Origin of the sequence: Acetobacter nitrogenifigens DSM 23921 = NBRC 105050 (assembly GCF_000429165.1) — a bacterium.
Taxonomy (GTDB): Bacteria; Pseudomonadota; Alphaproteobacteria; order Acetobacterales; family Acetobacteraceae; genus Acetobacter; species Acetobacter nitrogenifigens.
The window spans coordinates 230350-275560 of sequence record NZ_AUBI01000006.1; the positions used below are offsets into that span (position 1 = coordinate 230350).

Genomic DNA, 45211 nt, shown 5'->3' on the forward strand with positions numbered 1-45211 from the left:
CCAAAATGGCAAGATCGCTGCACGCTACGACTTCAGTCGTCGTGCCGCCATCCGGGCGTCGATCAGCAGCGGCTTCCGGGCGCCGACGCTCGCCGAAGAGTATTTCAGCAATATCATCACGTCTCCCACGGGCGCCAGCGGATTGCTGGCTGTCAATTCGGCAGGCGCGCGTTCGATAGGCGCGGCGGCGCTGAAACCGGAGCGTTCAACAAACGCCAGCGGCGGCATCGTGTTGGAGCCTGTCGATAACTGGCATGTTGGCGTTGATGTTTACCAGATCAACATCCGTGATCGGATTGTCGGCGGCGGCGCGGTGAATGGAGCGTCGGCCGTCGAGGCTATCGAGGCTAACGGCATCACCTTACCGTCCACCGCGTCGACGTCGGCCGTCTCGGCCACGTATCTGACCAATGGCGCAAGTACACGGACCCAGGGGCTGGACATCACGTCAGATTATACGATTCCTTACAAACGTTACGGAACGTTCCGTCTGAACCTTGCGATTAACCTGAACCGGACGACCATTCACCACATGGCGCTGAATGCGTCCGGCAAACCGCAGTTGAACGCCCAGCTTGCGACTTACCTTCGCTACGCCACGCCGCGCAGCAAGATCATTCTCGGCGTGAACTGGAAGAAGGGACGTTTCGATGCGATGGTGCGTGAGACGCGCTTCGGTTCGGTCGCTGAAAACCTGACCTATTACACAGGCTCTAATGCGTATTCGACCAGCGTCTTCGCGCCGTTTGTGGACGAGCCGCGTTGGAACACGGATATCGAATTGGGATATCAGGTGCTCGATCGTCTGCACTTGGCCGTCGGCGCGCTCAACGTCACGAACATCAAACCGCGCAAACTTCCTGCGGAAAACGCCTACCTTGGGTCTTACTGGTATTCAACACGCAGCGGTCAGATGGGTTTCAACGGCGGTTATTACTATGCCCGTGCGAATTATACCTTTTGAGCTGGTGCTTAGGAAGTGGGTGCGACGGGCGTGCTTTTCGTCGCCCGCCGTTCGCCGGGACGTTGAGCCGGTGGCGGCAGATCAATCTTTTATGAAAACGGCCATGCAGAATGCTGGCCGTTTCTCTGTTTTTATGAGGGTCGTCGCGTGAGCGCAGCGAAACTTCCTGCCGCAAGGCGAATCGTACGATTCTATACTGCCTTGAGTGGAAAGGATCTTCCGGAGACGACACGCCACGCAGTCCGTCGTCATATGCTCGATACGCTGGGCGTCGGGATCGCCGGGGCGGCGCAGCCCGAGCCTGAGGCGGTCGCCGCCGCATGCCGTCGTCTGTGCGGCGGCGGCGGCGGCGCGCCCTTGTGGGGCGCCCGGCAAAACGTTCCGTCTTTTTCCGCTGCGCTGATCAATGGCGCGGCGTCACATGCCCTGGAGCTCGATGACGCCAGCGGGTGCGATCACTCTGGCGCGGTGATGACGCCGGCTTTGATGGCGGCGCTGCCGCTGGCGCCGCACGCGACGGACGACGACTTGATCGCCGCGTTCTGCGCGGGATACGATCTCGGTCGTCGCGTGATGGAAGCCGCTGGCGGGTACGACGCTCATAATAATGCCGGATGGCATTCTACTGGCACCTGCGGGGTGTTCGGCGCCAGCATCGCGGTGTCGCGTCTGTTGGGTGTTGGGGAGGACGTCGCCACCAACGCTTTGGGGATCGCGGGCTCTTTCTCGTCCGGAAACTGGTCGTTCATGGCGGATGGCGCGATGACGAAGCGGCTTCATGCGGGTCATGCGGCGGCGGGCGGTCTGATGTCTGTCGAGCTGGCGCGTGGCGGGTTGATTGGTCCAGAGCATGTTTTTGACACTGACTGGGGCGGGTTTTTCAGCACTTACTGTGCAAAGGGAGACGCGAATCCAGAGCTGTTGACGGCGGATTTCGGCAACCTGTGGCGGATTCATCGCTCGTCGATCAAGCCGTATGCGTCTTGCCGCGGCACACATGCTGCGGTCGAGATCGCGCGGCGTCTTGAGCCTTCGCTGCCGGTGACGGAGGTGGAGCGGATCAGCATCCATGTGACGGCGACGATCCATCGCATGTGCGGCGGATACGATATTCGCTCGCTGGTCGACGCGCAGATGAGCCTGCCTTATGCCGTCGCGGTCGCCTGGCTGACTGGCGAAGCCGACCTGTCGCGTTTCCTGCCGCCCATTCGGGGGAGCGAAGCGGTCGCGGAGGTTATGCGGCGTATTGAAATCGTCGCTGATCCGTCGATCGACAACAACCTCGCCGCGCGCGTTCTGGCGACCAGGCGCGATGGTGTGGTGGTCGAGGACCGGGTCGATGTTCCTGAAGGGTCGTGGAACAATCCCCTGCCGGATACAGCGCTGATAGCGAAATACCATTCTCTGGCGACACCGGTGATCGGACGGAAGGGGGCGGAGGCTTTACACCAACGCATCTTCGCACTCGGCGGCGGCGGGTTGGCCGCAGACATTTCGCCGCTTCTCACAGCTATTAACGTGAAAGAATGACCAGCATGCAAAGCGATCAGGCCTATCAGGGGTTTCGCGCATCCGGCGGACGTCTAACCGAAGAGCCGCTGAAGCATATCGATTTTCACCGCTCCAACCTGTTGGGCGAGTCGATTCACGGCATTCACGCCTTCGACAAGGCGCATGTGGTCATGATGACGGAAACCGGCGTCATTACGGCCGCGACTGGCAAGATGCTGCTGGAAGGTCTGCGTCAGATGGAAGAGGACGGGATGGAGGAAGCCCGCGCCCGCGCCGATGGCGGCATGCATTCCGGCGAGCATTACCTCATCAACCTGTATGGCGAGGACATTGGCGGCCGTATTCATCTGGGGCGCAGCTCCGGCGATTTGATCGAGGTGGCCCGACGGATCACTTTCAAGCGGCATGTGCAGGCGCTGGCGCGGAGCCTGATCGCCCTGCGCGGCGCCCTGCTGGACCGGGCGGCTGGTGCGGTGGACGTGGTCATGCCGGGCTACACCCATGGGCAGCATGCGCAGCCGACGACTTTCGCTCACTGGGCGACTATGTTCGAAATCTGCTTCGCACGCGACATGGATCGTCTGGCGTCGTTTTACGAACGTGTGGATCGGTCGCCAGCCGGGGCTGCCATTCTTACGGGAAGCGATTTCCCGTTCGATCGCCAGCGCACGTCGGATCTGCTGGGCTTCGCGGCGCCGCTGGACCATACGATGGACGCAATCCTGAGCCATGATCTGGAAATGGAATACGCCTGCACCCTGTCGGTCGCGGCGCAGACGCTGGGTCGGATAGCGGACGACCTGTTCCTGTGGTCGACGGCCGAGTTTCGGATGGTTGAGTTGCCGGATCGCTATTGCGGCACTAGCAGCATCATGCCGCAAAAGAAGAACCCGGACGCGCTTGAAGACATGAAAGGGCTCGCTGCACAGTCCTTGGGTTTTCTGGTCACGGTTTTCAGCGCCGAAAAGGGGCCAACCGGCTTTCCGATCATGGAGCGGCGTAATACCCAGGCCATTCTGTGGGAGTGTGGACGCGGACTGGCCCTGCGTCTGGGGGCGGCGTCCGGCCTGATCGAGGACGTGACGTTGCATACCGAACGGATGGCGGCGCTGGCCGGCGCGAACTGGGCGCAGGTGACGGATCTGTCGTCCGCGCTTGTGCGGTATAGCGGTCGGGACTGGCGTTCGGCGCATCATCTCGTTGCGTGCTTCGTTCGTGACTGCATAGACGGTGGTCTGACTCCGGCGACCTGCACGACTGAGGATCTTGATCGTTCGGCGAAGGCGCTGGGAGCGCCGCCGCCAGGCCTGTCAAAAGATATTTTCGCGAAAGCGATGGATCCCCTCCACTTTGTGGAGCAACGAACGTTGCTGGGGGGGCCTGCTTCCGTCAGCATGGAGCAACGCGTTCTGGCGGCGCGGGCGGGACTGCGGAAAGACAAGGATCGGCTTGCCGGGTGGGAGGCTCAGGATCGTCAGGCCGCGAAACTTCTGGAGGACGCGATAGACAGGATTGTCACGGCGGAGGGGTGACGTTGGAACTCGGTCAGCCACGGGCCGTTCGGCGGTTCGCGCCTTTGCTAGCCGCCGGATTTGTCGCGGCTTATCTCGACCGGGTGAACATCAGCTTCGCGAAGGACGCGCTGGCGGGAGCCGCAGGGTTAACGACCGGGGCGTTCGGGTTCGGCGCGGGGTTGTTCTTCGCAGGCTACGTCGCGGCGGAAGTTCCGGCCAACATGGCGATGGTTCGCGTCGGCGGGCGGGTATGGCTGTCCTCGCTGCTCATCCTGTGGGGCTTTTTGTCCGCGTTAACGGCGGCGGTGTCTTCGCCGCTCCAGTTCTACGCATTGCGTGTGCTGCTGGGGGTGGTGGAGGCCGGGTTCTTTCCCGGCGCGGTCGCCTATCTCGGGCGCTGGACGTCGGTTTCCGGGCGGGGATGGACTACGGCGATCCTGCTGCTTGCCATTCCGCTTTCCGGCGTGTTGGGCGGCGTGGCGTCAGGTGGGATCGTGGCCGGGCTGGACGGTCGTCTGGGACTTGAGGGTTGGCGCTGGCTGTTTTTGATCGAAGGTGCATTGCCGGTTGCGCTCGGACTGACGTGTTTCCGGCTGCTTGTCGATGATTCAGGTGTGCCGAGAGCCCCCGGGCCGGGGGGCGTCGCGGATGTCGTCTCGGCGTTGTTGGATCGCGCCGTCTGGCGCATCGCGTTGTTGGATGGCGCGAATCTTCTTAGCTTGTATCTTGTGACGTTCTGGTTGCCGTATTCGATCGGGCAGCGCGGCGTGACGTCGGCGTTTGATAACGGCCTGTTGTCAGTCTGTCCTTCTCTGTTAGCGATCCCCTGCATGCTGGTGAATGGGTGGCATTCGGACCTAACGCGGGAAAGGCGAGCCCATATCGCTGGCCCGATGGTTCTTGGCGCGACGGCGTTGATGCTGTCCGGTTTTGCACCGTCTTTCTGGGCGTTCATGGTGCTGGTTTCGGTTGGCGAGGCCGGTTTGCTGGCGGCGATTCCAGCTTATTGGTCCATTCCGGGAAGCCTTGGGGCGGGACGTGACAGCGCCATCACGATTGCAGTCGCCAGCGCGATCGCCAATCTCGCGGGCATGGGATCGACTATGCTGGCCGGGTATATAATTAGTCAGCCGGGCGGAATCAGGATGGCCTTCGTCGTTCTACCGTTGACGACAGCGGTGGCGTCCCTGAGCGTCTGTCGGATACCGCGTTGGATTGCTGTTTAGCGCTCCGCGTCGGGCCGACGCCAGATAAGTGGAAATGGGGGAAGGTTTGAAAAAAAATACGAGTGAACAAAAAAATATTCCATTTCCGGTAAGAGACGATCCCGTAGTCCTTGGCGGCAAGCTGCGGGCGCTGCGGCAGTCAAAGGGTCTGTCGATCGATCAGGTGGCCAAGGCAATCGGCGTCAACAAATCCTTCATAAGCAAGCTAGAGCATGACGCAGTTGCGCCGTCGATTGCGACGTTGGTCCGGTATTGCGACGCTGTAGGAGCGGCGGTGGGAGATCTGTTCGCGCGGCCGGCGGCGAATATCATCCGCAAGGCGGACCGCAAGCCGATCAATTTTGGTGGAGAGAATCTCTCGGAATTTATTATTTCTGGAGATGGACAAGATCAGGTGATGGTTCTGATTTCGGAAATTGAACCCGGCGGAGGATCGGGCGCCGAGCAGTATACGCTCCGTTCTGCCGTCGATCTGATCCATGTCGTATCGGGAAGACTAAATCTGACCCTCGATGATGTGACTTACACTCTCGACGAAGGTGATACGATTACGTTTCCGCCAACGATTCCACATAGCTGGGTTAATCCCTCCGCCACCGAACCTGCGAAAGCCTTCTGGGTTATTTCGCCGCCGCCGTAAGTGATAAAAAACAGGTATATTTATAAACATAAGTTGACATATAGGCAACGCAGAGTGATGGTCACTGCGGATGTCGCACGGGCGGCGAGAGACGCGTCGCGCGCCGCCCGATCAGCCGCCTGTTCACTTTCATCCGGAGCATATCGTTGCCTGATCTCAATCTTCTTCCTCCTGGTCTTGTCGTGAACACGATGAAGGGCGACGTCGCTGAACATCGTGCCGGGGCATGGTTGACTTGGGACGGGACCCTGGATCTGGATTGCGCGATTTTAGGCGTTCCTTTCGATGGCGCATCGGTGGTTCGCTCGGGGTCGCGTCATGGTCCCGATGCTGTGCGTCAGGGATTGATGTATTTCACGACCTATTCCAGCCGTGATCGCCGGGGGATGACGGGTTTGCGCGCCGCCGACATCGGCGATATTCCGGTCGTGCTGACGGATATGCCGGAGACGTTTCGACGATTGAGCGAAACCGTTCGCATCCTGTCGGAAAACGCGATCATTCCGATTATGATTGGTGGCGATCATTCAATCGCTTTTCCAGATATGTGTGGAATCATGGACGCTATGGCGCCGGGAAGCAGGCTGGGCGTTATTCATTTCGACGCGCATCATGATCTGCGCGAGGCGCATTTGGGAGCGGAGTCTAGCGGTGTTCCGTTTCGCAAGGCTCTGGAGCGGTTCGCGACATCCGTTCATGGCGAAAACATGGTGCAGATCGGAATGGCGGAGTTCACAAACTCTCCGCAACTGGATGATTACGCCAAGGAAAAGGGTATCACCGTCATTTCCGCGATGGAGGTGCAGGATCGTGGCATCGACGCCGTCGTCGAGCAGGCGCTGAAGATCGCTGGTAGGGACACGGATGGCGTCTTTCTGTCGGTCGATATCGATGTTCTGAATCTGGCCTACGCGCCGGGGACGGCTGCTCCCAATCCCTTTGGTCTTTCGGCGCCTGAAATGCAAAAGGCGTTGCGTATGATCGGCGCGAGCGGGAAATTGAAGGGTGCGGACATTGTTGAAATTGCCCCGCCTTATGATTCGCAAAACCTTACAGGGTCTGTCGGCGCGTCGCTGATCTTAAGTTTATTATACGGAATTTCTTCTTGTCGTGTTACGTAAGACAAGTTGAATAACTATAGATTAAATAGTCTCTTATCATGTTTGATATGCGGCCGTTGTTGGTAAATGGGTTTTACACGATGACTTTTGCTGTGCGGCACGAGGAGCGTGAGGATGTCGCACCCAATGTCGCTGTGTAGCAACGTGATTCTGCAAAAAGAACAAAGAGAGAGGTCTTGAGAGTTCGAAAAGCCTCTTGGTTGTGATTCCATTTTTTATATGAAGATTGGAAGCGGTAATGTCACATTAACAGCACTGGTTTGACAGACTTCTGCAGGAAGGGCTTTCAGGCCGGGAGCACGGTTGCGGCGTTCCGCTGGGCGAAAGCCCGGAGATGGTGATGCCACGTTAACTTTGAGCCTGCTAAACTGATATGATGAGCAAGACGTCAGTGAGTTACAAATGACATCATTTTCCGCGCGAGGTGATCGCGCATGCGGTGTAGCTGTATTTCCGCTCTCCGCTGAACTTTCAACTGATCGAGGAGATGCTGCTGGAGCGCGGGATCATTGTCCCTTATGAGACGATCCGCCGCTGGAGCCTGAAATTCGGCTCCGCATTCGCCCGTCTTCTGCGGCGCAAGGCAGCCAAACCGGTGATATCTGGCATCTTGATGAAGTCCGGATCGTGATCCAGGGCCAGTCGCACTGGCTGTGGCGGGCGGTCGACCAGGATGGCTACGTTCTCGACGAAATCCTGCAGACCCGCCAGACGTAAGATCAGCCTGTCGGTTCGGCATCTGTCTCATAAGGGACTGAGCAATCGTGGCGATGACACACTAACGCCAGAACCGGCAGGGCGGACATTTCTGTTCGGCCAAAAGCGGACATTGTAATCTGGCTCTCACACCCATTGTTGCAACAGCGGGAAAATGTCCGGGTGTTTCGTAAAGCAGGAATGTCCGCATGAGCCGGTCCCGCCCGATAGAAACGCCCGTGTTGTGAGCCCTGCGAAGCCGTAGGCGAAGCATGGCTCACAACACGGGATCACCAGCTATTTAGCCGGGGCACGCGAAAAAGAGACGAGCGGCAGTGGTTTCTCGTCCGACCCCTACGAGTTGTTTTTTGGGTTAACACAAAGGCACATCAATTGCGACGACGGGGCGATCTATTGCGTAACCGCTTGTCCATTGGCATTGGCAAGTGCGATAGCCGCGATCTGCGCGAGCGTCATTGTCGTATATTTCGTCATCAGTTCGAGTTCCGCTGCGGCATAAGCTTCCTCGAGCACGGAGTTGGCGGCGCATTCCACCGGGCAGGTTGGATGATCACGTGAGATAGGGGCGACGAGGATGGCGCCCTCGTTCAGAGCACGCTGGACGTCCAGCACGGTAATCTCATCGAGCGACCGCGCGAGCTTCCAGCCCCCGCCGCGCCCTCCTTCAGACTCAACGATTCCACGGTCGCGCAATGCGCCCAGCGAGCGGCGCACGACGACCGGATTTGTGTTGAGCATCAGTGCAATCCGCTCTGACGTTTTCCTGCCTCCTAGCAGTTCCATGTGCACCAACACGTGCAGCATTCGAGCGAGCCGCCCATCGGTTCTCATTGCGCAATTTTCCGAAACAACAAATGTTACGATATCTTGACTTCTGATTTTTCCGTAACATGAATGGTTGCGAAATAAAAGGAGCGTTCATGCGAGGTCGACAGCTCGTAGTCGGGCCCGCAACCCTGATCGTCTCCACGTTAAATCCATCGGCAGTCACTCGGCAGGCCCCATGAACGAGACCATTCTTCAGACACGTTCTCTCTGAATGAGCATCCTTGATGCCGGAAAATGCCCACTCGTCTTGCTCTGCCACGGCTTTCCTGCAACCAAGCGCGTGTGGAGGCGCCAGATTGAAGCTTTGGCGCAGGCAGGCTATCGCGCCGTCGCACCTGACATGCGGGGTTACGGCGAGACGGAAGCGCCGCCGCGTCCGGACCAATACACAGTCCTGCATGCCGTCGGCGATCTGATCGCACTACTCGACGCTCTCGGCGAGCGGCAGGCTGTTCTGGTTGGTCACGACTGGGGAGCGACCATTGCTTGGCAAGCCGCGTTGACGCGCCCTGACCGGTTCCGCCCCGTCGTGGCCTTGACCGTGCCCATGATGGGGCTACCGCCAGCGCCCCTTCGAAGATATTCCCCCAGAACGACGAAGCCTTGTTCTACACCCTATATTTTCAGCAGCCGGGCGGCGCCGAAGTCGAGTTCAGTCGGGATGTCCGGCTGACCCTTCGCAAGCTCATCTTCGCTGGGAGTGGCGACGCAGGTCCGCGCAAGCCGGACGACGGCACGCCCAACCCCTTCGGCATGGTTGTGAGGACTACAGGCTTGCTGCCGAGCCTGCCGAACGTAACCAAGCTGCCAGAATGGATGTCCTCGCAGGAATTTGAGCACATAGTCACTGCGTTCAAGGCGTCCGGCTTTACCGGCGGATTGAACTACTATCGCAATCTCGATCGAAATTGGGAGCTACAACAGGCGAACGCAGGTCAGTTAGTGACTGTTCCGGCGCTATTCATGATCGGAGAGCGTGATCCCGGGCTGGACATTCCTAGCATGAATCAAATTATCGCCAGCATGCCGAGCCTCGTTCCTAACCTGCAAGGGGCTCATGTTCTTTCTGGTGCGGGTCACTGGCTTCAGCAGGGGCGGTCTGATGAAGTAACGAAACTCATCTTCGATTTTATGGCGCAGCTTTGCGAATAGAAGCTCAATCTCCAGCACGTCGAGATCATACCGGATCATTGGGCGAAACCATACAGACCGCACTACTTTAGGTAACGTCCGAGGAATCGTGCTTCCGATCTGTGGTAGGGGCGCCCGGCTATCTCTTCGCGCGACCAAAGGCCGACCATCGGTTCATCCACCAAAGCGGTCATACGCGCGAACGGCATAATTAGCCTACTTCAACAAGGTAGAACCATACTGGTCGCCTCATTCAGGCTCACGCCTTGGCGCCGCCCCTTTGTAATCGCTCCAGCAACTCCCGCCCGGTCCGCGTAAATACCTCCGCCGAATAGCGAGACAGGACCACTCCGCGCGCCCTCTCGCCCATCGCTGACAGCTCTTGCGGCGCGCCTAACGCCCGGCGCAGGACCGTCGCGAGTGCGTCGGGGGATTCCGGCGGTGTGTGCCAGCCGCTGACGCCGTCCTGAATCGAATACGTCATTTCCCCGACCTTCGACCCGATGACAGGAAGCGCCGCCTGCATGGCTTCATGCGCGCCAATGCAAAACCCCTCCCATCGTGACGGTTGGAGATAAAGGTGCAGTCCACTCAGGAACGCCCCTGTGTCCGCAGTGAAGCCGGGCAGCCGCACGCGTTCTCCCAGCCCATGCTGCGCGATCAGGCCTTCCAGTTCGACGCGCTGGGGGCCTTCTCCGGCGATGGTCAGATCAAAGGGAGGCAAGGCCTCCAGAGGCAGTCTCGCGATGGCGGCGATCAACTCGGCGTAACCTTTTACGGGGTGTAATCGGCCCAAAGATCCCAGCTTCACTGGCTCGCCGGGCCTCCACGGCGTGGCGCGCGGCGCATTCGGATCCGAGCGAAAGATCGGCCAGCAGGCGAGGCGCTCCGGTGGAATGCGCAGGCTGGCGCGGGTGGCTTCAGTCACGAATTGCGAATCTCCCACCCAAAGGCAGGACAGCGATCGTGTGGCGCGTAGCAAGGCGCGGTTAGCTGGTTTCAGGCGCGCGGAATGCTGCCAGCTTGCGACGGGCAGCCCCATGCGCCGCCCGACCAGCTGCCCCAGTAGGGTCGCGCGGGTCAAGGAGGTCCATAGATGGGTCGGCCGCCACGCCTGCAATTCGCCCTCAAGCCAGCGATAGGCGCCGAGGTGATCGCGCAAACCGATGCCGCAGGCCCGGACGTCGAGGCCCGCAGCTCGCATAGGCGGTTCGCCCAGACCGTCTTTCCGCGCCAGAGCAAGGACCGCGACCTCGTGTCCGGCGTCCCTGAATACGTCGGTGACAGCAGGGACAGGGAAGGCGGCGCCACCGCCTTCGAGAGAATTGATCACGTAGGCGATGCGCAAGCAGCGTTCTCCCAACCGAAAGGTTGCGCCGCCTTCCTGCCTCGTTCCTGCGAGAAGTCAAGGTTACACCGGACGCTTAGCGTGCGGTGTAACCGCCGTCGATCATCTGGTTTGCGCCGGTGATCTGCGCGGCTTCGTCCCTGCAAAGGAACGTTGCCATCGCTGCAACCTGCTCGGCCGTGACGAACTGCCCCGTCGGTTGGGCCGCCAGAAGTACGTCCCTGATCACCTGTTCGCGCGTCATGTTGCGCGCCTTCATCGTGTCGGGAATCTGGTTTTCGACCAGCGGCGTCCAGACATAGCCGGGCGAAATCGCGTTGACGGTGATTCCCGTCCCGGCCGTCTCCAACGCCGCTGTTTTCACCAGGCCGAGCAGTCCATGCTTCGCTGCGACGTAAGCGGACTTAAAAGGGGACGCGACCTGCGAGTGTATCGACGCTGTGACGATGATCCGGCCCCAGCCGGAACCGCGCATCAGGGGGATCGCCGCCCGCATCAGATGAAAGGGCGAACTGAGATTGAGCGCGATGATCTGCTCCCATTTTTCAGCGGGAAACGAGTCGATCGCCTCGACATGCTGTACGCCCGCATTGGCGATCAGGATATCGAGACCGCCCGCCTGCTCACATGCTGCGTGAACCAGCGCCCTGTTGGATTCCATTAGGCTCAGGTCCGCGGGAATAAAAAATGCTTCCCGGCTGGACGCGTCCGAAAGGGCGCGCCTCTGTTTCTCGATGTCCTCCGGGTCGCCGAAGCCGGTCATCACAAGGACGGCGCCTTCTGCTGCCAGAGCGCGAGCGTAAGCCAGACCTATTCCTGACGTCGATCCGGTAACGAGAGCCACGCGGTTTTTGAGAAACATCGCGCGCTCCTTCAGCCTAAAGCCAAAACGGCAATACAGCAGATAACAAGGGAGATCACGAACGTCACGGCGGTAAACGCCATTACACGCTGTATCCCGATGCCCGCGATGGCCACGATCGGGACCGCCCAGAATGGTTGAAGCATGTTGGCCACGTTTTCGGCGATGGCGACGGCCATAATCACATGTGGCGTCGAGGCGTGCAGACTCATCGCGGCAGGCACGACGAAAGGCCCCTGCACTGCCCAGTGGCCGCCCGCGCTGGGGACGAGGAACGTGATGATCAACGAACTTATGAAGCTCCAGAATGGCAATGTTTGAGCCGACGCGATGTGTACGAAGAAATCAGAGATAACGCCCGCAAGCCCCGTCGCCGTCATGATTCCCATGATTCCGCCGTAGAACGGAAATTGCAGCAAGATCGGTCCAGTCTGCGAAATCGCCTCCCGCACGGCGCCGACATAGGCGATCGGCGTTTTCTGCAAAGCGAGTCCCGCTATCAGAAAGCTGAGGATCAGACTTTCGATATCGAAACCGAATCCGTGATCTCGCCATCTCAGGATGAGCGCCGCAAGCGCAAATGCTGCGATCAGAGCGGACAAGACGAATGACCGTTCCACGGCGACGCGCGGCGACCACGCAGTCGGTGCGTCTTGCGAGGTCGCTGGCCGCTCTTCATCGACGTTCAGGAATACCGATTGCTTGGTCGCGGGACGTATGAGGGGAAACGCCAGACCCGACACGATGACCGTCAAAATCGTTGGAACCAGCGTGAACGCTGAAAAGAGGGAGGCGCTGAGCGGCGTAACCTGTCCGGTCAGTTGCTCGACGATGTTCATGGGGTTGCCATGCGTCGCCTGCGACAGGGCGATGGAGCTGGAAAGGCCGCTGTTGCACATCCACCACGCGGAATATCCGCACGCGACAAGCCATCCGTAATCCACCCGCACGCGCCGTCCGATTTCACGAGCCACGAATGCGCCGACGACCAGTCCAAGGCCCCAGTTGAGCCATGTTGCGGGAACAACCAGGGCATACATGGTGAATACCGCCTGTCCCGGCGTGTTGACGCTGGCGACCAGTCGGCGGAGCAATCTCCGGACAGCAGGCGCTGCGGCGACGGCATGCCCCGTGACGAGGATCAGCATCATCTGGAACGCGAAGGCGACGATCTTGAAGGAGCCCCCGTACCACGCGTTCAGAATATCAGCCGGGGTGCGGTGCGGGGCAAGCGCTCCGGCGAGGATCGCTGTCACGAAGGTCAGAAGCAGCGCGATCACGAACGGATCGGGCATAAAGCGTTCGAAGAAGACCACAAAGAAATCGACGAGCGCACCTTGGAGCGAGTTCCGGGTGGCAGTTTTGGTTGAATTTTCGGTCATATGGTATCTCTCAGGCGAAATACGCGGGCGTATCCGAGCATGTCATGTGCATGGTGTTTTGTTATGATGCCATTATTATTTCACCCATTATTTTATGATGACAATAAAAATCAATTCGTTGATCTTGGGGATTGCATATTGGTCAAACTGTTGACATTGGAAATGCAGGCATAGCTGCCATTTGAAACTCATCACCTCTGGGCACGCCCGACAATCCGCTCTTGGGCGAATTCGGTGCGCGTGGAACTATTTCCAGATAAATAAACAATATTGGCGAAGGTTATTGCGAGAGGGAGATGGCGGCTTTTATTATGCTGGCCGAAGCCCGAGTATCTGCCGCGCCTCTGCTGGCGTGGCAGGACGGCGCCCATGTGCGGCGAGCCGTTCGACCGCTATCTGCACGAGTTCAACGTTGCCCTTGGCAAGCCTGTCACGTGTTACGCGAATATTATCTTCCAAACCGGTGCGCACGCCGTCGCCGTCGCGGGCCAGAACCCAATCCATGACCGTTGTTTGGTAACGCCCGATCCCCGCCGCCGTCCATGTTGCCTCAGGGAGAATACGTCTTGTTTCTGCAAGAAGGATGTCGAGCAGATGTTCGTCGGCTGGCATGGCGTTCTTTACGCCAAGCACGAACTGCACATGTGGTTTTGGTCCCATCAACCCGGCGTCCACAAGGCGACGTGCGCCGTGTATGTGAGACAGGTCGAAGATTTCGATCTCCGGGCTGACATGATGATCTTTCATGCTGGCGGCGAGAGTGTCGACGAGGGCGGCGCCGTTCTCGTAAACGATGGTCGGAAAATTTACCGAGCCGGTCGACAGCGAGGCCATATCCGGTCGCAGCGGTAAAGAACTCCCCCGGGCGTCGGCGTCGCGCCCGCGGCCGCCGGTGGAAAACTGGATGATCATGCCGGGGCAATGTCTGGAGACGCCTTCCTGAACAGCCTGAAACAGCGCTGGGTCGGATGACGGGCTTTCATCGGCGTTGCGAACGTGGATGTGCACAAGTGATGCGCCGGCTTCAAAGGCTTCGTGTGTTGATTCTATTTGCTGCGTCGGAGTTACAGGCAGTGTCGGATTATCCGAGGTGCGCGGCACCGAACCGGTGATGGCGACGGCGACAACAGCTGGACGCATAAGACTCACCCTGACTTTTCCGACGCCCCTCTTCGGGGGCTTGAGTGGAGTGTAAGCCACTGGCTTAATTTGGTCTGCACCTACTTTGTGCGATCAGCGCACTTATGGTCGCTGTACGAATACTATCAAACGCCGGTTTTGCCGTGCAGGCAAGTTGCTTTTCCATACTCCCGTGCTTGTGATGGCGCTTTAGGAGCGGTCAATGGCGGCGCTGGATCCGTTGGAGGGAGGGCAGTGAGTGCTATTGAAGTGGTAGTGCTGGGCGGCTGTCTGCAACAGTGGCCGTGCGTTTGTTGATACGTGTATCGACTCTGGCGGGCGCGAGCTCGCGTCCCTTTCCTAAAGAAAAATTCCGATATTTTGGCGAGGCCGTAAACTGAATGCCGGGCGTGAATATCATTTGGAGAATTTTAAAAAATATATTGAAACAATGTATTTTTGTTCAAAAATGAACGACCTACCCTAGCCGTTTTAATCTTGGTTGACGCCAGTTTCGTGCAAAACAGGCGCCAACCGAAAGAGAAAATCTCAGGCGCTGGCGGGCATGGACGTCATGTCGATCACGAAGCGATATTTCACATCCGATTTCAGCATGCGCTCATAAGCCGCCTCGATCTCATCCATACGAATCATCTCGATGTCGGACGTGATTCCATGCTCACCGCAGAAGTCGAGCATTTCCTGTGTCTCCGCGATCCCGCCGATCAGCGATCCGGCGAAGGTGCGGCGCTTCATGATGAGGCTGAATACTGAAACCGGCAGCGGTTCTTCGGGCGCCCCGACCTGAACCAGCACGCCGTCGCGTTTGAGCAGCTCGAGATATTCGTTGATGTCGTGTTTAGCCGAGACTGCGTCAAGTATGAAGTCGAAGCGCCCGCTCTCCTTGGCCATCGCTTCCGGATCTTTCGATAGAACGACCTCATGCGCGCCGAGCCGCAGCCCGTCCTCGACTTTGCTGGCCGATGTGGTGAACAGCACGACTTCCGCTCCCAGCGCACGGGCGAATTTTACGCCCATATGGCCCAGCCCTCCAAGCCCGACGATGCCGACGCGTTGCCCGGGACCAACCTTCCATTTACGCAGGGGCGACCAGGTGGTGATGCCTGCGCAGAGCAACGGCGCCACGGCGGCGGGGTCGAGCGAGTCTGGAGCGCGCAGGACGAAAGCCTGATCAACCACGACGGCGCTGGAATATCCGCCAAAAGTGATCCCGCGCCCCTGCCTGTCCTCGCCGTTATAGGTGCCGACGAAACCGACTTCGCAGTACTGTTCCAGCCCCTCTTTACAGCTTGTGCATTCCCGACATGAGTCGACCATGCAACCGACCCCGACGAAATCACCTTTCTTAAAGCGCGCGACGGAAGATCCAACCTCGGCCACGCGCCCTACGATTTCGTGTCCCGGCACGCATGGGTAGATGGTGTTCTTCCACTCGTTGCGAGCCTGATGGAGATCGGAGTGACAGACGCCGCAATAGGCGATGTCGATGCGGACATCGTCCGGTCCTACGTCCCGCCGTTCAAACGCGATGGGGGCGAGTGGTGCGTTCGCTGCGGTGGCGGCGTATCCGACGCATGAGAGCATGTCTTGTTTCCTTATGGTGCTGTTATGATTTTGTCGAAGAATCGTCTAGGGTCATCCATGGCGCGCGATACGCCGCCTGACGCTCGATCATCCAGCCGGGATATTCCGGGGGCAGCGCGCTGACGGCGTTGAGCGTCTCCAGATTATCGGCGGTCAGGCGCACGTTGGTCGCGAAAATGTTGTCGAGAAGCTGGTCCGGCCTGCGGGCGCCGACGATCACGCTGGTCACGACAGGCTGGTGCAGCAGCCAAGCGATCGCTACCTGAGCCACGCTGCATCCATGCTCCGCGGCTATGGGGCGCATGGCGTTGATCGCGGCGAAGGCGCGATCTCGATCGACCGGCGGGAAATCGAACGTTGCGCGGCGTCCATCGCCAGAAACCGACGTGCCGTCGCGATTATATTTGCCCGAGAGAAGCCCTCCCGCCAGTGGACTCCACACCATCAGTCCGACTTGTTCGGATTGCAGCATGGGGCGTAGCTCCCGCTCCAGATCGCGCCCGGCGATGGTGTAATAAGCTTGCAGGCTATGCAGCGGCGTCAGGTTTTTCCGTTCTGCGATTCCCAATGCCTTGGCGATGCGCCACGCGGGCCAGTTGGAGACGCCGACATAACGGACGTCCCCGCTGCGAACGAGGGTGTCCAGCGCCGCCAGCGTCTCGTCGATCGGCGTGATGGGGTCCACGCCATGAAGCTGGTAGAGATCCACGTGGTCGAGTTGCAGGCGTTTCAGACTCGCTCGCGCCTGCGCCAGAATATGCGCGCGCGAAGCCCCGCGCGCGTTCGGGCCGCTGCCCATAGGCGCCAGCACCTTTGTCGCCACCACGACATCATCGCGCGCCACGCCGAGATTGCGCAACGCCTGTCCGGTGATTTGTTCCGACTGACCTTGTGAATAAACATTGGCCGTATCGATAAAATTGACGCCAGCGTCGAGCGCCACGCGCAACAGCGAGTCAGCCTCCTGCTGTTGCAGATCGCCGATCGGAGCCCAGCGATCTCCGACGCCGCCGAACGTCATCGTGCCGAGGCACAGTTCGGACACCAGCAGGCCCGTGCGGCCCAATGGGTGATATTTCATGTCTCGCTCCTGTCATTCAGGACGTGTAAGGCCCAGACGCCAGCACCTGCATGAAGCTGGAACGGCGGCGTCTCGTCTCCTGTTCGAGAGAATCAATTGTTTAGAGCGCGCGACATAGATCCGGGTTCGACCGAATATAAGTCGAAAACGGTCGCGTTCTGTGGGTTAATGAAAGACGCGGCCGCCTGATCGCTTGGCGCCTGCGTCTGACTATAGCATGGTTCGCCAATGTGAAAAGACCGCTGATTATGAGGTAGGTAGACGCGTTTGGACCACGGGTGAATTGCGGGATGCGATGGCGAATATCGCGAGGATTTTCATTTTATCACCCGCTTTGTCACTGACTTCTTTGAGGTTTGATGATGTGCTGTCTCACACTTTTTTCGGAGGTGATTAGACAGATCATTGTCCGTTCCTTGTGAGTGGCGAAAAGAATCAGGTGAGGCGCGTTTTTACCTTCTTCATAAGTAAATAGAATTGAGTGCGGTAAAAATGATTGATGAGGACGAGCTCTCATCGCATTGAGATGCGAGATGACGCCCGCTTTTAAGGTTTCCATGAACCTACGTGAGGCAGGCGCCGATCAGCCGCATTGGTCTTCACAAAGCTTTGAATAGGCTTTGCAATGACGTTTCACTTCGGGCCCGGCATCCAACGAGCGTCAATGCGTGCTCTCCGCTTGATGCGAGGTGGTCGAGCGCCGCTGGTTCCGTGGGTTACCTTGACAAGCGCCTGCTGCTGAATCCGAGCTGACAGAAAGGGGCGCGCCGACGCTCCATAGCTGTGATGGTGAGCTTGTTGCCGCGAAGGCTGGGCGCTCGGGGCTTATGAACTGGGTCCAGCGGAACGCCGTGTAGCGTCATGAGGCGTCGATGCCTGCTCGCACAGTGTCAGATTGACAAATATCATATAACTATTTGTTTAATTTGTATTTTTATCGGAATGGGTGGTTCTTCCTGCCGACTTGAAATGGGTCAACCGTAATCGTTTGAGCGGATCTTGGCTCAGCGAGAGAGAGGACGCGACGGAACGAGAAGTTTTTTGGTAGGTACCTTGCAATGCAAGGAACATGTGTATATTCAGTATTAACGGCGCGGCGACGCATGCAACGCGGCTCTCGCCGGGCAGGTTTGAAAAATGGAAATCGCGTGGAACCGAATCTCACTCAGTTCAAGAAAGGCGTGCTGGAGTTGTGCGTTCTCGCCGTGCTCGCTCGCGCCGATTCTTATGGCTACGACATCGCCAGCCAACTAGCCGATGCGATCGGCATGGGAGAAGGAACGGTCTATCCCCTGATGCGGCGAATGCAGAAAGAGGCCCTTGTTTCTACGTATTTCGTTGAATCTCCGTCTGGTCCGCCGCGCAAGTATTACGCGTTGACTGATCTGGGGCGACGGAGTCTGGAGGCGCAGCGCGGCGCCTGGGAGAGTTTTTCTTCCGCTGTAACGCGTGTGCTTTCGCCGGAGCGATCCGCGGACACGGCGCGCCCGAATCCGCATGCGTCGGGCGCAAGCGTTCCCACGCATTTGACTGTGCATAAAACGACCGAGAAGCCATGAACATGAACGAAAACAGATTTGTAAGGGAGTCGTTTCTCGGTCGGATGCGGGCGGGCCTGAAAGGCATGCCACGTCCGGTCATTGAGGAAACGATCAATGAATATGCTGCGCATTTCGATGCGGGCGTCGCTAATGGGCGTTCCGAAGAAGACATAGCGCAAGGTCTGGGCGACCCGTCGCGTCTTGCCCGTGAAATCCGGGCCGAGGACGGCGTCCGGCGTTGGAGGGACGAACGCACGTTCTACGCCGCCATGCGCGCTGTGTTCGGCATGATCGGCCTGTTGGCGGTCGATGTCTTCCTTGTTCTGCCCTTGCTGTTCATCGTTGGAATTTTTCTTTTCGTGGTGATCGTCGTCGGCGTGACGTTCAGCATTGTCGGAGCGATCCTGACGCCTTTGGGGCTCATGGGCATCGGCGCATTCATGAACGCCGACTGGCTTCAGGGCGTTTTGATCGGGCTCGGCATGCTTTGCGCCGGCGTCGCTCTGTGCGCGTTCGGGCTTCTTGTTTCGATTGTGGCCATGAATATGCTCGTCAGTTACGGACGCGCGCATTACCGCACAATCGCCGCTCCTTCCGAAATCTGAGATTAAGGGGAACCTCTGTCATGGTTCGAGGTCTGGTCATAGTCATCGCTTCCGCGGCCGCATTGTCGGCGCTGTGTTTCGGCGTTGCTGATTTGCGCGGCCCACTTGAACTCAATTTCGCCGACGCGTCGGGCGACAACGCGCATGGTCCAGTGGAAACAAAGACTTTTCCATGGAAAGGCGGCCCTTTCTTGTCCTTCGATTTTCCTGGCGAGATTATCGTCACGCAAGGAGACACGCCCAGCGTTGTTGCCGCCGGATCAAAAAGTCTGGTCGACAGCCTTTCTATGGATGGAGACATTCTTAAGATGGAAGGGAGAAACATATCCTGGCCGTTCGGGCGCCGTGCGTCTCGCCTGCGTGTAACCGTGACGGCGCCCGCTTTGACCCATGTCGTAATGAACGGTTTTGGTTCCGTGAACTTCCGCGATTATCAGCAAAAAGAACTGGAGGTGGAGATGAATGGCGCGGGAAGTTTGACCGGAACCGGAAAGGTTGCGGACTTAACTCTGAAGTTATCGGGGGCTGGGTCAGCGAAATTTACGCAGATGATCGTCGACAATATGGACGTGTCAGTGAGCGGGGCTGGTTCGGTGAAGGCGGGCCCAACCGGAGTGGTGAACGTTTCTATCAGCGGCGCAGGTTCCGTGAGCCTGACCGCCCAGCCACAGACCCTCAACAAACAAATTAGCGGCGTCGGTTCAGTCAGCGTGATGGGCGGAGCAGCCGCTTCAGGCGATGGCAAGGGCGATGAAGATAAAGTTTCTCTATAAAATTGTTATGAAGACCGCAGCAGGATGCTCGCGACGATGTCATTCCACCGCTCGCGAGGATTTTTCCCGCAGGTAATTTTCGTTGAAACGCGTTCGGTGAGCGTCAGTGGTCGTCAACCCGGATCGGGCCGGCCATTTGTTTCACCTGTTCAGGCGTAGCCTTGTCGCGATATTGATTGCCGAAATTTGTCCGTACGTAATTCACGACGGAGGCTATTTCGCCTGGCGTCAATTGACCGTTGAACCACGGCATGCCGCCGCGCCCATTCAGGACGGTGATGAGGGTCCACGGCAGGCTCGCCAAATGCAGGTTGGCGTAAAGAGCCGGTACGGTCGCAGATCCTGTTCCTCCCTTTCCGTCAGCCATGTGACAGGCTTGGCAAACATGACGGTAAATTTCGGCGCCGGAATGCGCTGGCGGCGCCTGCCCGCCGGCGCCGCCGGGAGAGTCGGCAAAGGCCGTTGTCGTGGCAATTGCGCTCAGGACGACAAGGGACGGAATCCACAAACGCATCTTCAAATCCCCTGTGCGTGCTTGTGAAGTCGCTCAATGGCGTCGAGCGATGACAACAAGGCGCCTTCCTGCCATCCGGCCAGATATGATGCGTGATCGCCTGCCAGAACAATTTTCCCATCCATGGAGACAAGGTTCGCGTAATGCGCAGCCCGGTCTGCTTCACTCCACCGCGCGCGACATCCAATGATCCACGGAACGCGACTCCACGCGACGGAGACGCCGCCGAGAAATTCTTTCCTGTACTGAGGATGAATTTTCTCGCCCTGCGACAGCGCCAGTTCCAGCCTTTGGTCCGGCGTTATGCCTGCGATGTCGTATCCCGCCATGCCCATGGAGAACGCTCCGAGAAGAACGGCAGGCCCGGAAGAAAACATGCGGTCATTCGGATATGAGATCAGGGAAATCTCCTGATCCGTGAAACTGATGCCGCCGTATATATTCTCGTCTTCCTCCCAGAAGCGTCTCTTGAATTCCAGACCGATCTTGCAGTGAGAAGCGTAGGGCACGGCCTGAATGGCTGCTTTCTTCGCGGGAGCCACCTGAATGTCGATTTGCGAGAGGACCGGCAGCGGCAGGGCGCAAACGCACCAGTCCGCCCTCGTCGTTGTTGTCTCCTGCGTGTTCGTATTCACGCTCGTAACGGCGACCCCTGCGTCGCTCTGAGAAATTTGCGTAATTTTTCTATTGAGAACGACCTTGTCGCCGACATGCCTTGCGAATGCGCGGCTGATGGCATCCATCCCGCCGACGGGCTGAAACATGGTCGGCTGCATTTCATACTGTGTGAAAAAGCTCATCGATCGCCAGACAGTGGGATCGAGAACGTCCGTGAACGGCAAAAGATCTGACGGAACAGGCGCGCCGCTGACGCCGCCGCCGGGTGGCCGGTCATAACCGCGATGTGCGGAAGTGTGGACGCTTTTGCGATAAGACAGCGTCTCGTCAAGCACGCCCCATCCCCGCAACGCCTCGATAAGTCTTTCCCGATCCTCGTGCGAAACCTTGTGATCGAGCGCCCCCTCGTTTGTGGCTTTGGCGAGAAGTTCCGAGACATTGCCGATCAGATCGAGCGAGGCGGCTTTGAAGCGTTGCGGCTTGCCGTCAAAGGCGTCGCTGCTATGCAGCCAGGTGTTGGTGTTGAACTGAACAAACGGCTCCAGAGGAACGCCGAATTCTCGGCAATAGTGCAGTAGGGCTCTGTGGTGGTGGGGAATGCGCCACGGTCCGGGGTTGAAGTAATTGTTATTGCTGAAAGACACTTTCTGGGAAGCGCCGCCCAGCTCGGTGTAGGTGTCGCCGTTGCGAAGCGTCCAGTTACGGCCGCCGATGCGGTTTTGATACTCAAGCACGGTGACGTCGTATCCCGCCTTGCCAAGTTCGTATGCCGCGACCAGCCCCGCGAGGCCCGCTCCAAGAACGACGACGCGGCTTCTTTTTTTTGCGGGCGAGAGCGCCAGGGGTTTCTCAAACCGGGATTCTTCGGCGTGCCCGAGAGCGGTCATGGCGTGATAAAGGGCGGCGGCTCCCGCGGTCACGCCGATGGAGGTCAGAATCTGGCGGCGCGTCGGAGCGCGCCGGGAGGGAAAAGACATGGGATGGCCTGCGTCGAATATCTATTTCGAAATCGGAACCAGTTTAATAAATTATCCTGACGATACAATATCTGGCGACGATACATTGTGATCGCTCTTGCCTGACTCGGGCGTCAGGCGTTTGACGTGGGCGCCAGCAAAACGAGCTGCGTCTTTCGCCCCGTTTGGACCAGAACCACCGCATTCTGTCGAAACATTCGCGCGAGCCGCACCCCACGAGCCAGAGGAGAGGCTACAGCGAAGAGCGGCTCAGACCATTCTCCCAGACGGCCTTCGCCTGTTGCTGACGGCGTTCGACGCAGGCGTTCCGCTAACCGCGTCATCATTCGTAGATTCCAGCGATCAGGGCGTCGACGCCCGCCGGGATTGCATGCGCTGAGCAGGATCGCCGCGTTCGTGCCCTCGATCATGCTCCGGCGCGCGATGCGCCCCACCCGGACGCTGACGCCACCTGCCGAATAAACGCTCAGGCGGTAGGAACGCAGGAGTGCGGGGGTAATCGGACGCACGCCAGACATGGCGCGTTTCCTACTCCTGCTCGTCGCGTTCTTCGCCGAAGCGCGAATTACGATGCACCCACACCGACATCAGCAAGCCAAACCCGAGCATGACGTCGAGCATGGCTGAACCGCCGTAGGAGATGAGAGGCAAAGGCACGCCGCCTACCGGGATGGCCCCCATCACCATCGAAAGATTGACGAGGCAGTAGAGGAAGAAATTGACTGAAATTCCCAGCGCCAGAAGGCGTCCGAAGCGGTTCCGGCTGCGGATCGCCATGATCATGCCGCCGAGGATCAGCAGAAGAAGCAGGCCGATCACCGCGATCCCGCCGACGTAGCCCCATTCTTCGGCGATCATCGTGAAGATGAAGTCGGTCTGCTTCTCGGGCAGGAAGTTGAGCTGACCCTGCGTGCCCCGCATGTAGCCCTGTCCCCACATCCCGCCGGAGCCCAGCGCGATCTTGGACTGGATGATGTTGTATCCAGCGCCGAGTGGGTCGCTTTCCGGATGCATGAAGGTGGTGATGCGGGCCTTCTGGTAGTCGTGAAGATGCGCGTACGCGATCTTCAGCAGCACGGGCGTCGGCAGAATGAGCAGCGCGATCTGCCACAACCGCATGCCCGCTGCGAAGAACATGGCGGCACCGACTCCGCCGATGATCACGCCGGTGCCGAGATTCGGCTCCTTCAGAACCAGCCCGACAGGCAACAGCACCATGAAGGCCGGCGGGATCAGCCAGAGCGGGTTGCCCATTCGGGCGTAGGAAATCCGGTGAAACCACGTCGCCAACATCAGAACGAGCGCCACCTTCGCATATTCCGAAGGCTGGACCTGCATTCCGCCCAGCATGATCCAGCGTTCGGCACCCTTGCCGACATGCCCCATCCGCAAAACCGCCACCAGCAGCCCGATGGCGACGATGTAAAGCGGCACGGCTATCCGCACCAGAAACCGGGGCGGCATCATGGCGACCGTGATCATCAACACCAGCCCGAAGCCGAACCGCATGGCCTGGGGACCGGCGAACGGCCGTGCCGAACCGCCTCCGGCGGAATAAAGCGATACGTAGCCTACGCCTGCGAGAACGCAGATCAGAAGGACATAGAGCCAGCTGACGCTCCACAGCTTCGACAGGATGCGGAAGCTGGGCTCGGCGCGCAGCAGGCGTTTACGGAACTTGCCGCCGCTCTTGCGCGGATCGAGGCCCGCCAGCACGCCGCGCGCTGCAGCGCCCGAACGGTTGGCGAGCCCGCTTGTGGGCTTCACCGGCAACACCATCGTCGTTACTCCGCGTCCGCGACTGTCTGGCCGGGTGGTATGCGGTGGTTGACCGGATCACGGGTCAGCGCGTCGGTCATGATGTCGCGCGCGAGCGGAGCGGCTGCGTCTGCGCCCGCGTTCCCGTGTTCGATCACCACCGACACCGCATAGCGGGGCGCGTCAAAGGGCGCGAAGCAGATGAAAAGGGCGTGCGGCCGGTACTCCCAGGGCAGACTCGCCGAATTGAAGTGGCCGCTTTCGCGAAGCGCCCGAGAGACGCGCCGCACCTGCGCCGAGCCGGTCTTGCCCGCCATCTGCACGCCCGGAATGTCCAGCCGCGCCTTGGGCGCCGTGCCATGCGGCTCGTTCACAACGGCGAACATGCCGCCGCGCAGGGCGTCGAGAAATTTGGGATCCATGTCGAGTGCGGGCCAATTCGTCGGCTCCGCTTTCGCGCCCACAGACCCGTTCACCGCTCGGACGAGATGCGGTTCGACAGCGCGCCCGGTGGCGATGCGCGAGGTATACGTGGCAAGTTGTAGCGGCGTGACCTGCACAAAGCCTTGTCCGATTCCGCTCACGACTGTGTCGCCGCCGTTCCAGTGATGGCCGTGACGTCTACGCCATTCGGGCGTCGGGATAAGCCCTTCGCGCTGGTGCGGCAATTCGATGCCCAGTTCCGTGCCCAGGCCAAACGCGTGCGCGGACTCGGCTATTTTTTCCATGCCGATGCGGTGCGCGACTTCATAGAAATAAACGTCGCAAGAGAATTTCAACGCCTGATGCAGGTCGAGCGATCCGTGGCCGTATTTTGCCCAGCAATGGAATCGCGCGCCGCCCATGTCGAAATGGCCCGGGCAGAAAAAGCGGTCAGTCGCACTGATGGCCCCGGAGCTGAGCGCCGCCATGGCCACTGCCGGTTTGAACGTCGACCCGGGTGGGTAGACGCCCGCCACGGCCTTGTTGATCAGGGGCGTACGTTCATTGCTGGTCCATTCCGCCCACTGTGTGCGGCTGACGCCGCTGTCAAACAGGGAAGGATCAAAAGACGGGTTGCTGACCATCGCCACGACTTCGCCGTTGCGGCAGTCCATGACCACGGCGGACGCGACCTGGTCGCCAATGCGCCCCAGAACCGCCCGCTGCAGCCCGACGTCGAGCGACAGGGAAATCTGATCGCCCGGCGTGCCTTCGACGCGGTCGAGCTCAGCCATCACGCGCCCGACGGCGTTGACTTCCATTTGCACCGACCCGGATTCGCCGCGCAGGAGGTCGTCCTGACTCTGCTCGACGCCCGCTCGCCCCATGCGCATGCCGGGAAGCGCCAGCAGGGCGGATTTCGCGACATCCTGTTCATTGGGCGGCGCCACGTAGCCGACGGTGTGCGCGAGCAGAGAGCCGTACGGATAGAACCGGGTGGTGCCGACGTCGATCAGCACGCCCGGCAACCCCGGCGAATTCAGTTCGATCCGCGCCATGTCGTCCCACGACAGGAAGTCTCGCAGCATGACCGGCACAAATTTGCGCTTGTGACGCATTTCGCGCGCGACGCGCGCGCGATCCCGCTCGTCGAGCGGCACAAGGGTCGAGAACCGATCGATCGTGCCCTGCACGTCCGTAGTTTCTTCCGGCAGCAGCAGGGCGCGCCAATTGGTCTTGTTGGCGGCGATCGCGACGCCATAACGATCAACGATCAGCCCGCGCGGCGGGGCCAGCAGTCGTTTACTGATGCGGTTGTTGTCGGCCAGCTTCGCGAAATGGTCGCCGTCGCGGATCTGCAGGTCATAGAGCCTGCGCCCGAGCACGCCGAGGGCTGCGGTCTGCGCAGCCATGAGCAGAAGCGCGCGGCGCGTGAAGACGCCGCTGCCCGGATCCTTCAGGTCGCGGATCGGCATGAGGCGCTTCGGTTCCTTGCGGCGGCGCAACTTCATATGGCGCGCCTCCCTGCCGCGTGGATCTCGGGGCGAGGAACTGTGTCATCGCCAGTTGTCATGCGTGCGGATCCGGATGCGACAATAGCCGATGCGCGCGCGAACTTAACGCCGACAACGGGGGATAGACGCCGACGGCGAGCATGGTCTCGAAGATTGCGGGTGCGGAAGGCATTGGCTGGAGCGACAGCGTCGAGACCAGGAGCCAGTCCAGACCACAGGCGAGCGCGGCCAGCACCGCGAACACCAGCCAGATCACGAGAAAGCTGAGGCGCATCAGTCCGAAGCGAAGATGCGCTGCGACTCCGTGCAGCAACAACAGCACGAACGCGTTCACTCCCGGAGGCGCGAAGCCGATAAGGTCCATGAACAGGCCGAGCAGCAGGACCATGGGCGCGGGCATCGCGTCGGGCCGCCAGACCGACCAGAAAAACACCAGCGACATGACGACGCCAGGCAGAAGCGCAGTTGCGCCCGGCAAGCCGGTAGGTGCGGAGAGCAGCGCGATCAGGAGTGCCGTGACGCCGCCGGGAGCCATCCGCGCGGCGAATCTGTCGAGGCGTAGCGCAAGAGAGGGGCGCGCGCGCAACCCTTGCTGGCGCTGCTGAGGGGGGTCGGAGGCCATCGCAGCGATCCCTCATCCGCGTTCCGTAAATGGCGGCGGATACGCCGGAATCGGGTTTTGCACCCTCTTGCGGCCCGAAAGAGATGGATCTGCAGCTGGCGCGCCCGGAGCCTGCACTCCCGGATTCACTTCCCGTCGTGCGGGCGTCGTGTCGTCGCTATCCTGCGGGGTCGATTTTTCATCTCGCTCATGCGGCCGAATGCCAATGACGCCGCCAAGGGTGGCCCCGCTCAATGTGGTCCCGTCGCCTGCCTCGCCATCACGGGCGCCCGTACCGGGGAGGGCGCCGTTCGGACCGGCTCCAGCATGCAATGGGGCGAGCGGCACCCTTCCGGGTGCGTCGGGTGCGTCGATAGAGGCCACTTCGAAGTCGAAAACACGCAGGATGCTGAGGTGATCCAGCCGCGCATAAGGCGTGACCACCGGTTGACCCGGCCGGGCATAGTGAACGACGCCAATGGGCAGGCCTGCGGGCAGCAGATTGGCCTGACCGCTTGTGACGACTCGCTCGCCTTCAATCGGGTGGTTGTCCTGAGCGTAATACATCAATCGTGGCGATGAAGAGTTGTCCCCCGTCATTATAGCGGAGCCGTGGCTGGCTTCCAGCGTGACGGGAATGCGACTCGACAGGTCGTTGATCAGCAGAATGCGCGCCGAACGTTGGCCGGTTTCGGTGACGCGTCCCGCAAATCCGTCCGCTGCGAGCGCTACGTTGCCGACATGCACGCCGTTCTGAGGCCCCGCGCCAATCAGTACGGCATGAGAATACAGCCCGCCTGCGTCAGCGATAACGCGACCGGTCACGAAGGAAGGGACCGGTTCGGGCATCCAGCGCAGGTTGTTCTTCAGCGTCTGATTTTCCTGGGTTAGCGAGACAGCAACGTCATACCACCCCCGGAGAGTCTCGTTCTCTGCGCGCAGACTGGCGTTTTCCTCCGCCAGATGGCTGATGCCACGCACTTCAGAGACTGCCGCCGCGACCCGCTCCCCGGGTTCAGCGACCAGCGACCAGATCGGCGACAGCATGTCTGCGACCAGCATGCGAGCCGTGTGCGTAAGGCTGCGGTCCGCCTGACCCAGCAAGATGACCGCAACCGCAATAAGCAGCATGAACGGCAGGAGAAGCTTGTCGAGCGCCTGACGAGCCTGAATGGAGACCGGAATCATGGCGCCGGACGCTCATCGGCCCAGAGATTGCAGGCGGTGAGCGCTGTTTCGGAGATCAGGCGGAGGAGGTTCAGCATCGTCTCCATCGTCCCAGGGCGCCAGCCCAGCCTCATTGCATCGTCCTCACGCCTGAGGGTGAAGATTTCATGCAGCCTCCCTGTATTCGCGCTCATGTCGACTTTGTCGAAACGGCGAAGCATGACGTCATACTGACAGGTAGACGCCGAGGATGCATGACTATTTTTCGTTAATACATCGTCGTCAGAACGTCGCGCAGTCGCTTCATCTCTTCCAGAGCGCGTCCGGTTCCCAAAGCGACGCAGGACAGGGCGTCCTCTCCGACAGTAACGGGCAGTCCGGTCGACAGTCGCAAAACCTCGTCGAGGCGATAAAGCAGGGCGCCGCCGCCGGTCAGCACTATGCCCTTGTCGACGATGTCCGCCGCCAGTTCCGGCGGCGTGTTCTCAAGCGCCGTGTTGACTGCGTCGACGATCTGGGAAACAGGCTCTGCAAGACTTTCAGCGATCTGCGCCTGCGAGACGATGACTTCTCTCGGGACGCCGTTGATCAGGTCGCGCCCCTTGACGTGCTGCCACGGGCCGGGGTCGTTCGGGTCGTCGGGCATCATCGCAGAGCCCAGGCTGATCTTGATCCGCTCGGCCGAGCTCTCGCCGATCAGCAGGTTATGGCTGCGGCGGATATAAGAGATAATGGCGTCGTCCATCTTGTCGCCGCCGACGCGGACCGAACGTGCATAGACAATGCCGCCAAGAGAAATCACGGCGACTTCGGTCGTGCCGCCGCCGATGTCGACAATCATGCTGCCGGACGGTTCCGTAACCGGAAGGCCGGCGCCGATAGCTGCAGCCATCGGCTCCTCGATAAGGAAAACCCGACGGGCGCCGGCGCTCTCGGCGCTCTCCTGAATCGCGCGTCGTTCGACGGCTGTCGATCCCGAGGGCACGCAGATGATGACCTGCGGGCTCGCGAAAGCGCGGCGATTGTGAACGCGCCGAATGAAATGCTTGATCATTTCCTCGGCGACTTCGAAGTCTGCGATGACGCCGTCGCGCATTGGCCGAATGGCGGTGATGTTGCCCGGCGTACGCCCGACCATCAGCTTCGCTTCCTCACCGACCGCGAGTACCTGTTTCTTGCCGCGCGACTCCGCTATGGCGACGACCGAGGGCTCGTTAAGCACGATGCCGCGCCCCTTGACATAAACCAGGGTGTTGGCGGTGCCGAGGTCGATGGCCATGTCGGCGGACATGAGACCCAGCAGGCGAGAGAACATTCACAACTCCTGGCCAGCGTGACGAGCGCGCAAGATTTAGGGCGCGCAAAAACAGCGCGTTTCGATCGCATGGCCCTGCCGGACGCAGCGATTGATCATTCGTTCCGTTCCGCAGGGATGGTCCGAGGGCTTAGCGACGCAGCCTCCGGGCCGCAAGGGCCTAAGAACAGAATCGCGCGCAGGAGAGATAATTCGTGAGCGCCCGCCACATTTCGGCCATCAGCCCGCCTTGAGGCGGCGCGGATCGAGGGTGATTCTTCTCGCCGGAGCCGGAGTTGGGTGGCCGGACAGCATTCGTGGCGTCGTGACGTCGCCATCAGAGAACCGTGGACTTCGAAAACCGTTTCAATGCTTGCCGGATACATAGCTCCGTAATGGCGCCGACCTTCGAGGTTCTTTCGCGGCCATCGAAGTGGCGGGGTCAGTTCTAAATAAAAAGAGAGATTACATGATGATTACGAACAAAACAGAAACGTCATCCGGATCGAAATTTGCGCGCCGCGCGCGCCCGCTGCTCGCGGTCGGCCTGGTCTCCACCGCGCTCCTGGCGGGTTGCGGCGATCCGTATGATCCGGGCGCTCGTGCAGGATCCGGCGCGCTTATTGGAGCCGGCGGCGGGGCTGCGATCGGTGCGATCGCGGGCGGCGGCCGTGGGGCTGCTATTGGCGCGCTGGCTGGTGGCGCCGTGGGCGCGGCTGGCGGCGCTGCGACGACGCCGAGCCGACCGAACTCGAACTACCGAAACGGGTACTGATCCCACATCCTGTTAAGGTAGGCTCGGCTCCTTCCTCGCGCCCGATCAGGCTTGATCCGATGCGGGTTTTGGTGGAGTCGAGCAGACTGGCGGCTCCGTCTATCGACTTATGAGAGATGCGGTTCGTGGTTCCGGAGCGATCGGTCGCTGCTTTTCGGACGATAGGGCGGCCGGACGCTTTTCTCGATCTCATTCAGGTGATTGATCATGAAGTTACTGCATAATGCATCGCTGATTGGGGGGATCGGGCTGATCACGTTGCTTGCTGGCTGCACCGATCCTTACAATCCCGGACAGCGGGCCTTGGGCGGCGGGTTGCTCGGCGGCGGCGCGGGAGCCGCGATCGGGGCTCTGGCTGGTGGCGGGCGGGGCGCTGCGATAGGGGCTCTGGCTGGCGGCGTTCTTGGCGCTGGAACGGGCGCGTTGACGACGCCTGCACGCGCTTCTGGCTATCGCGGCTACCCACAGTCTCAACCGGGCTATTACCAGCCCAATCAGCAATATGGCTCATATCCTCAGCAACAGGGCGGCTATCCTCAGGGTTACGGAGGATACGGTTACCCGCAAGGATATTCTAATGCTGGCTATCCATCCGGCTACCAGGGGTACGGCGGCGGATACTGACGCTCCTTAAAATTCGTTGACGTCAGTCGAAAGTTCAGGGGAACCGGCGGCGCGGGAGGCTGCGTCACGTCATGATTGCTTCCGAACGGCTTTTCCGCTAAACGACCCGCCTCGCGCTGGCACCCCTGGAGGCTGGCGTGTTATCGTATTCGGGAGCTTAAAGTGGCTAAATTGACGACAATCGAGGCTTCGGCGCGCGCGAAGGCTGGTAAGGGGGCAGCGCGCGCGACGAGGCGCGCCGGGCTGGTGCCCGCCGTTGTGTACGGCGCGAAGAAAGAGGCGACCCTTATCGCCATCGATCCGCGCATTATCATGCGTGAGCTGAACAAGGCCGGCTGGCGTTCGCGTCTGTATGAGATCAAGGCAGGGGACGTGACGGAGCGCGGTTTGATGCGCGACATCCAGTTCCACCCGGTCACCGACGCGCCGCAGCACGTCGACTTCCAGCGCCTCGCCGCTGGCGAGAAGGTGCATGTCGAAGTGGTCGTGCACATCACGGGCGAAGACAAGGCTCCGGGCGTGAAGCGCGGCGGCGTTCTGAACGTCGTGCGTCACACGGTCGAAGTCTACGCTGACCCGGAGAACATCCCGGAGGCGTTCACCGTCGACATCTCGGCGCTGGACATCCACGACAACGTGCGTTGGGACGATCTGCAGGGTACGGAAGGCGTCACGCCGGTCCTGCAGCTGCCGAACTTCGTCATCGCGACCGTCGCTGCGCCGACGGTTGACGCTGAAGAGTCTGCGGCCGCCGAGGCCTGAGCCAAGATCTGAGGCGTGTTGCGACTGGATCGCCAGTCGCAACTGCTTCAGGTTGTTGTTGCAAGAGCGCTTGTGCGTGGTCGCGCTACTAAGGTCGATCGTGCTTCGCTCCAAGGAGGCCCGCGAACCTCGGGCGGCGAGCCGCCTCCGGTTTCGGGACAAAAAACATGCTGCCGGCGATTCAGCTCTGGGTAGGCCTCGGCAATCCCGAACCGTCCATGAGCCGCCAACGCCATAACATCGGCTTCATGGCCGTCGACGAGATCGCCTCGCGATTCGGGTTTTCCCCGTGGCGGAAGCGGTTTCGCGGCGAGGTCGCGGAAGGGCGCGTAGGCAACGCCAAGGTGCTGTTGCTCAAGCCGATGACCTATATGAACGCATCCGGCGACAGCGTGCGGGAAGCCGCCACGTTCTATAAAATCGCCCCCGAGGCGATATCCGTTTTTCATGACGAACTCGATCTCGCGCCGGGCAAGGTGCGTGTGAAGCGTGGCGGCGGCGCGGCTGGGCATAATGGCCTGCGCTCGACCGACCGGCAGCTTGGCGCGCCCGATTACTGGCGCGTGCGCCTTGGAATCGGTCACCCCGGCTCCAAGGAGCGCGTGCACGGCTGGGTGCTTGGCGATTTCGCGAAAGCCGAGCAGCCTGCGCTCGCGACGCTTCTGGACGCTGTGGCGGGCGCCGCGCCGCTTCTGGCGGGGGGCGAGCCGGAGCAGTTCATGACGAAGGTCGCGTTGCTGACTGGCGGCAAGGCGGACGATCCGGTGGAGTCCGGTAAAACGAAACAAGGCCCGATGAATCGGGGCAGGGCGGAGCCGGGGCAGGACCAGGCGCGCAAGACAGGAATGAGGGACTGATGGGCTTCAACTGCGGTATCGTCGGGCTGCCCAATGTCGGCAAGTCCACGCTTTTCAACGCCTTGACGGCGACGGCGTCGGCTCAGGCGGCGAATTACCCGTTTTGCACGATCGAACCCAACGTCGGCCGCGTGGCTGTGCCGGACCCGCGTCTGGACGCGTTGGCGAAGATCGGCAAGTCGCAGAAAATCCTGCCGACCAGCCTTGAATTCGTCGACATTGCGGGCCTCGTGCGCGGCGCATCGCGTGGCGAAGGTCTGGGCAACCAGTTCCTTGCCAATATTCGTGAAGTCGACGCCATCATTCATGTCCTGCGCTGTTTCGTGGACGACGACGTTACCCACGTCGAAGGCGGAGTCGATCCGGTTCGTGACGCAGAGATCATCGAAACGGAACTGATGCTGGCGGATCTCGACTCGCTGGAGAAACGCATTGTCGCCCTGCAGAAGAAGGCGCGCGGCAATGATCGGGAGGCGCAGGCGCAGGTCGCGCTGATGGAGCCGATGATCGAAGTCTTGCGCGAGGGCCGTCCGGCGCGCACGGCGATCCCGGTGGGGCAGGAGGCTGCTGCGTCACGGCTGCAACTGATGACCACCAAGCCTGTGCTCTATGTCTGCAACGTCGAGGAAGCGTCCGCCGCGACGGGCAACGCGTTTTCCGCTGCGGTGCAGGCACGTGCGGCGGCCGAGGGCGCCGCGTGCGTGATCGTCTCCGCCGCCATCGAGTCTGAGGTCAGCCAGCTTGGAGAGGAGGACCGCAAGGAGTTTCTCGACGGCCTCGGCCTGAGCGATAGCGGGCTCGATCGCGTGATCGCGGCCGGCTACGGCCTGCTCGGCCTTCGCACGTATTTTACGGTCGGCCCCAAGGAAACGAGAGCCTGGACGATCACAGCGGGCACGAAGGCGCCGCAGGCCGCCGCCGTCATCCACAACGATTTCGAGCGCGGCTTCATTGCGTGCGAGACAGTGGCCTATGACGACTATGTGAAATACAACGGCGAGGCAGGGGCGAAAGAAGCGGGCAAGATGCGTATCGAAGGCCGCGACTATGTGGTGCAGGACGGAGACGTGCTGCTGTTCCGCTTCAACGTTTGAGAGTTTGTCGAATGCGCCCTCTTTAAAGGGCGCGCATTGAAGATGCGGGCGCGGCGTGCGCCGAAAGTCAGGGAAGGGTGGGATTACCGGGATGAGCGCCAGCATGAAGGCGGAGACCAGCGAAACGAATGCGATCGCGGCGATGGCCCGCGAAGCGCGGCGCGCGGCCCGGGACCTGGCGCAAAGCCCAACTTCCGTGCGCGACAAGGCGTTGTGGGCTGCCTCCGCAGCGCTGCGCGAGCGCAAGGACGAAATCCTTGCAGCCAATGCCCGGGATCTGGAGACGTATTCCGGCACGGAGTCTTTTCGTGATCGTCTGACCCTTACCGAAGAGCGCATCGAGGCGATGGCGCGCGGGCTGGAGGACATGGCGGATCTGCCTGACCCTCTCGGGCGCGTGCTGGCCGAGTGGACGCGACCCAACGGCCTCAAGATTCGTCGGGTAGCGACGCCCGTCGGGGTAATTGGCGTCATTTATGAAAGCCGTCCGAATGTCGGCGCCGACGCGGCAGGGCTCGCAATCAAATCGGGCAACTCCATTATTCTGCGTGGCGGTTCAGAGAGTTTTTACAGCGCCGAGGCGATTCATGCCGCCATGATCGAGGGGCTGCGCGCTGCCGGATTGCCGGAAGCGGCGGTGCAGGTCGCGCCCAGCGCGGACCGTCGCCATGTCGCCGACATGATGAGCGCGGCGGGTCTGATTGACCTGTTGATCCCGCGTGGCGGCAAGTCTCTCGTTGAACGTGTGCAGAACGAAGCCCGCGTGCCGGTGCTCGCGCATGCTGAAGGTCTTTGCCACACCTACATTCACTCCGGCGCTGAATCGCAGATGGCGCGCAAGATTGTCGCCAACGCCAAGATGCGTCGCACCGGGATCTGCGGCTCAACCGAGACGCTCCTGATCGACGCAGCCATCGCGCCGTCGCTGTTGCCGCAGATTGTCGAAGATCTGTCGACGCTCGGGTGCGATTTCCGTGCTGACGCCCGCGCGCGGGAGATCGTGCCTACGCTGCCTGCGGCGTCCGAGGCGGATTTCGCCACCGAATGGCTGGGAGCGATCCTGTCCGTAGCTGTGGTCGACGGGGTCGACGCGGCGTTGGATCACATCGCCCACTACGGGAGCGCACATACGGAATCCATCGTAACGGCTGATGAGGCCGCCGCCATGCGGTTCATGAGTGGCGTCGACAGCGCCGTGGTGATGTGGAACGCCTCCACCCAGTTCTGCGACGGCGGCGAATTCGGTTTCGGCGCCGAGATCGGCATCGCGACTGGACGAGTTCATGCGCGCGGCCCGGTCGGGCTGGAGCAGTTGATGACCTATAAATACGAGGTCATCGGTACTGGTCAGGTCCGCTCCTGACGGACCGGCTCGTAAACGGCGCTGGCGTGGGGGTGGGTGGCGACAGCGCCTCGAGTCCATCGGCGTTTTCTGTTGATCAACTGCCGCGCTGGGGCGACGGGCGGCGCCTACGCGTCGGCCTGCTGGGCGGCTCGTTTAACCCGGCCCATGAAGGGCACGCGCAAATCGCGCATCGCGCGATCCGCGTCCTTGGACTTGATCAGGTCTGGCTCATGGTGTCGCCGGGCAATCCTCTGAAACCGACACGTGGTATGGCGCCGCTGGCCGAACGTCTCGCCTCGGCGCAGGCGTTGGCCGACTCGCCTGCGATCGTCGCCACAGCCATCGAAGCCGGATTGGGAACGCGCTACGCGCTCGATACCGTCAGGCGTCTTCGCATCCGGTTTCCGCATGTGCGTTTCGTCTGGCTTATGGGCGCCGACGTGTTTGCGGAGCTTCCCCGCTGGAGCCGGTGGCGGGAGTTCGTGCGCAGCGTTCCCATCGCCGTGGCGCCGCGTCCGCACAGCAATGTGGCGGCGTTGCGCGGGCGAACCGCCTCTGTTCTGGCCCGATATCGGCTGCCCTCTGGGCAGGTGAGGGCGCTGGCTGAAAAAACCCCGCCAGTCTGGGCTTTTCTTCCCGGCCAGCAAAACGGTATATCGGCAACAGATCTGAGACGATCGCGAGCGTCGGTCTAGTCGTCGCTCCGCCCCGCCCCGACTGCAGATTCTGCGATCAGGACGAGTCGGAGCGGCGAGCAGGCTGCTTGCAGTGGACGTTTTTCGGTTTCACGCCTTACCAGAGACGCCCTTAAACGGGCCGCCGCCCGACAGGAGATACGGTCATCGCCAGGAAGCCTCCCGCTGATACGGAGCCGAAACGCCGTACTGCAGCAAAGCCCGCCGCAAAGACGGGAGCGCCCAAAGCGAGTGCGAAGGCGGTGGACCCGCGCCTTGCGGAAGCAGTCAAAGCGCCGGGCTCGCCCCGAAAGAAGGCGGCCGCAGCCGGTCCGCGCAAGGATGCCAAGAAGCGACCGCACGCGCCCGTCGAAGATCTTGAGCGGTACCTGAAGGTCATTGTCGACAGTATCGACGACGACAAGGGCGAGGATATCGTGGTCATCGACCTGACTGGTCGCGCGTCGTTCGCCGATCGTATGGTGATCGCAACCGGCCTTGCGGACCGTCAGATCAGCGCGATGTCCCAGCATATCGACCGCAAGCTGACTGAGGCGGGGCTGAAGCGCATTCTCGTCGAGGGCGCGAACGGTTCCGACTGGGTGCTGATCGACGCGGGCGATATCGTTATTCATCTCTTCAAGGCTGAGGCGCGGGAGCTTTACGGCCTTGAACGCATGTGGGGCGCGGAACTGGACGATCAGGACGACGGCGCCGTCACCACGCTGTAAGCGAGGGCCGGCCATCGCGCGCGACGAAGAGCGCGCAGCGGCGATGGCGTGGCGGGGAAAGTTTGATGCGGCTTATCGCTATCGGGCGCATGAAAGACGCGGCCGACAGGGCGCTCATGGAGCGATACCTGAAGCGCCTGGCGCCGGCGCTTGATATTGTCGAGCTACCTGACGGGAAGGGCTCACCGGGCGAAATCAAGCGGCGTGAGGGCGAGGCGCTGCTTGCTGCGTTGCCTGACCGCGCGTTCGTCGTTGCGCTGGATCAGGATGGCAAGACGCCGGACAGCGAAGCGTTCTCGGATATGCTGTCGGGATGGCTGCAGCTAGGCCGTCCTCTCTGTTTTCTTATCGGAGGGGCTGAGGGACTCGACGCGCCTGTCGTAGCGCGGGCGGATGCGCTGTTGTCTTTCGGCCGCTTCACGTGGCCACATATGCTGGTCCGGATCATGCTGACCGAGCAGTTATATCGCGCGCGCGCCATCGCGGCGGGGCATCCCTATCACAGGGCCGGGCGCCCCGGACGCAGGGCGTGAAGCCCGATTTGCGATCGGTCTGGCGCAGATTGACGGCGCCTCGACCGTTTGTTCCCTCCCGAAACGCGACGTTCCGCGCGTCTTGCGCCCTGTCGTCCCTCGCCCGCCGCCATCGTGGGGCTCGTCGTGTTGATGGCGTTCGGGGTTATCGGACTTCTGGCGTCGTTTCCCTTGTTCTTTGGCAGCATTTTTCTGTGGGACAATCCGCCGGATAGCGCCATTCCAATTTTGGCCGGGATCGAAGTTCTGGTGACGGCCCTGCCGGTGTTAAGCCTGCTTGTCATTGTCGGCGTGGTCATGACGTTCCGAAATTATAGTCGGAAGACGGTCATGTGTATGGCTGTGGGTGTGGCGGCGTGGATCGGTTTCACAGGGATTCTGTTGTTTTTGTCGCCGTTTTGGAGCGCGTGACGTTTTCGTCCTGACGCTCTGCCCATTCTGCGCTCGCCTCACGCAACGCGGAGACGAAACGGCTGACGAGCGGCGCATGTTGTCCGCGTAGCACCGCGATCGCGAGCGTCGCCTTGGGGGCGGGCTCCTTGATGGGATGAAACGTCACGCCGCCCGCGTGAATCTGCGACAGCGACGCGGGCACGACGGACACGCCCAGCCCGGCGGCCACCAGCGGCACGGTCGCTGCGATCTGCGGCGCCTGCTGGCCGAGGCGCGGCGTGAATCCCGCCTGCTGGCATGCAGCAAGAATTGCGTCGTGAAAACCGGGCCCCAGTTCGCGAGGGAAGATGATCAGCGGTTCGGACGCGATCATGGACAGCCCGACGGCGCCGTCGGCTGCATGAGCATGGCCGCTTGGCAGAGCGACGACGGTCGGCTCGTCAAAGAGCGGATAGACGGCCAGTTGCGCGTCATTGGGCACAGGCGGCCGGACGATCGCGACGTCGACGCGTCGTTCATGCAGCGCCTCTGACAGGGCGGGGGTGTTGCTCTCCTCGAAGGAGACGTCCGCCTCCGGCCATGCTTCGCGAAAGCGGCGGATGGTCAGCGGAATGAGCGGCAGTAATGGCACGGCTCCGGCGAGTCCGACGCGCAACTGCCCTCGATCGCCACGCGCCAGTCCGCGCGCCGCCGCAAGAAAATCGCCCTGAAGATCCAGCACGGCGCGCGCCTGCGGTAGCAAAGCGGCGCCGATATCGGTGAGTTTGACGCCCCTTGTCAGGCGTTGAAACAGGGTGACGCCGAGTTCGTTCTCGAACTGTCGAATCTGTTGGCTGAGAGGCGGCTGTTCCATGCGCAAGGTTGCGGCGGCGCGGGTGAAGCTGCCGTGGTCCGCAACCGCGACGAAATACCGGAGATGGCGTAGTTCCATCGGTAGGTCCTGGATGTGAGATTTCCTGCGTTCCGACCACGCCTCAGCCGGGTAAGGGCTTCAACAGGTTACCTTGCCGGGAGTCTGTGTTGGTTCAAATTTCTGCGTTTGAAGGGCGGAAGAAACTTTGAATGCCTGGCGTCAGGCGGCGACGACGCGTTGAGATGATCGTAAAACAAAACGGAGACGTTTGCTCGGTAGCGAGGAGCGAGAGCTTATAAAAAAACGCGCTCTCCGCAGAGAAGCGCGCCCGGTCAGTCGCAGTGTGACTGGCGGAAACGTCAGTGATGAGCGCGCCGCGTGTAGTGGGCGCGCCGACGCGTAGAATGCGTTGCGTGTCGGGAGACGTAGCCCTCCTCGATCGTGCCCGTTGTGTCGGTCGCTTCCGCATACTGCTCGACAGCGGTTCCCGCAGGGAGCTGCGCGGGTTCGGCGCTCGCGGTCATCATGTGCGGTGCGCTGGGGGCTTCGTTCTCGCCGCGCGCATAGATGAAACCATAGGTCGGGTAGATGGAGCCGAAAGTCCCCTCGCGGCCATTCAGTGCAACCCGGACCGCCGACCAATCATTATCGGGCGACACGTCGACGACGGTGACGTTACGGCTGACGCCGCTCTGGCCCCAGTGGGACTGGTCAATGGTGATGACGCGGCTGTTTGTTACACCCGTGACGACGGCGACATGACCGAGGGGCATACGGCGAATCGGACGGAAATTCAGAACGCTTCCGGGTTCAGGCGCTGATCCGCGAGCGTAGCGGCCTTCGGCGTTATACCACCAGTCGCGGGCGTTGCCCGAAAGATCGACGTCGGAGGCGGAGCGCGCGAAAGCGACGCACTGAATGACATGACTGCCACCGTAGTAATGCCGACCGCCATGATAGTGCGTGGCGGCCAGTCTTACGTGATGATAACCATGGGAGACCGGGTGGCGGACATGAGCGTGCGCTCCATCGGCCAGTCCGAAGCAGGTGACGAAAAACGAAAGGGCGGCCATGCGGAGACGAGACAGACCCAAGCAACCCATTCGCATACTCAAACGCCCCGCTTTCTTCCGTGCTGTTCTCCGTAGCAATTGCAATGCTGACCTGACAAGGTCACACGGCGGCGCAAAAACACAGGAAGATGATTTTGTTCGTTTAACGTATGTTTGTACGTAGAAATTAGGATTAAATTCCTAAATAAACAATAAAAATCAATGTTTCCCGGCTATTTACGGAATTGCAGCGATTGGTGTGGGGAGTCGCGTCGGGCGTCAGGCCGTATGATGAATTGTGGCGCGCAGGCCACAATTATGTGCCCGGCAGGTTGCAAAGGCGCAGGTCGGGCAAACGGCCATGTTAACGCAGGCTGATAACCGTCGCGTTGCCGCGCAGGGCGACGCGACGGCAGCGTTTCTTACTTCGTTGTGGTCAGCATGATTTCGACCAGCATGCGGGGATCCGCCAGAACCGCCTGCACGCATGCGCGGGCCGGGGCGCCGCCTTCCGGAAGCCACGCGCTCCAGACGCCGTTGAGGGCTTCGCGGTCAGCGATGTCCTTCAGCCAGATCTGAGCCTGCAGGATGCGGGTCTTGTCCGTACCGTGCTCTTCGAGGATCGCGTCGAGCTGATCGAGGATGTCTTTGGTCTGAGCCGTAGCGTCCTGTGAAAGGTCACGGGCGACGACGCCCTGCGTATAGATGAAGCCGTGATACTCGACCGCCTTCGATAGAATGGCGTTGGGTTCGGTGCGGATAATTTTGCTCATGTCGGACTCCGATAAATTCCCGTCCTGACGCGGGGCGTCGGCCGGACCCTGCTTACATTCCGGTCTGGCGCGGTCAGGTCAATCGTTAACGTTCGGGCTGTTCGTTACGATTCATCGCCCGTCCCGTAAAAGGTCGAACCATATCCGTCGGTGATGCTGGCGCGCAGATCATGTCAGTCGGGCAAAGGTTGTGAGCCGTTCCGAGGTATCGAAATCCGTCAGAACCGAGGCGTCGCCAACAATTCTAAACAGTCTGCGGCTATCGGAATCCGCCGCCAGAGCGTCGAGAATGGCGCGTCCTCCCGTATCGCCTTCCAGCCTGGACAATGTGTCGAATTGACTGGAGGCCCAGAGCGTCGGATTGCCGCGCCGTCCCTCGTGGACGGGGACGATGGCGTCCGCTCTGGAACGACGGAAGGCGGTTATCAGGGCGTCCATGAGTTCGGATTGAACGAGAGGCATGTCTCCCAGACAGATCAACAGTCCGGCGGCGCCCTGATCGTGCGCGAATGCGACGCTGGCCCGTACGGACGCAGCCATGCCTTCCGCTGCGTCTGGCACTGTTCCGATGGAAAATTGCGCCGGATGTGGACGCAGGCCCGAAAGCGCGGATGCGACGACAGAATCTCCGTCCGTGGCGACGAAAAGACGGACGGCGTCGGCATTGCTGGCGACGACCTGTTCCACTGTCCGGCTGATCATGGCGCGCCCGAGAGCGTCTTGCGCCAGAAGCTTGTGTTGGCTGCCCGTTCGGGAGGATCGTCCAGCTGCGAGAATGGCGGCGACGATCCGTCCCTCCGGCGCAATCACCAGCCGGGTTCCAGACTAAGGCGCGCCCCTCGGCGGGTCGCGACGATGTCCGCCATGATCGACAGGGCGATCTCTTCCGCGCCGATTGCGCCGATCGCCAGGCCCACAGGACCGCGCAAGCGGTTCAGGGCGTCGTCAGGCACGCCGATCTCTGCGAGACGTTTCAGCCGTGAGGACTGAGTCGCTCGCGAGCCCAGAGCCCCGACATAGAAAGCTGGACTGACCAGCGCCCGCGCCAGCGCCGGATCGTCGAGTTTGGCGTCGTGCGTGAGTGTGACGACCGCCGTCGTGGGGTCGATATGCGCATTGTCGAGAGCGTCGTCTGGCCAGTCGGTGAGCAAAGTCTGGCCGGGAAAGCGTTCAGGCGTCGCAAGCCCGGTGCGCGGGTCGATGATGGCCGCCGTGAAGCCTGCCAGCCGGGCCATCGGGGCGAGGGCTTGTGCGATGTGCACGGCGCCGATGATCAGCAACCTCGGCGGCGGCGCGATGGTCTGTAAGAACCATTCCGCATCCGCGCCGTCCGTGACGCGGGCGCAACCTGAACGCGGCGGCTCGGTCAGGGCGCGCAGGATGTCGTCGGGCAGGCTGTTCGGGTTCGGCCCGTCGACGAGCGCCTGATGCGCGCCGTCGAGTCTGCGGGCGAGGCGCACCGGCCGCCTGTCGCGCAGCGCCGCGGCGATCGCCTTGAGGTCGGCGGCAGGAAAGGCGCCTTTCTCCTCGCCATCCACCCCGCCGATGGCCTGGACGAACACGTCCAGACGTCCGCCGCACGCCAACCCCACGCCCCACGCGGTTTCGTTGGACACGCCGTATGTAAGTACGGTCGGAGGGGCTCCACTCATGATCTCCTGGGCGCGCGAGATCACGTCCGCCTCGACGCAACCGCCGCTGACCGAGCCTTCGACGCGCCCGTCGCCGCATATGGTCATGACGCTGCCGACCGGTCGGGGCGAGCTTCCCCATGTGCCGATGACCGTGGCGACGGCGGCAGGGTGGCCGTTTTGCGTCCACTGCAGGGCGTGGAGCAGGGGATCGTTGGGCCAGGAGTCTGTCGAAGGATTGGGCATCAGATGACTGTATCAGCCGATGCACGGTCCGCACACCGTTGGATTTGCGGCGCCGCCCGCGCGTTTCGCTGGGGTTGTCGCGCTACACGATTGGGTTTCCTATCCGCATGCCCCGATATGCGGGGGCGGCGCGCGTCGCTTGTGGCGCGTTGTGATGAAGGACCGTGATCATGACGAACAGTTTTGACGGAGAGGTCGTTTATATCGTTGCGGATGGCGCGAAGGCGAAGCTGCTGCGGCACAAGGACGGGGCGTTCTCGGCGATCGAGACGCTTGACGCGCAAAAGGCGGCTGGAACCCCCGGCGTAACGCCGCCTGGCGCGTCGCCTGCAGACAGGGCGAAGGACGCGTTCGCCCGCGTCGTGGCGGACCGCCTCAACACGCTGGCGGCGTATGGCGGGGCCCTGGACGGTTTTGTGCTCGCGGCGCCAGCGGAGGCGTTGCATGAGATCAGGGAGCATCTTTCAAAGCCAGCTCAGGCGAAGATCCTGAAGACGCTGGTCAAGGATCTGGTCAACATTCCGCAGAGCCAGCTTGCTTCGCACTTCGATATCCCGGAAACCGGCTGGAAATCGGCCTGAACCGCAGGCGTCGACCAGGGGAGTATTCATGAGCGATCCGAAGCGTAGACTTGATGTCGAGGTCATTCCTGTGACGCCGTTGCGACAGAACTGCTCGCTGGTCTGGAACGGGGAGACCCGGCGCGCGCTCGTGATCGATCCCGGCGGAGACGAGGACGTCATTCTCGAGCGGGTCGCTGCGCATGATCTGACGGTCGAGGCGATATTGTTGACGCATGGGCATCTTGACCATGCCGGCGGTGCGCAAGCGCTTCGGGATGCGTTGACGAAACGGCAGGGCGCCCCTGTTCCGGTCATAGGACCGGACAAGCGGGATGAGTTCCTTTTGTCCAGCATTGAAGAGAACGCCGCGCGCTTCGGGTTGTCCGGCATGATCAGCGTGGCGCCCGACCGGTACACGCAGGACGGCGATGTCTTGCCGCTTTTGGGACGGACCTACGAAGTGCTGCACGTGCCCGGACATACGCCAGGACACGTGGTGTTCTTTGAGCCGCAGGATCGCGTGCTTTTTGCGGGCGACACGCTCTTCAGGGGCACGATCGGGCGCACGGATTTTCCGTATGGCGACGGCCCGACGCTGGTGCAGGGCGTGCGGACGAAAATTCTGCCGTTGGGCGACGACGTTCTGGTGCTGCCGGGACACGGCGCGCCGACGACCGTCAGGGCCGAGCGTGCGGAAAACCCGTTTCTTCAGTGAATCATTCAGCGCCGGTCTGGCGTGGCCTTTCTGGTCACGCCTTCCCTACACGCCTTATGTCAGGATATGTCTGGTTTCCTAATATCTGGCCTTACGCCGAGTTTCCGGCAGAATCAGGACGCGTGTCATAATGTCCCATCTTCGTCAGCCCCTGTTTTTCTCGCCCTTCCGGGGGGCGGCCGTGCTCATTGGGGCGCTGGCGTTATCGGGATTGGCGGTCTCGGGGCACGCCGCAGACGCTGGCGAACCTACTGAGGCTCAGCCGGAGCTGCCTCGTCAGCCGCTGACGGTCGTCTCGGCAAACGGACAGCACGTGTTCTCGGTTGAACTGGCGAAAACGCCGCGTCAGCAGCAGGTGGGCGAAATGTTCCGCCCGACCGTGCCTGCTGATCGTGGCATGTTGTTCGTCTGGCCGTATCCGCAGCAGAGCGACATGTGGATGGAGAATACGCTGGCGTCTCTGGACATCGTGTTCATCGGCGCGGATCACCGCATTCAGGCGATCGCCGAGAACGCTGTGCCCAGAAGTCTTGCGCATATCAGCAGCCATGGCCCGGTCGTCGCTACGCTTGAGCTTCAGGGCGGCGTGACCGCCAAGGAGGGTATTTCCGTCGGCGACCGTATCGAGGCGGCTGCACTTGGCGGGAAATCGTAAGGTATCATGAGGTTTCGCGCTCTGCCCACTGAGACCTGGCGGTTTGCCGCCGCGTTGGCGTTTGCAGGTTGCGCTTGCGTGCGCGGGCGGTCAAAGCCAAACGCCTCGGCTGACGTGGCGGCGATTGACCGGCGGCGGAAGGGCGAGGTTCTTTTGTGACGATTCTGGTGACCGGCGCCGCCGGCTTCATTGGCGCTCATGTTTGTAAGGCGTTGCTTGCACGGGGCGCGCGCGTGGTCGGGGTCGATAACCTCAACGACTACTACGACCCGCAGTTGAAACGCCGTCGCCTTGCCCGCCTGACCGAACATGACGGTTTCACGTTCTGCCAATGCGACATCGCCGAGCAGGAGACGTTTTCCTCTGATGTGCTTGGGAATCCGGAGGAAATTACGGAAATCCTTCATCTGGCTGCGCAGGCTGGCGTGCGGTACTCGATGGAGGATCCGTTCGCCTTCGTGAAAGCCAATATCCTTGGGCATGTGACGCTGCTGGAGTTTGCGCGCCGCCTCCCGAAGCTGCGGCATTTCGTCTACGCGTCTTCGTCTTCCGTCTACGGTCGGAACGAGGCTATGCCATTCCGAGAGAGCGACAGGGTGGACCATCCGGGGTCGTTCTACGCCGCCACGAAGCGGGCAGGCGAACTGGCTTCGGACTGTTATCAATATCTGTATGGCATACCGCAGACCGGTCTGCGGTTCTTCACGGTCTATGGGCCGTGGGGGCGTCCGGATATGGCGTATTTCAAGTTCGCCGAGGCGATCATGCGGGGCGAGAGTTTAACCCTTTACGATGGTTCGGCCCTGGCGCGTGATTTCACTTATATCGACGATGTGGTCGAAGCCGTGCTCGCCGTTCTGGATGCGCCGCCGGACGGATGCGCTGCGCGGCTGCTGAATGTAGGCAACAGCCGGCCGACGGCGGTCCGGACTATGGTCGGTCTGCTTGAAGACGCCCTCGGGCGGAAGACGAATATTCAGGTCATGGACCGACCGGCGGCCGACGTGGAATCGACTTGGGCGTCGATCGACAAGATACGGGACATTGTCGGTTGGGAGCCCAAGACCGATCTGGCGGATGGAATCCGACGTTTCGCGACATGGTTCGTCGAGTATCGCGAAACCGCCCGACACGGGTGAGAGATTAGACCGGCCTTCCTCAATTTCTGATCGTAGTCGTCGAGTTTGTAGGCTGGATGATCGAGCGTTCGCGGTCAGTGTGACGCGGCGAGGGCGCCGAATCGTTTCCGTCAGCTCCTGTTTGCCCGCATAGAGCGCCTTCATTGGCCAGCCCCCGACTCTGATTTCATTGCTTTGGGGACGAATCGACGGGGATCTCCAAAATCGATTTTCTTATCCTGCCGGATGAGTGGGGCGTTGGGATTCATGGCCGAGCAGCCACGCTGCGCCCGATCCCATTGCATAAGCTTTCTTCTTCCGAACCGGCGCTTCGGCTTGCGCTGAAGCGCTTGCGACGCCGGGCATCACGGCGATCCGCCAGATGGTTTTCGCCCAGTGGCGTCAGCAGCGCTTGCGAGCTCGTTTTACATAAATGGGAGTCCATGGCGCTCGGGGCGAAATTCTTTCGTCGGGGAGAGAATTTTGCGTCGGCAGAATCGGGCGTTTTGCGATTCGTGTTTGGTTTTTCCGCAGTCGTCAGCCGATTTCTTGATTTGAAATCGACGCGTTGACAGCCTCATCCGAAATACGTAGAAACCGCCTCACCAAACGGCGCGGCCTTGAAAACGGAAGCGCCTCAAGCGGTCTTTGACAAGAGAATATGGAATAGAGAGGGATATGCTGACGGCGTTTCTTCTTGGGTTAGGGGGCTTTCGGGCTTTTTGATCTGGGGGGTTGGTTGGTTGGACTTTAGGTTAAGTCTGACTGATTGGACGTTTGTTTAGCGTATCTTTTGACAGACGCGTTTTATACAGATGTTTCGATGAGTACATGTTCCTGTCAATGATAGGAATTTGGCTAGGACTTGGCTTTGTTTGTTATGTTGGGGCTTTGGCTCTGACGTGATGAACCTGAGAGTTTGATCCTGGCTCAGAGCGAACGCTGGCGGCATGCTTAACACATGCAAGTCGCACGGAGGTTT

Annotated in this window: 47 protein-coding genes, 1 rRNA gene and 1 pseudogene (1 of these 49 cut by a window edge); 27 read left to right on the plus strand and 22 right to left on the minus strand. The window is 60.9% G+C overall.

Annotated features, from left to right (window positions below):
* From G442_RS0110815 to G442_RS26165, 7 genes and pseudogenes are all read left to right on the plus strand, one after another.
* Positions 1 to 964: the 3' end of a TonB-dependent receptor plug domain-containing protein gene (locus G442_RS0110815; protein ID WP_246789413.1), read on the plus strand. 1517 nt of this gene lie to the left of the window's left edge; only the last 964 of its 2481 coding nucleotides appear in the window; its start codon lies beyond the left edge, outside the window; its stop codon occupies positions 962 to 964.
* A 147-nt stretch (positions 965 to 1111) separates the two neighbouring features.
* The gene (locus G442_RS21925; protein ID WP_161628356.1) at positions 1112 to 2494 is read left to right on the plus strand and encodes an MmgE/PrpD family protein; all 1383 of its coding nucleotides are present in this window, start codon (positions 1112 to 1114) and stop codon (positions 2492 to 2494) included.
* A gap of 5 nt (positions 2495 to 2499) precedes the next feature.
* On the plus strand, positions 2500 to 4008 hold the full coding sequence (argH, locus tag G442_RS23965; protein ID WP_170230055.1) for an argininosuccinate lyase: 1509 nt from the start codon (positions 2500 to 2502) through the stop codon (positions 4006 to 4008).
* Complete coding sequence (locus G442_RS21935) at positions 4005 to 5216, plus strand: MFS transporter (RefSeq protein ID WP_170230054.1); 1212 nt, start codon at positions 4005 to 4007, stop codon at positions 5214 to 5216. Before argH ends, G442_RS21935 begins: the two co-directional genes overlap by 4 nt.
* Positions 5217 to 5250: 34 nt before the next feature.
* A complete protein-coding gene (locus tag G442_RS0110835) occupies positions 5251 to 5856 on the plus strand; it encodes a cupin domain-containing protein (RefSeq protein ID WP_051292209.1) in 606 nt (201 codons plus the stop codon).
* Between the two features lie 146 nt (positions 5857 to 6002).
* A complete protein-coding gene (locus G442_RS0110840) occupies positions 6003 to 6977 on the plus strand; it encodes an agmatinase family protein (protein WP_026398011.1) in 975 nt (324 codons plus the stop codon).
* Between the two features lie 372 nt (positions 6978 to 7349).
* A pseudogene (locus tag G442_RS26165) lies at positions 7350 to 7688 on the plus strand (IS6 family transposase); the annotation flags it as partial.
* 396 nt (positions 7689 to 8084) lie between these two features.
* Here the strand turns inward: G442_RS26165 and G442_RS0110855 are convergent.
* The gene (locus tag G442_RS0110855; protein ID WP_026398012.1) at positions 8085 to 8525 is read right to left on the minus strand and encodes an RrF2 family transcriptional regulator; all 441 of its coding nucleotides are present in this window, start codon (positions 8523 to 8525) and stop codon (positions 8085 to 8087) included.
* Positions 8526 to 8733: 208 nt separating this feature from the next.
* On the opposite strand from G442_RS0110855, the gene G442_RS25895 reads away from it, so the two are divergent.
* Together G442_RS25895 and G442_RS25900 are read left to right on the plus strand one after the other, a co-directional pair.
* Complete coding sequence (locus tag G442_RS25895) at positions 8734 to 9195, plus strand: alpha/beta fold hydrolase (RefSeq protein WP_211229138.1); 462 nt, start codon at positions 8734 to 8736, stop codon at positions 9193 to 9195.
* Complete coding sequence (locus G442_RS25900) at positions 9126 to 9674, plus strand: alpha/beta fold hydrolase (protein WP_211229139.1); 549 nt, start codon at positions 9126 to 9128, stop codon at positions 9672 to 9674. Before G442_RS25895 ends, G442_RS25900 begins: the two co-directional genes overlap by 70 nt.
* A 238-nt stretch (positions 9675 to 9912) precedes the next feature.
* Here the strand turns inward: G442_RS25900 and G442_RS0110865 are convergent, their stop codons facing one another.
* The 6 genes from G442_RS0110865 to G442_RS0110890 form a co-directional block, all read right to left on the minus strand.
* Positions 9913 to 11001, minus strand: coding sequence for a glycosyltransferase family 4 protein (locus tag G442_RS0110865; protein ID WP_026398013.1), 1089 nt, complete (start codon positions 10999 to 11001; stop codon positions 9913 to 9915).
* Positions 11002 to 11077: 76 nt separating this feature from the next.
* Complete coding sequence (locus G442_RS0110870; RefSeq protein WP_026398014.1) at positions 11078 to 11863, minus strand: 3-hydroxybutyrate dehydrogenase; 786 nt, start codon at positions 11861 to 11863, stop codon at positions 11078 to 11080.
* 11 nt (positions 11864 to 11874) lie between these two features.
* Positions 11875 to 13245 carry a TIGR00366 family protein gene (locus G442_RS0110875; RefSeq protein WP_026398015.1) on the minus strand — a complete coding sequence of 457 codons (1371 nt, stop codon included), beginning with the start codon at positions 13243 to 13245 and terminating at the stop codon, positions 11875 to 11877.
* A 309-nt stretch (positions 13246 to 13554) separates the two neighbouring features.
* Positions 13555 to 14385, minus strand: a complete 831-nt coding sequence (locus G442_RS0110880) for a BKACE family enzyme (RefSeq protein WP_026398016.1) — start codon at positions 14383 to 14385, stop codon at positions 13555 to 13557.
* Positions 14386 to 14913: 528 nt separating this feature from the next.
* Positions 14914 to 15969, minus strand: coding sequence for an NAD(P)-dependent alcohol dehydrogenase (locus G442_RS0110885; protein WP_026398017.1), 1056 nt, complete (start codon positions 15967 to 15969; stop codon positions 14914 to 14916).
* Positions 15970 to 15991: 22 nt separating this feature from the next.
* Complete coding sequence (locus G442_RS0110890; RefSeq protein ID WP_026398018.1) at positions 15992 to 17050, minus strand: aldo/keto reductase; 1059 nt, start codon at positions 17048 to 17050, stop codon at positions 15992 to 15994.
* A 1148-nt stretch (positions 17051 to 18198) separates the two neighbouring features.
* Here G442_RS0110890 and G442_RS21950 point away from each other — a divergent pair.
* From G442_RS21950 to G442_RS0110905, 3 genes are all read left to right on the plus strand, one after another.
* Positions 18199 to 18609, plus strand: a complete 411-nt coding sequence (locus G442_RS21950) for a PadR family transcriptional regulator (RefSeq protein ID WP_084440545.1) — start codon at positions 18199 to 18201, stop codon at positions 18607 to 18609.
* A 2-nt stretch (positions 18610 to 18611) separates the two neighbouring features.
* Positions 18612 to 19196: a DUF1700 domain-containing protein gene (locus G442_RS0110900; RefSeq protein ID WP_026398019.1), complete on the plus strand. Its 585-nt coding sequence runs from the start codon at positions 18612 to 18614 to the stop codon at positions 19194 to 19196.
* Between the two features lie 62 nt (positions 19197 to 19258).
* Positions 19259 to 19969, plus strand: coding sequence for a GIN domain-containing protein (locus G442_RS0110905; RefSeq protein WP_161628359.1), 711 nt, complete (start codon positions 19259 to 19261; stop codon positions 19967 to 19969).
* Positions 19970 to 20072: 103 nt separating this feature from the next.
* On the opposite strand, the gene G442_RS0110910 is transcribed toward G442_RS0110905, so the two are convergent.
* The 9 genes from G442_RS0110910 to G442_RS0110955 form a co-directional block, all read right to left on the minus strand.
* A complete protein-coding gene (locus tag G442_RS0110910; RefSeq protein ID WP_035376474.1) occupies positions 20073 to 20483 on the minus strand; it encodes a c-type cytochrome in 411 nt (136 codons plus the stop codon).
* Positions 20484 to 20485: 2 nt separating this feature from the next.
* The gene (locus G442_RS0110915) at positions 20486 to 22078 is read right to left on the minus strand and encodes a flavin monoamine oxidase family protein (RefSeq protein WP_026398022.1); all 1593 of its coding nucleotides are present in this window, start codon (positions 22076 to 22078) and stop codon (positions 20486 to 20488) included.
* A 113-nt stretch (positions 22079 to 22191) separates the two neighbouring features.
* Complete coding sequence (locus tag G442_RS0110925; RefSeq protein WP_026398023.1) at positions 22192 to 22596, minus strand: DUF3293 domain-containing protein; 405 nt, start codon at positions 22594 to 22596, stop codon at positions 22192 to 22194.
* Positions 22597 to 22606: 10 nt separating this feature from the next.
* Positions 22607 to 23857: a rod shape-determining protein RodA gene (gene rodA / locus G442_RS0110930; RefSeq protein WP_084440531.1), complete on the minus strand. Its 1251-nt coding sequence runs from the start codon at positions 23855 to 23857 to the stop codon at positions 22607 to 22609.
* Between the two features lie 5 nt (positions 23858 to 23862).
* On the minus strand, positions 23863 to 25770 hold the full coding sequence (mrdA, locus tag G442_RS0110935; protein WP_026398025.1) for a penicillin-binding protein 2: 1908 nt from the start codon (positions 25768 to 25770) through the stop codon (positions 23863 to 23865).
* Positions 25771 to 25828: 58 nt separating this feature from the next.
* Positions 25829 to 26395 (minus strand): hypothetical protein, encoded by a 567-nt coding sequence (locus G442_RS0110940; RefSeq protein ID WP_026398026.1) that lies wholly within the window; start codon positions 26393 to 26395, stop codon positions 25829 to 25831.
* Between the two features lie 12 nt (positions 26396 to 26407).
* Positions 26408 to 27562: a rod shape-determining protein MreC gene (mreC, locus tag G442_RS21955; RefSeq protein WP_084440532.1), complete on the minus strand. Its 1155-nt coding sequence runs from the start codon at positions 27560 to 27562 to the stop codon at positions 26408 to 26410.
* The gene (locus G442_RS0110950) at positions 27559 to 27762 is read right to left on the minus strand and encodes a hypothetical protein (RefSeq protein ID WP_026398027.1); all 204 of its coding nucleotides are present in this window, start codon (positions 27760 to 27762) and stop codon (positions 27559 to 27561) included. Before G442_RS0110950 ends, mreC begins: the two co-directional genes overlap by 4 nt.
* 47 nt (positions 27763 to 27809) lie before the next feature.
* Positions 27810 to 28856, minus strand: a complete 1047-nt coding sequence (locus tag G442_RS0110955; RefSeq protein ID WP_026398028.1) for a rod shape-determining protein — start codon at positions 28854 to 28856, stop codon at positions 27810 to 27812.
* 451 nt (positions 28857 to 29307) lie between these two features.
* On the opposite strand from G442_RS0110955, the gene G442_RS0110960 reads away from it, so the two are divergent.
* From G442_RS0110960 to G442_RS0111005, 10 genes are all read left to right on the plus strand, one after another.
* Entirely contained in the window at positions 29308 to 29610 is a 303-nt protein-coding gene (locus G442_RS0110960; protein WP_051292220.1) for a hypothetical protein, read from the plus strand.
* 207 nt (positions 29611 to 29817) lie between these two features.
* Entirely contained in the window at positions 29818 to 30234 is a 417-nt protein-coding gene (locus G442_RS0110965; RefSeq protein ID WP_026398030.1) for a hypothetical protein, read from the plus strand.
* Between the two features lie 162 nt (positions 30235 to 30396).
* The gene (locus G442_RS0110970; protein WP_026398031.1) at positions 30397 to 30996 is read left to right on the plus strand and encodes a 50S ribosomal protein L25/general stress protein Ctc; all 600 of its coding nucleotides are present in this window, start codon (positions 30397 to 30399) and stop codon (positions 30994 to 30996) included.
* Between the two features lie 179 nt (positions 30997 to 31175).
* Positions 31176 to 31853: an aminoacyl-tRNA hydrolase gene (pth, locus tag G442_RS21960; RefSeq protein ID WP_084440546.1), complete on the plus strand. Its 678-nt coding sequence runs from the start codon at positions 31176 to 31178 to the stop codon at positions 31851 to 31853.
* Positions 31853 to 32947 carry a redox-regulated ATPase YchF gene (gene ychF, locus G442_RS0110980; RefSeq protein ID WP_026398032.1) on the plus strand — a complete coding sequence of 365 codons (1095 nt, stop codon included), beginning with the start codon at positions 31853 to 31855 and terminating at the stop codon, positions 32945 to 32947. Before pth ends, ychF begins: the two co-directional genes overlap by 1 nt.
* 91 nt (positions 32948 to 33038) lie before the next feature.
* Entirely contained in the window at positions 33039 to 34310 is a 1272-nt protein-coding gene (locus G442_RS0110985) for a glutamate-5-semialdehyde dehydrogenase (RefSeq protein WP_035376475.1), read from the plus strand.
* A gap of 32 nt (positions 34311 to 34342) precedes the next feature.
* Positions 34343 to 34987: a nicotinate-nucleotide adenylyltransferase gene (locus tag G442_RS0110990; protein WP_246789414.1), complete on the plus strand. Its 645-nt coding sequence runs from the start codon at positions 34343 to 34345 to the stop codon at positions 34985 to 34987.
* A gap of 242 nt (positions 34988 to 35229) precedes the next feature.
* Positions 35230 to 35697: a ribosome silencing factor gene (gene rsfS, locus G442_RS0110995; RefSeq protein ID WP_026398035.1), complete on the plus strand. Its 468-nt coding sequence runs from the start codon at positions 35230 to 35232 to the stop codon at positions 35695 to 35697.
* Positions 35698 to 35762: 65 nt separating this feature from the next.
* Positions 35763 to 36230 carry a 23S rRNA (pseudouridine(1915)-N(3))-methyltransferase RlmH gene (locus tag G442_RS0111000; RefSeq protein WP_026398036.1) on the plus strand — a complete coding sequence of 156 codons (468 nt, stop codon included), beginning with the start codon at positions 35763 to 35765 and terminating at the stop codon, positions 36228 to 36230.
* A 48-nt stretch (positions 36231 to 36278) separates the two neighbouring features.
* On the plus strand, positions 36279 to 36641 hold the full coding sequence (locus G442_RS0111005; RefSeq protein WP_026398037.1) for a hypothetical protein: 363 nt from the start codon (positions 36279 to 36281) through the stop codon (positions 36639 to 36641).
* On the opposite strand, the gene G442_RS21965 is transcribed toward G442_RS0111005, so the two are convergent.
* From G442_RS21965 to G442_RS0111030, 5 genes are all read right to left on the minus strand, one after another.
* Complete coding sequence (locus G442_RS21965; protein WP_051292210.1) at positions 36598 to 37554, minus strand: LysR family transcriptional regulator; 957 nt, start codon at positions 37552 to 37554, stop codon at positions 36598 to 36600. The two genes, G442_RS0111005 and G442_RS21965, sit on opposite strands and share 44 nt — an antisense overlap.
* 281 nt (positions 37555 to 37835) lie before the next feature.
* Entirely contained in the window at positions 37836 to 38585 is a 750-nt protein-coding gene (locus G442_RS24425) for a CHAP domain-containing protein (RefSeq protein ID WP_084440535.1), read from the minus strand.
* A 365-nt stretch (positions 38586 to 38950) separates the two neighbouring features.
* Entirely contained in the window at positions 38951 to 39301 is a 351-nt protein-coding gene (locus G442_RS0111020; protein WP_026398038.1) for a RidA family protein, read from the minus strand.
* 168 nt (positions 39302 to 39469) lie between these two features.
* The gene (locus tag G442_RS0111025; protein ID WP_051292211.1) at positions 39470 to 40111 is read right to left on the minus strand and encodes a nucleotidyltransferase family protein; all 642 of its coding nucleotides are present in this window, start codon (positions 40109 to 40111) and stop codon (positions 39470 to 39472) included.
* Positions 40108 to 41178: an XdhC family protein gene (locus G442_RS0111030; RefSeq protein ID WP_026398040.1), complete on the minus strand. Its 1071-nt coding sequence runs from the start codon at positions 41176 to 41178 to the stop codon at positions 40108 to 40110. The genes G442_RS0111025 and G442_RS0111030 overlap by 4 nt, the downstream gene beginning before the upstream one ends.
* Before the next feature lie 170 nt (positions 41179 to 41348).
* Here G442_RS0111030 and G442_RS0111040 point away from each other — a divergent pair, with 170 nt between their 5' ends.
* The 4 genes from G442_RS0111040 to G442_RS0111060 all read left to right on the plus strand — a co-directional run bounded on the left by G442_RS0111040 (position 41349) and on the right by G442_RS0111060 (position 44250).
* A complete protein-coding gene (locus G442_RS0111040) occupies positions 41349 to 41759 on the plus strand; it encodes a host attachment protein (RefSeq protein ID WP_026398041.1) in 411 nt (136 codons plus the stop codon).
* Between the two features lie 28 nt (positions 41760 to 41787).
* Positions 41788 to 42456: an MBL fold metallo-hydrolase gene (locus G442_RS0111045; protein ID WP_026398042.1), complete on the plus strand. Its 669-nt coding sequence runs from the start codon at positions 41788 to 41790 to the stop codon at positions 42454 to 42456.
* A 130-nt stretch (positions 42457 to 42586) separates the two neighbouring features.
* Positions 42587 to 43111 carry a DUF192 domain-containing protein gene (locus tag G442_RS0111050; RefSeq protein WP_084440537.1) on the plus strand — a complete coding sequence of 175 codons (525 nt, stop codon included), beginning with the start codon at positions 42587 to 42589 and terminating at the stop codon, positions 43109 to 43111.
* A 155-nt stretch (positions 43112 to 43266) separates the two neighbouring features.
* On the plus strand, positions 43267 to 44250 hold the full coding sequence (locus tag G442_RS0111060) for an SDR family NAD(P)-dependent oxidoreductase (RefSeq protein ID WP_026398044.1): 984 nt from the start codon (positions 43267 to 43269) through the stop codon (positions 44248 to 44250).
* 213 nt (positions 44251 to 44463) lie between these two features.
* Here G442_RS0111060 and G442_RS26450 read toward each other — a convergent pair whose 3' ends face one another.
* Positions 44464 to 44595: a hypothetical protein gene (locus G442_RS26450; RefSeq protein WP_264800640.1), complete on the minus strand. Its 132-nt coding sequence runs from the start codon at positions 44593 to 44595 to the stop codon at positions 44464 to 44466.
* A 541-nt stretch (positions 44596 to 45136) separates the two neighbouring features.
* Between G442_RS26450 and G442_RS0111070 the strand changes: the two genes are divergently transcribed.
* Positions 45137 to 45211: ribosomal RNA gene (locus tag G442_RS0111070) — 16S ribosomal RNA — on the plus strand; the annotation flags it as partial.

Bases quoted from the DNA above. Each gene is read 5' to 3' on its own strand.
- G442_RS0110875 (WP_026398015.1), bottom strand. From the start codon at position 13,245: ATGACCGAAAATTCAACCAAAACTGCCACCCGGAACTCGCTCCAAGGT.
- G442_RS0110915 (WP_026398022.1), bottom strand. From the start codon at position 22,078: ATGTCTTTTCCCTCCCGGCGCGCTCCGACGCGCCGCCAGATTCTGACC.
- G442_RS25895 (WP_211229138.1), top strand. From the start codon at position 8,734: ATGAGCATCCTTGATGCCGGAAAATGCCCACTCGTCTTGCTCTGCCAC.
- G442_RS24425 (WP_084440535.1), bottom strand. From the start codon at position 38,585: ATGCGAATGGGTTGCTTGGGTCTGTCTCGTCTCCGCATGGCCGCCCTT.
- rodA (WP_084440531.1), bottom strand. From the start codon at position 23,857: ATGGTGTTGCCGGTGAAGCCCACAAGCGGGCTCGCCAACCGTTCGGGC.
- mrdA (WP_026398025.1), bottom strand. From the start codon at position 25,770: ATGAAGTTGCGCCGCCGCAAGGAACCGAAGCGCCTCATGCCGATCCGC.
- G442_RS0111020 (WP_026398038.1), bottom strand. From the start codon at position 39,301: ATGAGCAAAATTATCCGCACCGAACCCAACGCCATTCTATCGAAGGCG.
- G442_RS0110925 (WP_026398023.1), bottom strand. From the start codon at position 22,596: ATGTCTGGCGTGCGTCCGATTACCCCCGCACTCCTGCGTTCCTACCGC.
- G442_RS0111000 (WP_026398036.1), top strand. From the start codon at position 35,763: ATGCGGCTTATCGCTATCGGGCGCATGAAAGACGCGGCCGACAGGGCG.
- G442_RS0110910 (WP_035376474.1), bottom strand. From the start codon at position 20,483: ATGCGTTTGTGGATTCCGTCCCTTGTCGTCCTGAGCGCAATTGCCACG.
- G442_RS26450 (WP_264800640.1), bottom strand. From the start codon at position 44,595: ATGCCCGGCGTCGCAAGCGCTTCAGCGCAAGCCGAAGCGCCGGTTCGG.
- G442_RS0110870 (WP_026398014.1), bottom strand. From the start codon at position 11,863: ATGTTTCTCAAAAACCGCGTGGCTCTCGTTACCGGATCGACGTCAGGA.
- argH (WP_170230055.1), top strand. From the start codon at position 2,500: ATGCAAAGCGATCAGGCCTATCAGGGGTTTCGCGCATCCGGCGGACGT.
- mreC (WP_084440532.1), bottom strand. From the start codon at position 27,562: ATGATTCCGGTCTCCATTCAGGCTCGTCAGGCGCTCGACAAGCTTCTC.
- G442_RS0110950 (WP_026398027.1), bottom strand. From the start codon at position 27,762: ATGCTTCGCCGTTTCGACAAAGTCGACATGAGCGCGAATACAGGGAGG.
- G442_RS0110955 (WP_026398028.1), bottom strand. From the start codon at position 28,856: ATGTTCTCTCGCCTGCTGGGTCTCATGTCCGCCGACATGGCCATCGAC.
- G442_RS0110940 (WP_026398026.1), bottom strand. From the start codon at position 26,395: ATGGCCTCCGACCCCCCTCAGCAGCGCCAGCAAGGGTTGCGCGCGCGC.
- G442_RS0110890 (WP_026398018.1), bottom strand. From the start codon at position 17,050: ATGAAATATCACCCATTGGGCCGCACGGGCCTGCTGGTGTCCGAACTG.
- G442_RS0110880 (WP_026398016.1), bottom strand. From the start codon at position 14,385: ATGCGTCCAGCTGTTGTCGCCGTCGCCATCACCGGTTCGGTGCCGCGC.
- G442_RS0111050 (WP_084440537.1), top strand. From the start codon at position 42,587: ATGTCCCATCTTCGTCAGCCCCTGTTTTTCTCGCCCTTCCGGGGGGCG.
- G442_RS0110985 (WP_035376475.1), top strand. From the start codon at position 33,039: ATGAGCGCCAGCATGAAGGCGGAGACCAGCGAAACGAATGCGATCGCG.
- G442_RS21965 (WP_051292210.1), bottom strand. From the start codon at position 37,554: ATGGAACTACGCCATCTCCGGTATTTCGTCGCGGTTGCGGACCACGGC.
- G442_RS0110835 (WP_051292209.1), top strand. From the start codon at position 5,251: ATGGGGGAAGGTTTGAAAAAAAATACGAGTGAACAAAAAAATATTCCA.
- ychF (WP_026398032.1), top strand. From the start codon at position 31,853: ATGGGCTTCAACTGCGGTATCGTCGGGCTGCCCAATGTCGGCAAGTCC.
- G442_RS0111045 (WP_026398042.1), top strand. From the start codon at position 41,788: ATGAGCGATCCGAAGCGTAGACTTGATGTCGAGGTCATTCCTGTGACG.
- G442_RS0110900 (WP_026398019.1), top strand. From the start codon at position 18,612: ATGAACGAAAACAGATTTGTAAGGGAGTCGTTTCTCGGTCGGATGCGG.
- G442_RS0110965 (WP_026398030.1), top strand. From the start codon at position 29,818: ATGAAGTTACTGCATAATGCATCGCTGATTGGGGGGATCGGGCTGATC.
- G442_RS0110960 (WP_051292220.1), top strand. From the start codon at position 29,308: ATGATTACGAACAAAACAGAAACGTCATCCGGATCGAAATTTGCGCGC.
- G442_RS0110885 (WP_026398017.1), bottom strand. From the start codon at position 15,969: ATGCTCTCATGCGTCGGATACGCCGCCACCGCAGCGAACGCACCACTC.
- G442_RS0110855 (WP_026398012.1), bottom strand. From the start codon at position 8,525: ATGAGAACCGATGGGCGGCTCGCTCGAATGCTGCACGTGTTGGTGCAC.
- G442_RS0111040 (WP_026398041.1), top strand. From the start codon at position 41,349: ATGACGAACAGTTTTGACGGAGAGGTCGTTTATATCGTTGCGGATGGC.
- G442_RS0111030 (WP_026398040.1), bottom strand. From the start codon at position 41,178: ATGCCCAATCCTTCGACAGACTCCTGGCCCAACGATCCCCTGCTCCAC.